This window comes from Desulfoplanes formicivorans (genome assembly GCF_001748225.1).
GTDB classification, from domain to species: domain Bacteria; phylum Desulfobacterota; class Desulfovibrionia; order Desulfovibrionales; family Desulfomicrobiaceae; genus Desulfoplanes; species Desulfoplanes formicivorans.
Genome location: NZ_BDFE01000017.1, coordinates 173015 through 230685, shown reverse-complemented (window position 1 = coordinate 230685; position 57671 = coordinate 173015). Strand labels below are relative to the sequence as shown.

48 protein-coding genes, 1 tRNA gene and 1 pseudogene (2 of these 50 running past the window's edge) are annotated in these 57671 nt (G+C 53.7%); 15 read left to right on the top strand and 35 right to left on the bottom strand.

What is annotated here, in order from left to right; genetic code table 11:
- The 16 genes from dapF to DPF_RS10185 all read right to left on the bottom strand — a co-directional run.
- Positions 1-357 carry the 5' portion of a diaminopimelate epimerase gene (gene dapF, locus DPF_RS10260; RefSeq protein WP_069859573.1) on the bottom strand. It extends 498 nt beyond the left edge of the window, so only the first 357 of its 855 coding nucleotides appear in the window; the start codon lies at positions 355-357; the stop codon falls past the left edge of the window.
- A gap of 207 nt (positions 358-564) precedes the next feature.
- Positions 565-1476, bottom strand: a complete 912-nt coding sequence (locus tag DPF_RS14485; protein ID WP_420705134.1) for a UshA-like (seleno)protein family 2 — start codon at positions 1474-1476, stop codon at positions 565-567.
- 15 nt (positions 1477-1491) lie between these two features.
- A complete protein-coding gene (locus DPF_RS10250; protein WP_069859571.1) occupies positions 1492-1767 on the bottom strand; it encodes an HU family DNA-binding protein in 276 nt (91 codons plus the stop codon).
- A gap of 168 nt (positions 1768-1935) precedes the next feature.
- Positions 1936-2775: a MinD/ParA family protein gene (locus tag DPF_RS10245; RefSeq protein ID WP_069859570.1), complete on the bottom strand. Its 840-nt coding sequence runs from the start codon at positions 2773-2775 to the stop codon at positions 1936-1938.
- A gap of 18 nt (positions 2776-2793) precedes the next feature.
- A complete protein-coding gene (locus DPF_RS10240; protein WP_176724232.1) occupies positions 2794-3633 on the bottom strand; it encodes a GGDEF domain-containing protein in 840 nt (279 codons plus the stop codon).
- Between the two features lie 7 nt (positions 3634-3640).
- Positions 3641-4757, bottom strand: a protein-coding gene (prfB, locus tag DPF_RS10235) for a peptide chain release factor 2 (RefSeq protein WP_176724231.1) whose coding sequence is annotated in 2 segments (ribosomal slippage) — positions 3641-4681 and positions 4683-4757 — 1116 coding nt in all. Because the reading frame shifts where the segments join, the coding sequence is not laid out codon by codon here.
- A 90-nt stretch (positions 4758-4847) separates the two neighbouring features.
- Positions 4848-6392 carry an apolipoprotein N-acyltransferase gene (lnt, locus tag DPF_RS10230; protein WP_083254635.1) on the bottom strand — a complete coding sequence of 515 codons (1545 nt, stop codon included), beginning with the start codon at positions 6390-6392 and terminating at the stop codon, positions 4848-4850.
- Positions 6393-6441: 49 nt separating this feature from the next.
- Positions 6442-7314, bottom strand: coding sequence for a hemolysin family protein (locus DPF_RS10225; RefSeq protein WP_231702169.1), 873 nt, complete (start codon positions 7312-7314; stop codon positions 6442-6444).
- Between the two features lie 100 nt (positions 7315-7414).
- Complete coding sequence (locus DPF_RS10220; protein ID WP_069859568.1) at positions 7415-8491, bottom strand: PilZ domain-containing protein; 1077 nt, start codon at positions 8489-8491, stop codon at positions 7415-7417.
- A 3-nt stretch (positions 8492-8494) separates the two neighbouring features.
- Positions 8495-9241 (bottom strand): hypothetical protein, encoded by a 747-nt coding sequence (locus tag DPF_RS10215; protein ID WP_069859567.1) that lies wholly within the window; start codon positions 9239-9241, stop codon positions 8495-8497.
- Positions 9242-9266: 25 nt separating this feature from the next.
- Complete coding sequence (locus DPF_RS10210; RefSeq protein ID WP_069859566.1) at positions 9267-10247, bottom strand: MlaD family protein; 981 nt, start codon at positions 10245-10247, stop codon at positions 9267-9269.
- 3 nt (positions 10248-10250) lie between these two features.
- Complete coding sequence (locus tag DPF_RS10205) at positions 10251-10763, bottom strand: hypothetical protein (RefSeq protein ID WP_069859565.1); 513 nt, start codon at positions 10761-10763, stop codon at positions 10251-10253.
- Between the two features lie 11 nt (positions 10764-10774).
- The gene (locus tag DPF_RS10200; RefSeq protein WP_141721106.1) at positions 10775-11554 is read right to left on the bottom strand and encodes an MlaE family ABC transporter permease; all 780 of its coding nucleotides are present in this window, start codon (positions 11552-11554) and stop codon (positions 10775-10777) included.
- Between the two features lie 214 nt (positions 11555-11768).
- Positions 11769-13646 carry a tRNA uridine-5-carboxymethylaminomethyl(34) synthesis enzyme MnmG gene (mnmG, locus tag DPF_RS10195; RefSeq protein WP_069859563.1) on the bottom strand — a complete coding sequence of 626 codons (1878 nt, stop codon included), beginning with the start codon at positions 13644-13646 and terminating at the stop codon, positions 11769-11771.
- A gap of 4 nt (positions 13647-13650) precedes the next feature.
- Complete coding sequence (locus tag DPF_RS10190) at positions 13651-14871, bottom strand: M20 family metallo-hydrolase (RefSeq protein WP_069859792.1); 1221 nt, start codon at positions 14869-14871, stop codon at positions 13651-13653.
- Between the two features lie 105 nt (positions 14872-14976).
- Positions 14977-15252, bottom strand: a complete 276-nt coding sequence (locus tag DPF_RS10185) for a PxxKW family cysteine-rich protein (RefSeq protein ID WP_069859791.1) — start codon at positions 15250-15252, stop codon at positions 14977-14979.
- 245 nt (positions 15253-15497) lie between these two features.
- Here DPF_RS10185 and DPF_RS10180 point away from each other — a divergent pair, with 245 nt between their 5' ends.
- From DPF_RS10180 to gap, 3 genes are all read left to right on the top strand, one after another.
- Positions 15498-15989, top strand: coding sequence for a molybdenum cofactor biosynthesis protein MoaE (locus DPF_RS10180; RefSeq protein ID WP_083254633.1), 492 nt, complete (start codon positions 15498-15500; stop codon positions 15987-15989).
- Positions 15990-16147: 158 nt separating this feature from the next.
- Complete coding sequence (locus DPF_RS10175; RefSeq protein WP_069859562.1) at positions 16148-16714, top strand: GAF domain-containing protein; 567 nt, start codon at positions 16148-16150, stop codon at positions 16712-16714.
- 109 nt (positions 16715-16823) lie between these two features.
- Positions 16824-17843, top strand: coding sequence for a type I glyceraldehyde-3-phosphate dehydrogenase (gene gap, locus DPF_RS10170; protein ID WP_069859561.1), 1020 nt, complete (start codon positions 16824-16826; stop codon positions 17841-17843).
- Between the two features lie 98 nt (positions 17844-17941).
- Here the strand turns inward: gap and tpx are convergent, their stop codons facing one another.
- Positions 17942-18457: a thiol peroxidase gene (gene tpx / locus DPF_RS10165; RefSeq protein ID WP_069859789.1), complete on the bottom strand. Its 516-nt coding sequence runs from the start codon at positions 18455-18457 to the stop codon at positions 17942-17944.
- A gap of 471 nt (positions 18458-18928) precedes the next feature.
- Here tpx and DPF_RS10160 point away from each other — a divergent pair.
- Positions 18929-19942, top strand: a pseudogene (locus DPF_RS10160) (linear amide C-N hydrolase); the annotation flags it as partial.
- A 264-nt stretch (positions 19943-20206) separates the two neighbouring features.
- On the opposite strand, the gene DPF_RS10155 reads toward DPF_RS10160, so the two are convergent.
- Entirely contained in the window at positions 20207-21148 is a 942-nt protein-coding gene (locus tag DPF_RS10155) for an aldo/keto reductase (RefSeq protein WP_069859559.1), read from the bottom strand.
- A gap of 529 nt (positions 21149-21677) precedes the next feature.
- Between DPF_RS10155 and DPF_RS10150 the strand changes: the two genes are divergently transcribed.
- Both DPF_RS10150 and DPF_RS10145 read left to right on the top strand, forming a co-directional pair.
- Positions 21678-21983 (top strand): putative quinol monooxygenase, encoded by a 306-nt coding sequence (locus tag DPF_RS10150; RefSeq protein WP_069859558.1) that lies wholly within the window; start codon positions 21678-21680, stop codon positions 21981-21983.
- Between the two features lie 109 nt (positions 21984-22092).
- Positions 22093-23373 (top strand): L-cysteine desulfidase family protein, encoded by a 1281-nt coding sequence (locus DPF_RS10145; protein ID WP_069859557.1) that lies wholly within the window; start codon positions 22093-22095, stop codon positions 23371-23373.
- A 324-nt stretch (positions 23374-23697) separates the two neighbouring features.
- On the opposite strand, the gene DPF_RS10140 is transcribed toward DPF_RS10145, so the two are convergent.
- The 11 genes from DPF_RS10140 to DPF_RS10090 all read right to left on the bottom strand — a co-directional run bounded on the left by DPF_RS10140 (position 23698) and on the right by DPF_RS10090 (position 36653).
- The gene (locus DPF_RS10140) at positions 23698-24672 is read right to left on the bottom strand and encodes an alpha-ketoacid dehydrogenase subunit beta (protein ID WP_069859556.1); all 975 of its coding nucleotides are present in this window, start codon (positions 24670-24672) and stop codon (positions 23698-23700) included.
- A 2-nt stretch (positions 24673-24674) separates the two neighbouring features.
- Entirely contained in the window at positions 24675-25667 is a 993-nt protein-coding gene (locus tag DPF_RS10135; RefSeq protein WP_069859555.1) for a thiamine pyrophosphate-dependent dehydrogenase E1 component subunit alpha, read from the bottom strand.
- A gap of 469 nt (positions 25668-26136) precedes the next feature.
- Complete coding sequence (locus tag DPF_RS10130; RefSeq protein ID WP_069859554.1) at positions 26137-27408, bottom strand: Zn-dependent hydrolase; 1272 nt, start codon at positions 27406-27408, stop codon at positions 26137-26139.
- Between the two features lie 20 nt (positions 27409-27428).
- The gene (locus DPF_RS10125; protein WP_069859553.1) at positions 27429-28556 is read right to left on the bottom strand and encodes an iron-containing alcohol dehydrogenase family protein; all 1128 of its coding nucleotides are present in this window, start codon (positions 28554-28556) and stop codon (positions 27429-27431) included.
- Between the two features lie 157 nt (positions 28557-28713).
- Entirely contained in the window at positions 28714-30048 is a 1335-nt protein-coding gene (locus DPF_RS10120) for an aminotransferase class III-fold pyridoxal phosphate-dependent enzyme (RefSeq protein ID WP_069859552.1), read from the bottom strand.
- A 178-nt stretch (positions 30049-30226) separates the two neighbouring features.
- Entirely contained in the window at positions 30227-31819 is a 1593-nt protein-coding gene (locus DPF_RS10115) for an amidohydrolase (protein ID WP_069859551.1), read from the bottom strand.
- Positions 31820-31880: 61 nt separating this feature from the next.
- On the bottom strand, positions 31881-32975 hold the full coding sequence (locus DPF_RS10110) for a branched-chain amino acid ABC transporter permease (protein WP_069859550.1): 1095 nt from the start codon (positions 32973-32975) through the stop codon (positions 31881-31883).
- A gap of 2 nt (positions 32976-32977) precedes the next feature.
- Complete coding sequence (locus DPF_RS10105) at positions 32978-33841, bottom strand: branched-chain amino acid ABC transporter permease (protein WP_069859549.1); 864 nt, start codon at positions 33839-33841, stop codon at positions 32978-32980.
- Positions 33842-33907: 66 nt separating this feature from the next.
- A complete protein-coding gene (locus DPF_RS10100) occupies positions 33908-35128 on the bottom strand; it encodes an ABC transporter substrate-binding protein (protein ID WP_069859548.1) in 1221 nt (406 codons plus the stop codon).
- Positions 35129-35208: 80 nt separating this feature from the next.
- Positions 35209-35919: an ABC transporter ATP-binding protein gene (locus DPF_RS10095; RefSeq protein ID WP_218069981.1), complete on the bottom strand. Its 711-nt coding sequence runs from the start codon at positions 35917-35919 to the stop codon at positions 35209-35211.
- The gene (locus DPF_RS10090) at positions 35913-36653 is read right to left on the bottom strand and encodes an ABC transporter ATP-binding protein (RefSeq protein WP_218069980.1); all 741 of its coding nucleotides are present in this window, start codon (positions 36651-36653) and stop codon (positions 35913-35915) included. Before DPF_RS10090 ends, DPF_RS10095 begins: the two co-directional genes overlap by 7 nt.
- Before the next feature lie 437 nt (positions 36654-37090).
- Between DPF_RS10090 and DPF_RS10085 the strand changes: the two genes are divergently transcribed.
- A complete protein-coding gene (locus tag DPF_RS10085; protein WP_218069979.1) occupies positions 37091-37657 on the top strand; it encodes a helix-turn-helix domain-containing protein in 567 nt (188 codons plus the stop codon).
- Positions 37658-38328: 671 nt separating this feature from the next.
- Here DPF_RS10085 and DPF_RS10080 read toward each other — a convergent pair.
- The 5 genes from DPF_RS10080 to DPF_RS10060 all read right to left on the bottom strand — a co-directional run bounded on the left by DPF_RS10080 (position 38329) and on the right by DPF_RS10060 (position 43964).
- On the bottom strand, positions 38329-39885 hold the full coding sequence (locus DPF_RS10080) for a nuclease domain-containing protein (RefSeq protein WP_069859546.1): 1557 nt from the start codon (positions 39883-39885) through the stop codon (positions 38329-38331).
- Positions 39882-40871, bottom strand: coding sequence for an McrB family protein (locus DPF_RS10075; RefSeq protein ID WP_069859545.1), 990 nt, complete (start codon positions 40869-40871; stop codon positions 39882-39884). The genes DPF_RS10080 and DPF_RS10075 overlap by 4 nt, the downstream gene beginning before the upstream one ends.
- A 37-nt stretch (positions 40872-40908) precedes the next feature.
- Positions 40909-41997 (bottom strand): hypothetical protein, encoded by a 1089-nt coding sequence (locus DPF_RS10070; protein WP_069859544.1) that lies wholly within the window; start codon positions 41995-41997, stop codon positions 40909-40911.
- A 312-nt stretch (positions 41998-42309) separates the two neighbouring features.
- The gene (locus DPF_RS10065; RefSeq protein WP_069859543.1) at positions 42310-43341 is read right to left on the bottom strand and encodes a hypothetical protein; all 1032 of its coding nucleotides are present in this window, start codon (positions 43339-43341) and stop codon (positions 42310-42312) included.
- Positions 43342-43887: 546 nt separating this feature from the next.
- Positions 43888-43964: transfer RNA gene (locus tag DPF_RS10060), tRNA-Arg, on the bottom strand.
- Between the two features lie 332 nt (positions 43965-44296).
- Here DPF_RS10060 and DPF_RS10055 point away from each other — a divergent pair.
- From DPF_RS10055 to DPF_RS10030, 6 genes are all read left to right on the top strand, one after another.
- Positions 44297-45547 carry a bifunctional folylpolyglutamate synthase/dihydrofolate synthase gene (locus DPF_RS10055; RefSeq protein ID WP_069859542.1) on the top strand — a complete coding sequence of 417 codons (1251 nt, stop codon included), beginning with the start codon at positions 44297-44299 and terminating at the stop codon, positions 45545-45547.
- A gap of 103 nt (positions 45548-45650) precedes the next feature.
- Entirely contained in the window at positions 45651-47087 is a 1437-nt protein-coding gene (gene selA / locus DPF_RS10050) for an L-seryl-tRNA(Sec) selenium transferase (protein ID WP_069859541.1), read from the top strand.
- A gap of 27 nt (positions 47088-47114) precedes the next feature.
- Entirely contained in the window at positions 47115-48500 is a 1386-nt protein-coding gene (locus tag DPF_RS10045) for an aminopeptidase (RefSeq protein WP_083254629.1), read from the top strand.
- A 144-nt stretch (positions 48501-48644) separates the two neighbouring features.
- Positions 48645-50549 (top strand): selenocysteine-specific translation elongation factor, encoded by a 1905-nt coding sequence (selB, locus tag DPF_RS10040; protein ID WP_069859539.1) that lies wholly within the window; start codon positions 48645-48647, stop codon positions 50547-50549.
- A gap of 302 nt (positions 50550-50851) precedes the next feature.
- Positions 50852-52894: a methyl-accepting chemotaxis protein gene (locus tag DPF_RS10035; protein WP_069859538.1), complete on the top strand. Its 2043-nt coding sequence runs from the start codon at positions 50852-50854 to the stop codon at positions 52892-52894.
- A 109-nt stretch (positions 52895-53003) separates the two neighbouring features.
- Positions 53004-53630 (top strand): NUDIX hydrolase, encoded by a 627-nt coding sequence (locus DPF_RS10030; RefSeq protein ID WP_069859537.1) that lies wholly within the window; start codon positions 53004-53006, stop codon positions 53628-53630.
- Positions 53631-53651: 21 nt separating this feature from the next.
- Here the strand turns inward: DPF_RS10030 and hypF are convergent, their stop codons facing one another.
- Positions 53652-55967: a carbamoyltransferase HypF gene (gene hypF / locus DPF_RS10025; protein ID WP_069859536.1), complete on the bottom strand. Its 2316-nt coding sequence runs from the start codon at positions 55965-55967 to the stop codon at positions 53652-53654.
- Between the two features lie 240 nt (positions 55968-56207).
- On the opposite strand from hypF, the gene DPF_RS10020 reads away from it, so the two are divergent.
- Both DPF_RS10020 and DPF_RS10015 read left to right on the top strand, forming a co-directional pair.
- Positions 56208-56825, top strand: a complete 618-nt coding sequence (locus DPF_RS10020; protein ID WP_069859535.1) for a lysophospholipid acyltransferase family protein — start codon at positions 56208-56210, stop codon at positions 56823-56825.
- A gap of 24 nt (positions 56826-56849) precedes the next feature.
- A protein-coding gene (locus DPF_RS10015) for a lysophospholipid acyltransferase family protein (RefSeq protein ID WP_069859534.1) crosses the window boundary here: on the top strand, positions 56850-57671 show its 5' portion. Its footprint extends 57 nt past the window's final position; the window shows 822 of its 879 coding nt (coding positions 1-822); it begins with the start codon at positions 56850-56852; its stop codon lies beyond the right edge, outside the window.

Sequence of the window (57671 nt, the reverse complement as noted above, 5' to 3'; positions counted from 1 at the left end):
AATGATGTGTGCCTGTATGGGGCCAGCATCTGTCATGAATACCTGGTTTGGGCCGGCAATGCCCAGTTCAAAGGCCAGCCGGGCCACACATCGTGATCCGTTGCCGCACATTTCAGCCCTGGAACCATCAGCATTGTAGAAATGCCACCTGTAATCGACCTGTTCACCTGACGGGGCCTTGTCGATGAAAATGAGGCCATCGGCACCAATGCCAAAAGCACGGGCACACAAGGCTTTGGCCCAATGGGGCATGACCTCGGTGGGCAGGCCGAGATAGCGGTTATCAACAAGTATGAAGTCATTGCCACTGCCCTGCATTTTATAAAAGGCAATGGCCTTTTCCGGTGATGTGCGCATACTGAATTCCTTTGCGTGGAAAAGGTTGAGGTGATGATTGGTCCGTGAACAAACGCATCAGCCGAAGCTGCCATGGGTTGAACTCCCCGCGCATTTGAGCATGCGCGTCAACAAGCGGGGGACCTGGTAACCGATGGGAAGGCAAGAGCGATGCCTGTGCGCGGACAAGGTATCAGAAAAGGATTGCAACATGAAGGGCACGTGGGCTCATTGGCCGCACGATGAGGTTTTGCCGTGTGCTGCCGGTGTGTCGAGCGGTGCCAGGATGGCCTCCATGGCGGGGTTGTTCTGGATCTTGTCGTCAAGGACCACAAGCTTGACGGCAATGTTCCGCCCGGTCTGCCAGTGAAATGAGCTGTTCGGTGAGGGAAACTCCTTGATGGTCATTTTGTTCACGGTCCTTCCCTTGGTAAAGGCCCGGGTCCAAAGGGTCCTGGCATGGGTCGAAAGAGTCGATGTCAGGCCGGAACCGGGACCACTTCCCAGAAGAATGTCACACAGTCCCTCATGCTGATCGACAAATCGGCGTTCATGCTGTCTGCCCCAGGAACTGATGCCCACAATCAGGGCCTTGGGATGATTCTTTCTGAGGCTGGTCAGCGTGGTGACGAGTTCCCTGCTCATGGATGGGGGTAAAGGCTCCTTAGTCGTGTCGAGAGCAGGAAAAATCACGGCCAGGACCAGCCCCCTGCGCGTGGGCAGGGAATGGACCCGGGGATGAGAATCCATCTGGAACCATGTATCGGGTTGTACGTCCGAAAGCATGGACATGGCCCTTGTTTCCGATGGCCCGAGAACACCGAGGTGATAATCGAGACGTTGATAACCTCTAATCAAGAGTTTGAGACGTTGGGGATCCCAGGGGTGTACGGGATCCCGTTGTGCCAACTCATACGGCCCTGCAATGCGTAGGGTGTCAGCTTGATCGTATTTGGAGAAGATGGTGGCCCGCCGGGCCATGCCCCCAATGGCTTTTCCCTGTCAGGCTTTGATGGGCCGGTAGTGGCCCCAGGAATTGGCAGTGTAAAGAATGGTCAGGGCTGGTTCTGCCCATGCCTTGGGCTGAAAGAAGGTCAGAACCAGCAGAAAAAGCCAGACAGGAATTCGTAATGCACGCATAAGAGGGGGCCGAGGCTACTTGTTCAGAAATTCCTTGAGTTCCTTGCCTGGACGGAAAAAGGGAAGTTTTTTGGGTTTGACCTCTACCTGTTCTCCAGACTTGGGATTGCGGCCCTTGTATCCTTCATATTCCTTAATTTTGAAACTGCCGAATCCGCGGATTTCAACCCGGTTTCCCTGCAAAAGTTCTTCCCGGATGCAATCAAAAAAGGTGTTCACAACCGTAACGGCCTCATCCATGGAGATATCGTTTTCTTCTGCCACTGTTTTAATCAGTTCACTTTTGTTCATGACAGCGTCCTCTGTATGGGAAGGTTGAGGGTGGCAAAGAATGCTTCAACTAAGTTTAATAGTTTAAATATTGTTGATAATTAAAGTCAAGGTCAAGTTTTTTTTGCAAAAAAGGACAACCTGTGCATGCTAAGGGCAAGTACAGGGGGGCGGATACGGATATCCCGGTTATTTTTGAGAATATGAACGGGCATGAGCTCCGTAGGGAACGCGAAGGACAGAGGATTTGGCAATGAGGTGGGCAAGCAGGGATCGCTGTTTGTGGAGCGACTCAGCAATGGTCTTGATATTGAGGGCTGCCGGACTGCGGTGCGCCCATTTGACAAGGGGTTCCTGTTTGCGAACCGATTCGGTTACGGCCTTGTCGTGGCGCACCAGGCCCAGATACTGGATCTTGATCCCCAGGAAATGATGACAGGCAGCAAAAAGACGATCAAAAGTTTGGCGAGCCTCTTGGGTCGAATCAGTCATATTCACGATGACTTGAAAATTTTTGACTCCATGCTCGGTCGTCAGGATCTTGATCAGGGCGTAGCTGTCCGTCAGAGAAGTCGGCTCGGGCGTAAGCACAACGAGTCTTTCCTGGGCCATGGCGGCAAAGGAAAGCACTGTAGGGTTGATGCCTGCACCTAGGTCCAGGAGCAGATAGTCGTAGGCGTGAAAAAGAGGTTTCAGACGGGTCAAAAGGAGGGACTGGACGTCTTCATCCAGATCCACAAGATCTGCAATGCCCGAAGCCGCGGGCAGGAGGTCAAGCCCCTGCTGGTTGATGGCAACAACAACATCGCGGGGGGCAACATCTTTGGTAATGACATCCTGGATGTTGTATTCAGGAGAAATGCCGAGCAAAACATCCAGATTGGCCAAACCGAGGTCAGCATCCATGATCAGGGTGGGATGACCAAGCTGGGAAAGAGCGTAGCCGAGATTGAGGGAGATGTTGGTCTTGCCGACACCGCCCTTGCCGCTGACAATGGCTATGCTCATGGTGGAATTGGTTGCAGTCATGATTTAATCCAATGGGGGTTATTTTTTGGCAAACAGGAAGTGTTTTTCTTCCTGGAGAACAAGGGTGTCCTGCCGCACCGGAGCAAGATCCATGAGAGGTGCGGTTTCAATAGTATCCTTGCCCTGTTTCTTGGCCTTGTAGAGAGCCTGATCCGCTGCAGCATACAGCTTGTCGGGCAGAATTCGTTCCCTGCCCCTGCTGGTCGCCAGTCCCATGGAACAGGTGATGCGAACAGGAGCCTCGTCATCGGAGCATGGGATGCGCAGTGCGCGAAAATCAACCTGAAGACGGGAAAGAAGGCGCTGGGATCGCACCAGGCCCGTTCCTGGAAGGATAATGGCAAATTCTTCTCCGCCAATGCGGCTGGGGATGTCCGTTTGCCTGAGGACACGGGTCAATATGTCCGCCACCTTCCTGAGAACATGATCACCGCAGGGATGGCCGTAGGTATCGTTGATTTTTTTGAAATCGTCGAGATCGATAATGCACAGACTGACGGGATGCTTGAACCGATACGCCCGTTCCAGTTCTCGTTGCAAGGTGACATCGAAGACGTGGCGGTTGGGGAGTTGCGTCAACGGATCGTGGTTTTTTTGGAAAGCCAGGCGATCCAGTTGATCCTGAATGTGTTGCAGGGAGGAACTGTTGTCATGGCCCATGGGAACGGCAAACCATTCGGGAAAACGTTCTTCCCCGCCAAGCTGCTGCCATTGTTCGGGCGTCATGCCTCGGATGATCCGGACGAGGGCCAGAATCTCTTCGGAAGTGCAGTGGGCGACACGGGATGAGTCGCATGCCTTGATTCTCTGACTGAGGGTTTCAAGGTCGTTGAAAATCTTGTCGAGACTCTGGTTCATCAAGGTTTCAGGGGTGGGATTGTTCATGTAAAAAAAGCAGATACGACTGGATCAGGCCGTCGATTTCTCCGTCGAGAACAGCATCCACATTGCTGATTTCGAGATTGGTCCGGTGATCCTTGACCAACCGATAAGGATGCAACGTGTAGGTGCGTATCTGACTTCCCCAGGCAATGGCTGTCTTGGAGGCGTACTCGGCCTGTTTAGCACGTTCCAGTTTTTCCAGTTCCCGCTCGTACAGCCTGGCCCGCAGAATTTTCATGCAGGTTTCCTTGTTCTTGAGCTGGGAGCGTTCGCTTTGGCACTGAACCACAATGTTTGTGGGCAAATGGGTGATCCGGACGGCCGAACTCGTCTTGTTTACGTGCTGACCCCCGGGACCGCTCGAACGGAAAATGTCGATGCGCAGGTCATCGTCCTTGATGTCAATGTCTATGTCCTGGCCGATTTGAGGGCAGACGTCCAGGGAGGCAAAGGAGGTATGCCGGCGTCCCGAGGTGTCGAACGGAGAAATACGGATCAACCGGTGGGTGCCCTTTTCCCCCTTGAGCAGGCCATAGGCGTGGGGGCCGGTGATCTGCAGGGTGACGCTTTTGATACCGGCTTCATCTCCGGGAATGTAGTTGAGAAATTCGACCTTGAACCCCTTGGATTCGGCCCACCGCCTGTACATGCGCAGCAGCATTTCCGCCCAGTCCTGGGAGTCGGTGCCCCCTGCGCCGGGATGGATGTCGACAATGGCTGCGGCCGTATCATGGGGCCCGGAGAGCAGTGTTTCCATTTCGGCCAGACGCAACCGGCTTTCAAGCTGATTGATCTCTCCTTGGAGCACTTCAAGGGTTTCCTCGCCGGGGTCATCTTCGGCAAGCTCAAGCCATTCCTGCACATTGGTCTTGGTTTGCTCGAGCTGAGTCCATTTGGTGATTTCTTCCTCGAGCTGGGTTTTTTCCTGAAGAATGGGCGTGAGGGCTTCGGGATTGTCCCATGCACCCGGCCGGGACAACTGGGATTCAATTTCCTGAAGGCGTTCCTGCTTGCTTTTCAGGTCAAAGACGCCTCCATATGGACGTGAAGGAGTCGAAAAGGGCCAGTGAACGGGTTTTCAAATCGGCATATTGGAGCATGATGAATAGTTTTTCGGTTAGGTGGTTGGGGTGTCAGGATGCGATGAATAAAGGGGAAGCCCGACAAGACAGCCCGACAGGTAGCAGTCATCAGGCCCTTGCAACCGGTTTACGGGTCCATGCCCACAATCCCACAAGCATGGGGAACAGGGCATAGCCGGCATGGATATATGCATACCAATCATGATAAAATGTCGTCGCTTCAATGGGTTTAAGCGTATCCTGAACCAGGGTCTGCTTTTTAAAGAGTTCGGAAGTATCGAAGATATGGCCGCGATTGTCAATGAATGCGGAAATCCCGGTGTTTGTACACCTGATGAGAAATCGGTTCTGCTCGATGGCCCGAAGGACACTCAGGTAGAGATGCTGCCAGGGTGCCGACGAGGCGCCAAACCAGGTATCATTGCTAATATTCACCAAAATGTTGGCCCCATGGGCAACACTTTCCTGGGCCAGGTTCGAAAAAATGGCCTCGTAACAGATGAGCATCCCCAAGGACAGGTCGCCTTGGACCAGGGGGGCGGAAGAATACCCCGGTGAGAAGTCCATGGCCCCCACAACCAGTTTGCGGATGAACGGGAACCATGACGACAGGGGAATGTACTCGCCAAAGGGAACAAGATGCCTTTTGTCATACCAGGAGCTGATTCTGCCTTCAGGTGTGACCAGAAAGGCCCGGTTGAAAAGAACATACCCCTGGGCATTCTCAAGGGTTGTGGTGTAGCCGGGTGCACCCAGCACGAGGGTCGCATTGGTCTGGCGGGCAAGGTCGCGCACCTGGCGCTGCAGGTGGTTGTCGTCCTGAAAGTAGAAGGGCATGGCTGTCTCCGGCCAGACAATGAGCTGGGTGCCATGCAGGGCAGAGGCGTTGCGGCTCAGGCGGGTGTAGACGTTGACCGTGGCATTCTGGAAGGTCGGGTCCCATTTGTGATCCTGGTCAATGCCGCCCTGGACGATGATGGCGCGAAGGTTTGGACCTGTCGGATGAGCGGGCGGATCCAGCAGGGGGAGACCAAGGCCAAGGATGATCACAGCCACGCCCATGAAAGCCCTTGGAGTTTGGCCAAAATACACCGCGAACATGGCCAGAGCCGCCAGGATGCCGGCAAGGCCATGAGTTCCCACAAATCTGACAGCATCAACGGCCCAGGGCCAGACACTGAAGGCTCCGGGAAGGGTCAGCCAGGGAAAGCCGGTCAACGCCCATTCCTGTACCCAATCCAGAAGAGCCCATAAGCAACCGGCAAAAAAGACATGAAGCGGCCAGGGCAGCCTGTGGCGCGTGCCATGGATCAGAAGGGTGTACAGGGAGGCGTACAGGCCCAGAACGCTGCCAATGAGAACGGGACAGGGCAGGGCCAGAAGCAGGGGAAGGTGGCCGTATCGATGAACGGGGATGACAATCCAGTACAGGCAGAGCGTAGCCACGGCCGTACCCAGTATCCAACCGCTGACAAACGCCTGCCTGGGGGATCGGGCCACCAGAGCGATGGCAGCAAGCCCTGCGGGAAAGGTCAGAACCAGGGGCGGGATGTGGATCAAGGGATTGGCAAATCCGAACCAGGTTCCCAGAGTGGTCAGGCCCACAAAGGCCCAGAAGGGCATGCCATACAGATTCTTGATGGCCGCACTCATGGTTTGACCATTCCGGACGGCAAGGAAAATTCTTCAGAAAAGGCAGAGATCATGGGGTACGGGAAATCGTTTGTGCGCTCGGGGTAACCACAACCCAGAGAATATGCTTGTTGTCCGCTTCCTTGATTTCAAAATCATGGCCCGCAATGGTCAGATGATCGCCTTTTTGGGGAACCTTGCCTGCATGTTCGCATAACAAGCCGCCAATGGTTTCCACCTGATCCGATTGCAGATCAATGGAACACGCCTCCCTAACCGTATCAAGGGAGGTCCGTCCGGAGATAAGGGTTCTTCGGTCGTCAATGAACTGAATTTCCTCGGGTTTGGGGGTGTCGTATTCATCTTCGATTTCCCCGACGATTTCCTCAAGAACATCTTCAAGAGTAACCAGTCCCGAGGTCCCGCCGTATTCATCCAGAGCTATGGCCAAGTGAATTTTTTTTGCTTGAAATTCCAGAAGGATGTCTCGAACATTTTTGGTGTCCGGGATGAACAGAGGGGGACGGATGATGGATGCCGGATCAACCTTGTGGTTGTCGGGATTGACAAAAAAGGGGAGCAGATCCTTGGCGTGGATCAGGCCGATGATATTGTCTTTGCTTTGGCGGTAAACAGGGATGCGGGAGTGGCCGCTATCAATGATCAGACCGGCAATCTCCTTGAGGGATTCGTTTTCCTCGGCACAAATCATTTCGGTCCGCGGGACCATGATTTCTTTGACCTGCTTGGTGTCCAGGCGCAACACGTTGAGAAGCATGGATACTTCGTCATTTTCAATCTCCCCGTCCTCGCTCGCCTCCATGATGACCTCTTCTATGGGGGTATCCTGGCGATAGCCGAACAATTTGTGCAGTTTGTTCCAGAAGTGGCCATGTTCCGAGCCGTCTTCCATCCCTTCTCCCTGGTTGATGTTGGTTTTCATGATGTTGTACTTGTTGCAAGATGATAACAACGTGGTGTGATCAAACATATCGTGAAAGATTTGCATGCGCAATAGGCGCGAATCCCTTCCAGTTCGGGGGTCATGCCTCCATTGCAGCCTCTTCTTTGGCTTTTTCCTGCTGTCGGAACAGGGCCAGATGCTGCCTGAACACCCAGTTGCCGATTTCTGGATGGCCCTCTTCACGCGATAGGGGGGTCCAGGTGATGTATTGTCCGGTTTGGCTCGGAACCTCTCCGTTCATGGTGAACTCAATACCCAGTGATCGTGTCGAGCTCATGGGATCGCAGACAATGACTCTGATTGTACCCAGAAGATGAATTTCGAGATGGTCGGATTCCTGGTTGCGCAGTCGGAAGAACAGAAACACGTCGGGTGATCGGTTGGTGTCCAAGTAGGCATTGATCATCTGATTGTTCTTGATGGAAATCCTGCATCCTCCTGCAGAGATGTCCCTGACGGTCAGGGAGGGCCCTTGGTCGTCGTGAGGCAACAGATGGTGGTGGGCCATGGGAGGGCCCCAGGTTTCCGGTCCTGCATGGTCATGGGTCCTGTTCTGGTGCTGGGCAAACCATAGTTTGACCTCAAGGATGGTTGAGGTGTCCGGTACCAGCCGGAAATGCATTCTGCGCTGTCCGAGTCTGACAGATGCGGGCAGGGAAACGTGCAGATAGGCATGTCCTTCCTGCTCGAGATCAATGGCATTCACATGGGATTCAAACGTGTAATAGATTTTGTTCTGGGCGCGGGAGGCAACGGAAAAATAGCCTTCCAGCTGGTGATTGATCCAGGCGTTTCGCGGCGTGACATAATCGGGAAGTTCAAGAAGGATTTCATCTTTGTCCACAGAAATGAGTGAACAGTAAATCCCCTTGGTTTTGATGATATTTTCCTTGAAGGAGATTTCGAAACGGCTGCGTTCGGTCAGGCATTTTCCGAAGAGCTCAACGATTTGCTGGGGATCATCCAGTTGGTCCACGGCCTTTCTGGGGTGAAGGCGCATGCGGATGATCTGTACCAAGAGGCCTAGAAGTACGATGATTCCGGCAGTTCCCAGAATCCAGACAAGAATATGCATCAATTCCGGATTCATGCCTGTGGAGGCAAAACCGTCTCGGAACTGGTCCGTGAAGATGGATGACTCGATGCGAATGAGCATGGGTTAGGGTCCGATGAGGGGTTGGGTGCATGGGCTGACAAGGTCAAGAAGCGAGTTGATACGCTGGTCCATGAAACGCTGTCTGACAGGATCCTTTTCAAGAGACCTCTGCCCTTTCCAATCCTGGATCAGGAAAAGTACCCACCCCTGCCGGCTGTCAACATCATGGGCCAGCTTGAGAAACGTGTTGGCCCAGGCTGAGTCCTTGTCTGGCGAGCTGGCTGCCTTGCCTGCTGCCTTGCGGGCGTACACCGAAACAAAGAGGGGGTCCCCCAGCTTTTTCAGGTAGGAGTAAATGGTTGGCCAGTCGGATCTGTCCAGCAGATCCTGCATGGTCCTGTCCCTGGGGCCCACAAGGAGGGCATCGCGATCATGGGTCTTCAGGGTGCAGTCCAACCCCTGCTGGGAGAAATCAACGGCTTTGTCAAGAAGATGGGGATAGGTAACCCCGAGATAGGCATGAAGTTTATAGGCCAGAACATACATTCGGGCCACGGCGCAAAAATCGTCCTGCCGCAGGAGGTTGTCACATGTCTGGATGAACAGGGAACGGGCCGTGGTCCATCTGCCCTGGAGGAATTCCTGGATGAAATCCTGTCGAAGGGAGGCCGTTTGGGAGAGGGCCGCTGGTGGGGGATAGAGGCTTTTGGGACCGCTTCCCAGGCTGCATCCCTGCAGAAGAACGGCAACAAGGACAATGCATACGGCAAGGTTTATGGCAGGTGTGCAACGGTGTGCATCCGTGTTCATGCGTGCTCCCATCAGGGGTCAGAAATCAGGGTGCCGGATAGGCTGGTTCTTCCTGAAGTATTTTGCGGGCAAAGGGCCAGGTTTCCTTGAGCCGTTGCAAAAGTTCCGTACCCAGCCGCATGGTGTACTCGCTCTGGCGGCGTAATTCAACGAGATTGGTTGTGGCATTTTTGACGTCCGCGCTTATGGCCTGAACATTGGCCAGGGTGGGGGCAAGCTCCTTGCGCAGGGATTCGAGCCCCTTGATGAACTTCTGGCCTTCTTGAAGGGTCAGGATCAGTTCGTCCTGGATGGGTTGGAGATCGTCCACGCGATGGGTTGTGTTTTGCACAAGCAGGTCAATGTTTCCAACGGCGTGTTCGGTTTTGGCGAGAATGGCATCCATGGATTGAACAGGTCGGGGATCCTGGGTGAGATAATAGAGAAGACCGCGATTCTGGAGGATGAGCCGGGTGATCTCTTCGGCATTGGCCAGCACGGATTGGACATGGCCGTTCTTGTCAATGACATTGTCGGTGATGGTCCGGATATTGGCCACGATTTCCTTGAGATTCTGGATGACGGGTTCCGCTTCTTGAATAAGCTCGCTCAGACCCGCAACCTTGGACAAGGTGATGGTTGATCCCTCTGGCAGCAGAGGACTGCCGTCGCTTCCCGGAATGAGCTTGAAATAGGAATTGCCAATGATTCCTTCCTGATCAAGGATGATTTTGGAATCCTTGCGAAACCATTTCTGATATTTGGCCAGAATTTCCAATTCGACCTTGATGTAGCCGATATTGTCCAGATGGACCTGTTCAACGTTGCCTATCCTGAACCCGGACAGGCGGACCGGAATGCCGCGTTCGATGTTCTCTCCGGTCTTGCTGACCACGTAATAGGTGACGCGATCCGCAAACAGATCCTTTTTGATACCCACATAGATGATAACGCCGACCATGGTTACAATGACCACGAGCAGGAAGAGGCCTACCCGAAATTCCATGGTCTTGAACTCCTGGGACATGGGCTAGCTCTCAAGGTGAAAGGTTGGAAGTCCGAGATTGTCATATGCCGAGGCATTGTTGACACTGCAGGCAATCCACACGACTGGTGCAGGGGAAAGAAGGGCGGTCGCCTGTATGATGGTGTCGGCCATGGCCACCATGGGAGAAGGCAGCACAACGACGCTGTTGCCACAGGCAATGCAGCGCAAAAGCTGGCACAGGCCCATTGTCTGCTGATCAAGTTTTTCCTTGCGTTGTTCCATCCATCGTTCCAGTCCCAGGGCCCGAATAGGTTCCTCAAGGGGCTTACTGGCCTTTTCCAGAGGAATGTTTTGTCGGTACATGGCTCCAAGAACGATATTTTCCAGGATGCTCAGGTTGGCAAGAAACGGGAACTCGTCCCCAATGATGCCTATATGGGACTGGGATTGGACGAACATGGACACCAGTTCACTGATCTGGTCTTCATTGTGCCCCACGACCAGAAGCCGCGGGTGCCTGTCAAGCAGAAGGGAATGGTAGTTGTGAATGGCCATATGAAGACATGTTAAACGAGGTTGAACGCGATTTCAATGATGATGATGCAACCTGCCGTGTGCATCATACCCCGTATGAGTTTGATGGGCACTTCAGTGAATGCATGGCGAACGGTAATGCCTTTTTCAATGGCAATGAGCACAACGACCAGCCCCATGAAAAACGGTTTCAGGACAAGGGGGATGATGTTTGCAAGATGGATGGCATCCAGAATCTGCTTGATGTAATTGTCAAAGGTGATGTCGTGAAAATAGCCCAGAGTGAAATACCCCCCCAGCAGGGCCACCATGGAAAAGATTACCGTCAGGCAGGGACCTCCAATGGCAAATGCCAGAATCCGCGGAAGATACAGATAGCTTTCAATGGGGATGCCGAGCATGGAAAGGGTGTCCATTTCCCGGTTGATCTTCATCAGCGCCATTTCGGAAAGCACGGCAGAGCCTGATCGGAGCAGCAGGATAATGGTGCAGATGAGCGGGGCAAGTTCGTGGGTGATGGAGGAGATGAGGTAACTGCCGATCTGGTCGTAGGCATTGAGGTTGGTCAGCAGGTTGAGCAGGTTGTCAACCAGGACGGAACCTATGAGCAGGGCGGCCAGACAGACAATGGGAATGGCCTGGAAAGCCGTGAAATAGAGCTGTCTGACAATGACTCGGAAAATGGCATGGTTGAACAAGGCGAACCGAAAGAGCGAACGCATGCTTTGCCGCATGATGGTGGCGATAACCAGCCACATGCGCGTGCTCTCAATGAATCGGCTTCCAAGTCGGGCGACAAAGGATGTGGGCATTGTGATGGATGGTCCAAGGATACACGGCAAAGGATGCAAGGTACCATACTTCAAGGGAGGGCGCTGTCAACCTTGCGATCCCTCCCGGCATGTTCCGCGCCGGTCGCCCTGTCCGGACCCGGCGGATCCGTCTGAGCAGAGCCAGGGGACACAGGTCGGCTGCACCATGAGCGGGTGCAGGGTCAGAAGGGGATGGTCGGGCACATACCCTGTCTCACAGGGCCCCGAGCTTCTTGAGATGAATCTCCAGGCAGGAGATGGCGGCCGGTGTGACCCCTGAGATGCGTCCTGCCTGGCCCAGGGTCCGCGGGGCAATGGCCGTGAGCTTTTCCACCACTTCCCGGGAGAGGCCGGGAATATTGCTGTATTCCATGCCTTCGGGAATGAGGGTTGCTTCCATGCGTCCGGTCCGCTCCACCAGTTCCTTTTGTCGGGCCAGATACCCCTGGTATTTGCATTGGATTTCGGCTTCATCCAGGGCATCCTTGGGAAATGCGGCCAGTTCCGGCCAAAAGGGCTCAAGGCTTGTGAGGGAAAGGGCCGGTTGCCGGAGAATGTCCTTGAGGAACACGGTTTTCTTGGGCACGGCAGCGCCAATGGCCCGCAGGGTGTCGCTGGTTGCAGCATCCGGCCTGATGCGGATGGTGGCAAGGCCGTGCATGATGGCTGCAATGGCCTTTTTCTTCCGGCAAAAGAGATTCCAGTGTTCGTCCGAAACAAGGCCCAGTTCTCTTCCCACGGGGGTGAGACGCAGGTCGGCATTGTCTTCGCGCAAAAGCAAACGGTGTTCGGCGCGGGATGTGAACATGCGGTAGGGTTCTCTGGTCCCCTTGGTCACCAGATCATCGGCCAGCACGGCCATGTAGGCCTGATCCCTGGAGAGGAGAAACGGGGGACGGTTGCGAAGGGAGCAAAACGCATTGATGGCTGCCCACAACCCCTGGGCTGCTGCCTCTTCGTATCCGGAGGTTCCGTTTATCTGACCGGCAAGATAGAGACCCCGGACCTTTTTGGTTTCAAAGGTCGGCTTGAGCTGGGTTGGAGGGATGAAATCGTATTCAATGGCATATCCCGGGCGGACAATGATGGCCTGTTCGAGTCCAGGAATGGTGGCGAGCATCTTTTTCTGGATATCCAGCGGCAGGCTTGTGGGAATGCCGTTGGGATAGACCTCGGGGTTGTCCACGCCTTCGGGTTCAATGAAAATCTGATGGCGTTCCTTTTCCGGAAAGCGGGCCACCTTGTCCTCAATGGACGGGCAATAACGCGCACCCGTGCCCTTGATCACTCCCTGAAAAAGGGGAGAACGGTCAAATCCCTGGCGGATGACCTCATGGGTCTGCTCGTTGGTGTAGGTAACATGGCAGGGCAGCTGGGGAAGGCGGGGGCCCTTGGAGTGGAAACTGAACCGGGGCGGCGGGTCATCGCCGTACTGGGCTTCCAGGGAGGACGTGTCAACGCTCTCCTTGAGGAGTCGGGGAACCGTTCCGGTCTTGAGACGTCCCAGTTCAAGGCCGGCTTCATGAAGAGAGGCCGAAAGTCCCTGACTGGCGGGATCACCAAAGCGACCCCCGGGATAATGGGACAGGCCGATGTGAATGAGCCCCTGCATGAATGTGCCGGTTGTCAACAGGACCCGCCGGGCCAAAAGGGTTTCGCCTATGCGCGTCTTGACGCCGTGCACCGTGTTGTCGCGTACCAGGATTTTCTCGACCATGGCCTGGCGGACATACAGGTGAGGGGAGCTAAAGACATCCCGTTTGACCACCTGCATATAGGTTTCCCGGTCCATTTGGGCACGGGTGGCGCGTACGGCAGGGCCCTTGCGGGTATTGAGAATCCTGAATTGGATGCCGGCCTGATCCGCCCACATACCCATCATGGAGCCCATGGCGTCCAGCTCCCTGACCATATGACCCTTGGCCAACCCGCCAATGGCCGGATTGCACGAGAGATGGCCGATGCGGTCGATGTTGTTGGTCAGCAGGAGGGTGACAAGACCAAGACGTGAGGCAGCCATGGCCGCTTCGCATCCGGCATGGCCGGCGCCCACCACAATGAGGTCAAAGGTCTCTGGCGGCAAGGGTTTCATGGTTCTAGGCAAGAAGACAGGCCATGACCTGTGCGTCCTTGAGAGTATGGGAAATGGAGGCCTGTTCGTTGGGCTGATGGGCAAAATTCATGAGGGTGCTCCAGACAACAGCGTCATAGCCCTTGCGGCGTAAAAACGCGGCCACGGTTCCTCCGCCGATCCCCTGGGGTTTGGCTTCCACCTGGTAGATCTGCTTGATGGCCTTTTTGAGCCTGGTGACAATATCGCTTTCGGGATGCGTGATCGGAGCCGCGTCTTCGCGCTGCACCACCTGGAATGCAACCGACACGGCATACTGGTCAGCCACCTGATCCCCGATGCGCTGCATGGCCGCAAGCACGTCGTCAATGGCAATTCCCGGCAGGATGCGTGAATCAATATACACCACGTCCCGTCCGGGCATGGTGTTGATATTGTCCACATTGGCCTCTTTTTTGGTCGGGGTGAAGGTGGAAATGGGAGGGGAAAACAAGGGGTCATTGTCCGGAAACAGCTCATGAAGCTGATCCAGCTCCAGAATCAGGGCGGCAACCCCGCGCAAACTGTTTATGCCGTGGTGGGGTCTTGAGGCATGGCATTGTTTCCCGGTCACGGTGGCCTTGACCCAAAGCTGGCTTTTTTCCGCAATTTCAATGAGGTCCGATTGGGGGGCTCCCCCATCCGGAATGAGAAAAAGGTCTTCAGGGCCAAAGAGATGACCATGGTCCTCGACCAGGGCTCCCAGTCCGTAACCGCTGCCTGTTTCTTCGTCAGCCACAAAGGCCAGCCCCAGATTGATGGCCGGGGTGGTGTTGGTTTCCAGAAGTGCCTTGGCCAGCAGGAGGGAAGATACCAGACCCTGATGATTGTCTTCGACACCCCGTCCAAAAATGAGATCGCCATCCCGGTGCAGCTCAAAAGGCGGGGTGTTCCAAAGGGATTCGTCTCCGGCAGGAACCACGTCCATGTGGCTCATGATCCACAGGGTCCTGGAAGTATCCTGGCCGGGGATCCTGGCCACAATGTTGGGCCGGTATCCGCAGGGAACCCGATTGTCCGGCACCTTGATTTCCTGGACGTCCGTAAGCCCGATGCGCGTGAGATAACCCAAAAGATAGTCTGCCTTGTCCTTTTCCCCCTGGCCTCCGTTGATGGGCCCGAGAGCAGGAAGGGCCACAAGATCGCGTTGCAGGGAAACCACGTCCTCGGCAGCAAGGGACAGATGATCGATAACGGATTGGAGCATGGTCTGACCTCGCTTGATAAAAAACATGCACAAAGGGCACAATGCATTGCCCAAGAAAAATCCGGCAGGGACACCCTGCCGGATTTGATTGCGACCTGAGTGCCCTTATCTGTTGCGGGCTGCCCTTTTGGAAGCCTTCAGCGGGTTGATCTTGACCTTGCCGGCCTTGTCCACGCTGGCCTTGACGTGCGTGGCAAAGTTGCAGGCTCCGTGAGCCCATTTTCTGGCCGGTTCCGGGTAACTCATGCAGTATTTTTCGCCTTCGAACTCGGCAATCCGATCACATCCATTGCACTTGTCGGCAATGGTTTGCAGGGTAAAGCCTTTGAACTGCAGTCCTTCTTCCGTTTTGACAGCGCCTTCGAAATAATTGCTTGCCATGGGATATTCCTCCTGATCCTTGAAAAATATATGCCGCACGTTGGGCCTCGGGGTGCGGCCAGTCTTTGTTACATGTCCCCAAGGCGAACATTGCTTGTGTGCTGCAACCGAAATCGAGCAAACTATTTTTCCCTACCCTGTTTTGTCAAGAAGAAAGTGGGCAGATGGGCTTTTTGCATGGGTTTTGAAAATGCCCCGCCTTGCAACCGGCAAAAAGAGAGTTGTCATGGGGCAAAGAGCCATCTATGATTGCATTTCCCGTTGTGGTCCCGGACAGCGTGACAAAAATCCGGGACGGCTGGCCGACAGAAGCGCGGTGGCGGGAATCTTTGTCATATTGTGAACGCACCAAGCATGAGGAGTTGACCATGGATCTGACAGCTTTGATCGAAGAAATCAAGCAGCACCCCCGTTTTGAAGACGTGGGCATGGTTTTGTCCCATTCGGGATATGTACGGCGGCTTTCCAGAAACGGCCGCCAGGTGACCGGCTTTCGCGTTGATGTGGATGATGTCAAATGTAAAGCCGTTATTGAAGAAGGTCTGGCTGAACCCGGGATAGTTGACATCAAACTCTGGTTCAATGCTGGCAAGGTGCTTGGTATTGGCGATCCGGTAATGCTCCTTGTTGTTGCCGGCGACAATCGTGATAATGTGTTTGCCTGCCTCCAAAAGACCCTCAATCGTCTTGAAGAGGTCGGAGCCAAGAAAAAGCAGGAATTTTTCGAGGAGATATGAGCTGGTTGGGCTGTCAGTCTGCCCCTGTGATCTGGGGGCACTGCATGTCATCCCCGTATCTCCGTGTCCCGGGCTGTGAGGCGTCGTGTTCAGGGGTTCTGCCTCGTGCCTGAGGGGAATCCCCATACTGATCTGTCTATAACCATGGAGTCATTACCATGAGCGAGAAAGACAAGACCTATTTTGGAACGTTTTACAAGGTGGCTCGGGTGATCAACTCGAGTCTGGATCCCGATGAGGTTCTTGAGCACATTGTCAAGGAAACAACCCTGGCCATGGAGGCCAAAGGGTGCACCATCCGGCTGCTGGGCAACAAGGGCGATGTGCTTTTGCCCAAGGCCTGTTTCGGTTTGAGTCAGTGCTATTTGCGCAAGGGGCCGGTTCTGGTCGGCAGCAGCAAGGTGGATCAGGAAGTTTTGACGGGCCATGCCGTGACCATTGAAGATCCGGGGTCAGACCCCCGATTTCAGTATCCGGGCAAGGCTCGGGAAGAGGGACTTGGTTCCATCCTCATCCTTCCCCTGACCACCGGGGATGACAGAACCATCGGTGTGCTGCGCGTCTACGATGCCCACAAGCGTGTCTTCACGCAGGAAGAACAGGATTTTGCCATGGCCATTGCTCATTTGAGCGCTTTGGCCATTCAAAATGCGCGCATGCACGAACAGCTTCGCAAGCATGTCGAACTGGTCAAGGCCTATCAGTACCAGGTCTTTGAGGACTAATACAGACCTGACAGTCAATTATATCTTTTGCTACCGCATCACATCGGATCTGAGGTCATCAATATATCATATCCGGTGAACGGAAATGCACATCAGGGAGCCAGTCATCATGAATACCATAAAAATAGGAATCAACGGTTTTGGGCGCATCGGCAGACAGGTGGTCAAAACCATTTGGGAACAATACCGGGACGACATGGAGATCGTTGCGGTCAACGACCTCTTCGATATCAGGACCAATGCCCATCTTTTGCAGCATGATACCAGCTATGGTCGTTTCCCCGCCAAGGTGAACGTGGAAGGGGACACCATTGTCATTGACGGACAGTGGCGGATCGTTAATTTGGCCCAGCGTGATCCTGCCGACCTGCCCTGGAAGGAACTGGGCGTTGATATTGTCATCGAATCCACGGGCATCTTCAGGACCGGGGAAAAGGCCCGGGCGCATCTGGATGCCGGCGCCAAAAAGGTGATCATTTCCGCTCCGGCCAAGGGAGAGGATCTGACACTGGTCATGGGCGTTAACGAGGAAATGTACAATCCTCAAAAACATCACATTGTTTCCAATGCATCGTGTACAACCAATGGCCTGGCCCCGGTGGTCAAGGTGCTTCACGAGCAGTTCGGGATTCTCAAGGCCGTGATGACCACCATCCATTCCTACACCAATGACCAGCGCATTCTTGATTTGCCCCACAAGGATCTGCGCCGAGCCCGAGCGGCCGCATGCAACATGATCCCCACAACCACCGGGGCGGCCAAGGCCGTGGCCCTGGTCATCCCCGAACTTGAGGGCCGGTTTGACGGGTTTTCGGTTCGTGTGCCAACGCCTACAGTATCCCTCATCGATCTGGTGGCCGTGCTTCAAAAGGAAACCACGACCCAGGAAGTGCGCAAGGTTCTGCACGAGGCTGCTGCCGGATCACTCAAGGGGATTCTCGGGTATACCGACGAACCCCTGGTATCCTCGGACTACAAGGGAGATCCCCGTTCGGGTATTGTTGAACAGGATTTCACCACGGTCCAGTCCGGCAATCTGCTCAAGACCCTTATCTGGTATGATAACGAATGGGGCTATTCCTGCCGTGTGGCTGATCTGGCCCACTTCATGGCCCAAAAGGGAATGTAGAAGGTGAAAACAGGGCGGCAGGAAAGGAGCAGGACCTGACCGCCCTGTTTTATGTTCTTGGTGAAGCCCCTAGACGGCATTGATTCCGGGAACCGGGCCTAGAGAGCATCCTTGGCCATCTGCAAAACCGCCTCGTAGTCGGGTTCATTGGTCACTTCCTTGACCAGATGAATGCCGGTGATGTTCCCTTTTTTGTCGATGACGAACACGCACCGGGCCAAAAGGCGCAGTTCCTGGATCAAAACGCCATAGGCCGTGCCAAAGGAAGCATCCTTGTGATCGGACAGGGTCTGGACGCGTTCCACCCCGGCATTGCCGCACCAGCGTTTCTGGGCAAAGGGAAGATCCATGCTCACGGTGAGGATGCGCACGTCATCACCCAGATGAGCAGCCTCCTCATTGAACTTGCGGGTTTCCATGTCGCAAACCGGTGTGTCCAGGGAAGGAACCGCGGAAATGATGAGGACCTGTCCGGAAAAGTCTTTGAGGGACACGGGATGTAGGTCATTGTCCAGAAGGGTGAAATCCGGGGCCTTGTCTCCTGGTTTGAGTTCCTTGCCCACCAGGGTCAGGGGCTGGTTGTGAAAGGTTATGACATTGGCTCGTGTTTGCATGGGACCTCCTGCGGTTTTTTTGATGAAAGAGAGGGAATGAAAGAAGTGCATTGCATACCATGAATGCTCCATGCTTGCCAGTACCGTTTGCATGTTTCTGGTCGTTGGCAGCATATCGTGATTTTTTTTCAGCATACCCCAATCGGCCCTGGCAGGATGCACCCTGCCAGGGCCGATTGTTATGGATAGCGGTCGGTTGTGGACTAGGTGAAACTCAGTCCCAAAGACAATAAACAATCATCTGAAAAAATCGTTGCAGAATCGACAAGAAAGACCACAACATTTTTGACAATTACCAAAACCATATGTACCCATATCTCAATAATATTATTGAATTTTATTGATTCCACTGAAGGACACGGAGGAACGATCCATGGGTAGTGTTGAAAACAAAATGGGGATCATTGCATTTCTATGTTTGATTGCATCCGTCTTGTTGACAGAAGCTAGGGGGTTGCCTGTACGGGCCTTACGCTTACGGGAAAAGATGGAACTGTGGTGTATGGACGCACAATGGAATGGGGGGCCTTTGATCTGCAGACCAAAGCAGTGGTTGTTCCCCGGAAAACGCAGTTTCAGGGGCACACCCCGGAGGGTATCAATGGCAAGCGCTGGAGTGCTCGGTACGGATTTTTGGGGTTTGAACTTTTGGACCGGGTGGTTGCCGATGGGATGAATGAAAAGGGGTTGGCCGCAGGTTTCTTTTACCATCACGGGTTTGCCGAGTATGCTGCGTATCTTCCCTCCCTTGCCGATCAAAGCATGTCACCCACTGATGTCCTGTCTTTTATTCTTTCTCAATGTTCCACTGTGGAAGAGGTGCAAAAGGCCATGGGGAAAATCCGGGTTGTGGCTGTGGAAGATCCTGCCCTGAAAATGGCTGTCCCCCTTCATATCATGGTCACCGATCCTGATGGGAATGTCCTGGTTATGGAATTCAAAGATGGCCAGACAACATTTTTTCATAATCCCGTAGGCGTGATCACCAATAATCCAACCTTTGACTGGCATCTGACCAATCTTCGCAATTATGGATATCTGTCCGGGGTGCCATTCAAGAACAAAAAGTGGGGAGACGTTGAGATTTCTCCCCTGTCAGGCGGTTCCGGCTTATTGGGTGTTCCCGGTGATTTTACCTCCCCGTCAAGATTTGTCCGTGCTGTTGTTTTTGCCCAGAATGCCCGATCCACCTCGGGCGGGACGGACACCATGCAGGAATTTTTCCGGATAATGGACAGTTTCAATGTGGGCACCAAACAGGGAGAAGGTTCAAACCAGGCAAACAATGACCCCTTGCCGGCAGATACCGTGTGGACATCATGTCATGACACCAAGAATCTGATCACCTATTACCACACGGCCTTTAATCGAAGGATACGGAGTATTCATCTCAATAAAATTGATTTCAGCAAACCCGGGAATCGAAGCATCCCCCTGGATATACAACGTGTTCAAGACATTCAGAATGTATCATCTTCTTTTTGAGGTTTGGGTAATCTCCCTGGCAGAATCAAAAGATGACGAGGGAGAAAATCCCGTGGGCAGATCTTTCAAACCAGATGCAGGCCCAGGCGCAAGAGAAAAATGGCAGCGTGATGAACCCAGTGCCTGGTTGCCAGCCAAGACGGCCGGGCTTGAAAAGAACTGTTTTGAACACGGATGGCATATACGGCAACGGCCGCCCCTTTGCGTGAGTTGGAAAGGGACGGCCGTTATTTGTGCCGTACTGGCTGCAATGATTTGGGTTTCCTACATATCCCATAGATTTTCGACCGTGTACGGAGAGCCCTTTACGGTCCAGAATTTCCCATCCACATACCTGTAGCCCGCATCCAGATCGTCAATGGCCTGTATGTCTTCAGCATCCAGAACCAGATGGGTGGCCTCAAGGTTCTCCTTCAAACGTCCGGGATTGACCGACTTGGGAATCACGACGGTATCGCGATGCAAAGCCCAGCTGATGAGCACCTGCGCGGCGCTGGCATGATGCTTTTTCCCCACGGAAAGAATAACAGGATGCTGAAGCAGGCTGGGCTCATTGTCATGTTTCAAGGCTGCAGGACGATCGCCGGAACCCAGGGGGGCGTAGGCCGTCAGGGCAATGCCGTGCTGATGGCAAAAGGCCTTCATCTTGCGTTGCTGAAGGTAGGGGTGCATCTCGATCTGATTCATGGCCGGGGCAATGGATGCGCCGTTGAGAAGGGTCTGCAGCTTGGTTGTCGAGAAATTGCTCACACCGATATTGCGTACCAGTCCCTTGTGCACACAGGCTTCCAGAGCAGCCCAGGTTTCCAGGATGGGGATAGCATCCCATGGCAGAAAATCCCCTCCGCTGGAAGGAGAGACAACACCGGGCCTGAAATGAACGGGCCAGTGAATCAGGTAGAGATCAAGGTATTCAAGGTGTAAATCTTCCAGTGTCTTTTCCAGGGCCGGGAGTACGTCTTGGGGAGCATGGGCGTTGTTCCAGAGTTTGGAGGTGATCCAGAGATCCTTGCGCGGCACGTCCACCCGGGCCAGGGCTTTGCCGATCTCAACTTCGTTTCCGTAAATATGGGCGCAATCAATATGGCGGTAGCCCAGATTGACCGCATGTATGACTGCTGCAGCTACCTGGCCCGGTGCAGATTTCCAGGTTCCAAGACCCATTGGAGGGATAGCATCACCACTTGTCAATGTGATTGTTTTCATTGTCACTCCTGTGTTATCAGATACGCGCTCAAGGCATATAACCCGTTTTTCCCTTTCATCCGGGCACAGACCCGGCAAGGGGATTTTGTTCATTCCCCCATGGCGACCCCAGCGGACAGTTGACTTCATTGTGTGGCTGGTTAAAGCGGTGCTGGCCATTATCCTGCTGCCCGGGATTACAGCCAGAGATCAACTGGTACAAGGGGTGACTCCATTTTTCCGGATGATCACGCCCTGCATGTGGTTTGCCGGTGTGCCCTGAAGCCTATTTGCGCCACGCTTCATCCCCATGATGTGTGTTGCTTCTTCAGGTACTCGGCCTCCCTTTTGTTTACTGCTTCTTCAAATGAACCATTTGCTTGATTGCAGTTTCGTTCAATGGGGTCCGGGCAAAAGGCCATTGCCAGAATGATCAACATGGCCTGGAAACAGGCTGAAATGGAAACAGGTAGTGACAGGGATTTTAAATCCGGACCAATCCACCATCCCCAACCCGTGTATGAAAAACGCACCTTCAAGGAGTTTCAGCATGTCTCATGTGTATGTTACCGCCTTTATAACGCCCAAACCTGGCCAGGAAGAGACACTGGAAAAAGAACTGCGTGCCGTCGTGGACCTTGTGCGCCAGGAACCGGGATGCATCCGGTACAACCTCCACCGGAGCAGCCAGGGCGCAACGCCCGCCTTTCTTTTTTATGAAACATGGGCGAGCATGGACGCTTTGGAAAAGCATGCCAACACACCGCATATCCAGGCCATGCGGGAAAAAACCGCAGCTTTGCGCGCCACCTCGACCGTTCAGATATGGGAAGAGGCAGACGTGGAAAATCCGTAACCATGTTACAAGGCTTTTTGAGGTCGCTGTCAATGGGTACCTTGTCCGGCAATTCGGTCACAACAACAGCCTTCTCAAATGGCCCGACAGACAGATGCAAGGACACATCATGGAAACAACCGACAAGAGATACAAGGCCTATGTGGCCATTTTGCAGGAGGAACTCGTCCCGGCCATGGGCTGTACCGAGCCCATTGCCATTGCCTATGCCGCTGCCAAGGCACGGGATGTTCTCGGACAAACGCCCGACAGGGTGGTCATTGAGGCCAGTGATAACATCATCAAGAATGTCAAAAGTGTGGTGGTCCCCAATACCGGGTATCTGAAAGGCATTGAGGCTGCGGCTGCAGCAGGCATCGTGGCCGGGGATGCAAACAAGGTTCTTGAAGTTCTCTCATGCGTGGATGATGCAGGACGGGCTCGCATTGGGGATTTTTTGAAAAACACCCCAGTGCAGGTGAAAAATACCCAAAGCGGGTTCCTTTTTGACATCATTGTTACGGTGTATGCCGGATCCCTTGAAGCGGCGGTGCGCATTGCTCATTTTCATACCAACATCATCCGCATCACCCGCAATGGCGAGGTCCTTTTTTCAGATGGGAACTGTGATGATGTGGAAACTTCATCCCTTACGGATCGGTCCCTTTTGAATGTTGAGGATATCCTGGATTTTGCAACCTCCGTGGACCTTGCCCATGTCAACGACCTGATCCAGCGCCAGGTGGAATACAACTACCGCATTGCCCAGGAGGGCATTAACGGGGATTGGGGGGCCAATGTGGGTTCTGTCCTTGTGAAGACGTGGGGGGATGACATCAAGATACGGGCCAAGGCCATGGCCGCGGCCGGGTCTGATGCCCGCATGAGCGGATGTGAACTTCCCGTGGTCATTGTCTCGGGATCGGGCAATCAGGGCATCACCGCTTCGGTTCCGGTCATTGAATATGCTAGGGAGCTGGGTGCTGATCAGGAGACCCTCTTCCGGGCCCTTGTGGTCTCCAATCTCATCACCATCCATCAAAAAACAGGTATCGGCCGCCTTTCCGCCTATTGTGGCGCCATAAGCGCTGGTGTGGGTGCCGGGGCTGGCATCGCCTGGCTCCACGGCGGGGGCTATGAAGAGATCGCCCACACCGTGGTGAATGCCCTGGCCATTGTGTCAGGCATCATCTGCGACGGCGCCAAGCCTTCGTGTGCCGGCAAGATTGCTGCTGCAGTGGAAGCCGGCATCCTTGGTTATTACATGTACCAGCATGGCCAACAGTTTTATGGTGGAGAGGGCATTGTGACAAAGGGGGTGGAGAACACCATTGCCAACATCGGCCGGTTGGGCCGGGACGGCATGCGTGAAACCGACAAGGAGATCATCCGCATTATGTTGGGTGAGTAAAAGCCGGGGATATTGCACAAGAGTGGTAAGGGCCGTGCTTTGATGGACGCATATCAAAGCCTGGGCCCGTCACTTTCCCGGGCAGCACAAGGGCAAGGCCAAAACAGCTGTTTGCCCGGCAGCCATGGCTCATTGTTCGGGCAATGGGCTTTCCAAATTCGCCACGATGGGTCCATTGCACTCAAACCGAGGAAGAATCCTTTCTTTCAATGAGTTTCAGCAGGATTTTGTGGATCTACAAACCTGATTTCCCCCCGTTCTCTGTATGAGATCGGGGGGAAATCAGGTTTTGGGGTGCAATACAAGATGCGGGCAAACCCATGCCTACATGATGGATCGTACAGCCTCGGCGATTTTCTGGGCATTGGGCATGTAGAATTGTTCCTGGGGAGGCGAGAACGGCACAGGGATGTCGGGTCCGGCCACGCGGCGCACTGGGGCACTGAGGGAGCTGAATCCCTCTTCCGCGGCCAGTGCCGCCAGTTCTGCGCCAAAACCGCAGAACTTGGTGGCCTCATGCACTATCACCAGTCGTCCGGTACGGGCAATGGATTCCAGAATGGTTTCACGGTCCAGGGGAACCAGGGTACGCAGGTCGATCACCTCCACGGACACGCCTTCAGCTTCCAGTTTTTCTGCAGCTTCCAGGGCAGCAAACATCAGACCGCCGTAGCCAACAACGGTTACGTCGTTTCCTGGGCGACGGATGGCTGCCTTGCCAAGGGGCACACGCACATCGCCTGGAGGCACCGGACCCTTGGTCCAGTAGAGCCCCATCTCTTCCACCACAATGACCGGATCAGGGTCAAAGATGGCAGAAAGCAGCAAACCTTTGGCATCAGCCGGTGTGGACGCAAAGGTTACCTTGAGTCCCGGGATATGGGCCAGCCACGTTTCCAGATTGTGCGAATGCTGGCATCCGGCGCTCATGACTCCGGCCTTGACGCGTACAGTGAGGGGAAAGGCGGTTTTGCCACCGCTTAAGTAGCGCAATTTGGCAGCATGGTTCACCAGCATATCCGAGGCCAGGGTGATGAAGGGAAAAAACATGATTTCCACCACAGGGAGCAGTCCCATGGCCGAGGCGCCCACGGCCAGGCCTGCAATGGCCGCCTCGCTGACCGGGGTGTCCCGGACACGTTTGGGACCAAAGGTTTCCAACAGACCGTGGGTGGGCATGAGGGGATTGGCATGAATGGAGACCCCGATTCCTTCTCCGGCCAGAAAAACACGATCGTCCATTTCCATGGCCAGACGCAGCCCGTTCTGAATGGCAACACCAGTGTGGAGATTCTGCATGGCTATATCCTCCCTGTCTCTTCTTCGGCACGGGCCCAGAGGTGATCAAAAGCGGCCTGGGGCGCGGGATAGGGACTTGCATCGGCAAATTCCAGGGCAGCATCAATGCTTGCTTCTGCATCCCGGTACATGACCTCTGCCTGGGCAGCATCAACCACCCCATCCTGTTCCAGACGGGTGCGAAACAGCTTGATGGGGTCACGCTGGGCCCAGAAGGCGATTTCTTCGGGATCAACATACTCTTGGTGATCGTACTCCCCATGGCCGCGCATGCGGTAGGTGGCCAGTTCCATGAGGGCAGGCCCCTGCCCCTGGCGACAACGGGCGATCATTTCCAGGGACGTGTCCAGTATTTCATCGGGATCGTTGCCGTTTACCAGCTTTCCGGGCATGCCGTATCCTGCTGCACGTGTGACAATGTTGCTCACGGAGCAATGATCCTTCAAACTCTGGGCCCCTGCCCAGCAGTTGTTTTCGCAGACAAAGAGCAGGGGAAGGTGCCAGACTCCGGCCATGTTCATGGCTTCATGCACCGAGCCTTCGGCTGCTGCACCATCGCCGAAAAAAACCATGGTCACGGCATCCTCTTCCTTGTACTGCTGGGCAAAGGCCGCACCCATGGCCAGAAGCGGCCCGGCACCCACCACTGTGGAGGTCATGAGGACATTCAGATGGGGAACCGCCATATGCAGAGTACCGGACTTGCCGTGGTTCACTCCGGTTTCCTTGCCCATGATCTCTGCCAGCAGGGACTGGGGGGTGGCTCCGCGGGCCAGCAGATGGGCGTGGCTTCGATGATTGGTTACGATGACGTCTTCGGGACCAAGAGCAAGCACTGCAGCCACGGCCGCCTCCTGACCCGTGGCCAGGATCTGCATGCCGGGCAGTCGGTCCTTTTGGGCTGCCAGGTGTGCAATGCGGTCTTCAAAGGCCCGGGTGAGCAACATTTTTTCCAGTATGGATCGTCGTAATGCGTTCTTTGTCTCCTTTGCCATGCAAACCTCCATGGGAAAATCGTTTTCGGGATGAATGAAGAGTACCCAATGGATCCTGTTGTACAGGGTAACGATAACATGGGCATACGCTGGAGTCACGCAAAGGTTGTACCCGGAAGTGGCAGAAGGGGATGTTTTCCTTGGGTCAACCCGTTGTTGCCTGTTCAGAAAATGGATTGGAAAGGAGGTTTGCGGGCCCGGATGGTCGTGCCCATGTCGCTTGTTTTCAGAGAAGGGATATGCAGAAGAAGTATGGGATATGTATGATACTTCCGGTATACAGGTTGAATAGCGACACGAATCAACCTGTATACCGGTGAAAAAGATTCCCTTGCTTATGGGGAATCAGCACAAGGGGTGGAGGTTATGGTTCACGGACAATTGTCCATTTGACTGGAGTGCATGACCTTGTCCACGTTTCTGAGTTTCTTCTTGGCGGAGTTGATGACCCCATGATCGAAACCTGCCGTCACATGTTACGTTTGGCATCAGCCTTGAGGACCGCATTGAGCAGAACCGTTGCACCCGAGGTACAATGTTGCGGGGACGAGTATTCCCGTTCGCAATGGGACAGGCCGTCTTTGGACTGAACAAAGACCATGGCTGTGGGCAGCATGTAGGAAACAAACTGGGCATCATGACCTGCTCCGGAATGGAGGATCTGATGTTTGACACCTGTCTCTTCTGCAGCTTCCTTGAGATACCTCACCAGGGTTTTGTCCCAGTAAACAGTATTACGGTTCCACATTGTTTCGACCCTGCAGGTACACCCTGCCCATGTTTTATCCGCACAGTCTGCAACAATGCCAAGGACCTTTTCAAGCACGTCAGCACGCTCATGCCGAACATCTATGGAAAAATCCACTTCGTCTGGAACACAGGTATGAACGTTGGGATGGCATGCGATTTCACCGGTTGTATACACCAGATCCTCGTATCCCAGGGCATCGATTTTTTCATGCAGAGAACAAAGTGCCTGGGATGCGGCAAAAAGGGCATCCTGCCTCTTGGGCATGGGAAAGGTTCCTGCATGGACTGTCTGGCCATAGAATCGCAGACGGCAGTTGAACATTCCAAGGACGCAATCCACCACTCCCACATGGTTTCCCGCATCTTCCAAAATCGGGCCCTGCTCGATATGCAGTTCGAACATGCACGAGTATGCATCCGGAGAGAGACGGTTGGCCCTGTCTCCTTTGAATCCCGAAGCATCAAGGGCCTTTCCAAAGGTGTCCTCCCTGTTGAGAACGTTATTGGAGGCCATCATGTCATCATATCGAAAGTTCCTTCTCACATCTTCAGGCAGAAAATCGTAACAAACAATGCCCGAGGCCATCATGGCGGGAGGATAGAGAGAACCTTCCTCATTGGTCCATATCATGGCGGTGAGGGGATGTACGTGGTCGATGTTCTGCTCGACCACGGTTTCCAGTACTTCCATGGCCGCCAGAACCCCGAGTATCCCGTCGTAATTGCCGCCGTTTTTCACGGAATCCACGTGGGAGCCCATGACGATACGCTTGGCCGAAGGATCGGTTCCCGGAAGCGTTGCATAGACATTGGCCACATCGTCGATTTCAATGATGGCCCCAATGGCCTTCATCCGCCTGATAAATTCGTTTCTTGCCCGGATATCTTCAGGAGAGAGGGCGTACCGGGTGATACCGCCATGCCCGGTATCGCCAAACCGGCTGAAGCTTTTGATTTTTTCAGTCATTCTCTCGAGACTGCATGTGTACATGTAAACGCTCCTCTCTTTGATCACGCATTCACCTGCAATGAGGCCAGATACATGGCTTTGATATCCTCTTGCGTCGGTTCGACCCTGCTGTTGGCAATGTTCTTCGTGTGCATTGCCTTTTGGCTGAAACTTAAGATCTCTTCCCTGGTGATTGTTTCTTTTGAGCCGAGCAGTCTGTCCAGAAAGGTTTGGAATGCATCCACATCTTTTACCTGCATGGGGGCCAGAATGTCGTTGACCAGCTGTGGGTCGTCCTGTTGAACAAACTTCAAATATTCGGCAAGGAGCAGACCGTTTGCACGGCCATGATCAATATCCTTGAAGTAGGTCAACGAATAGCCCATGGCATGGACCGCTGTTGTTCCGGTCTGGGCGATGACCATCCCGGCAAGAAGGGCGCATTGGGCCAGTTGCTCTCTTGTTGCTTCAGAAAATTTTGTCCATTGCGGAGCAGGAGCTTCGGCCAGCTCCGGGGCACATTGAGCAAAGAGCCTGATGCTTTCCTTGGCCAGGGCGTTGGATATAACGGACGCACGCACGCTTAACATGCCCTCCACGGCATGAGACAGGGCATCCATGGCTGTATTGATGGTTGTTGTTGCCGGTAGACCGGCCATATATCGAGGGTCGATATAGGCCACTTTGGGAAAAATTTTCGGTGTTGCAATGCTGGTTTTTGTTGCGGCGGCATCATTGGTCAATATGGAATACTGAGTGACTTCCGATCCGGTACCTGCCGTGGTGGGCACTGCTATAATGGGCAGGACGTCTCCGGGATAGTTTCCGGTAAACAGGTCCTTTTCTTCAATATCCTGTGCCGCAAGCAAAGCCATGGCTTTTGCCGCGTCCATGGGTGAGCCGCCGCCTATGGCAATGATGCAGTCAACCTTGTTTTTCCTGGCAAAAGCAGCCCCTTCATAACTGCAGGCAATGGTCGGATTGCTCATGACCTTGTCGAACACCACATAGTCCATTCCTTCCTTTTCCAGGGCCTTGATCACATCGGCCTGGGAACCGTTTTTCTTGGCCGAGCTGCGTCCCGTGACGAGCATTGCTTTTGAGCCATGGGCTCTGATGGCTGCACTATGGGCCACAATGCATCCTTTTCCGGAGAAAACCTTGGTCGGCATACTGTATGTATAACTCATTTTTTCCTCATCTCGTCATGATGCCAATGGATGTTTTTGTAGCTCATCCTGGTGGCTGCAAAAAGGGGCGATTCATGAATCGCCCCCGCACCATTGGTGATCATGTGGTTAAAGATGTTTTTTCACGCATACTTGGGAAGTGTATTACAGCAAGCAGCTAAATCATGGCATCGACTTCAGTCAACACCTCATCCATGATGGCCATGGCGTCTTTCAATTCTTTTTCGGTGATGATGAGCGGCGGGGCGATCATGATACAATTTTCATGGGTGTAGGTACTGAATCCCCTGGCCATGAGCATGCCCAGAATTCTGGGCATGATTTTATGGGGATCGCTTCCGTAGGGCACAATGGGTTCATGGGTGGCACGATCCTTTACCAGCTCGATGGCCGAGAACAGTCCGATATACCGCACCTCACCGACACAGGGGTGCTTTTCCCGCAAATCTTCCAGGATGTTACCCAGAAGCACCCCGCGCTCTTTGGCCCGGGCGATGAGATTCAGCTCCTTGTACACCCCCAGGGTGGCAATACCGGCCGCACATCCCATGGGATGTCCCGAATAGGTCAATCCGCAATAGAGAACGTTTTCATCAAAATGATCCGCGATTTCCCGGCTGACAATGACTCCGCCCAGGGGCACATAGCCGCAGGTAATGCCCTTGGCAAAGGTGATCATGTCGGGTTGGACGTGATAATTGTCTATGGCAAACCATTCTCCTGTGCGTCCCCATCCGGCCATGACCTCATCACAGACCATCATGATGCCGAATTCGGTGCAAAGATCGCGTACCCCCTGCATATAACCCTTGGGAGGGATGATGCCACCGTTGCTTCCGGTTACGGATTCAAGGACAATGGCGGCGATCTGGTCACGGCCTTCATAGAGAATCTGTTCCCTGAGACGGGCAAGGTAGTAGGCGGTTGCCGCTTCTTCATTTTCAAAGCGTATGGGTGCCTGATAAATATATGGATCGAAAAATTTGATGAACCCGGGAATACCCGGTTCACAGGTATAGCGGCGCGGTTCTCCGGTCAGGTTGGCTGCTCCGTATGTTGCACCATGATAGGAACGATAACGTGAAAAGATTTTGTGACGTCCCGTGACCATCTTGGCGATCTTGATGGCGTTTTCATTGGCCTCGGCTCCTGCCAGGGTGAAAAACACCTTGCCCATATTGTCCGGAGCAACATCAATGATCATCTCGGCAACCTGTGATCTGACGTCAATGGCACAGGCAGGTGAAATAAAAGGAAGCTTCTCCGCCTGCTCCTGAATGGCAGCAATGACCTTCTTGTTGCCATGTCCGATATTCATGTTCACCAGCTGCGAGGACATGTCGTAATATCGTTTGCCATCGCCATCCCAGAAATAGATTCCTTCTGCCCTTGTTATGACCTTGGGTGAGAGTTTCTTCTGGGCGGACCATGAATGCAGATTATATTTTTTGGATTTCTCCATTATCTCTTGGGGATCTGTCAGTCGCTTCATCGTTGTTTTCCTGTTGTTGAGGTTCTGAATTTATATGATTTGAGGTTCATGGGGCAAATGCGGCCCTGGCGTTACAAAGGTTTTTTGCTTGATGGCTGTGTATTTCCAAAGAGAACGTCTCTTCAAACATTCCTGTCAGACAAACAGGTTCCCCCTTCCGTAAGTTCAGGAAGGGGAACTAGGCCGAGTACACGGTTTCACCGCCGACAATGGTTTGTAGAACTCTGGTTGCAGAGATGGTTTCCGGTGACACGGTGGTCATGTCACGGTCCAACAGGACCATGTCCGCCAGTTTACCTGGGGTCAGGGTGCCCCGGTGGTTTTCGGATCGACTGCACAGGGCGGCCATGCTGGTGTAGGCAGCCACTGCGCCGTAGGGGGTGACCCCCAGGTCCGGGCCCAGGACTTTGCCGTCACGGGTGACGCGGTTTACGGCGGTGTGAATGGAATCAATGACCTGAGCGGGCAGCACCGGGGTGTCCACATGAAGGGTGAAGGGCAGCCCCATGGCTTCGGCCTCGCCCGCTGGATCAATACGTGCCGATCGCTCGGGGCCGAGAAAGATCTTCTGGTGGCGATCGCCCCAGTTGTGAATATGCTTGCAGAAAAAGCTGGGTATCAGGCCCGCCTTGCGAATCCTGAGCAACTGGTCCCTGTGGGCCATCTGGCAGTGAATGAGCATGTGGCGCGGGGATGCATCAGACCCGACGACTCCGGCCTTTTCCATGGCGGTGATGATGGCTTCAATGGCCGCATCTCCGTTGCCGTGAATGGACATGTGGTGTCCGGCACGGTGATACCTGGCCACCTGTTCCTCGAATTCCTCCGGGTCCACGATGAGTTTGCCCTTCCAGTCCTGTCTGTCGGCGTAGGGGGCCAGAAGAGCGGCCGTCTCGGTCTGGATGGCGCCGTCCACAAACAGCTTCACCCCGCCCAGCAGAACGCGGGTATCTCCCATTTCCGTATAGGGCTCGGGCTGCATCCGGTCGAAAATTTCGGGCAAAGCGGAAAGAAAGACCCGCATACCCAGACGCCCCTCGGCTTCAAGGCGGCGGTAAGCGGAAAGGACCACATCGGGCATGCCTTCCAGACCGAGCCCTCCGTCGTGCACCCCGGTGATGCCCTGGGCGTTGAATTCCCTGACGGCCCCATCCAGCAGGTCCACATAGGTTTCGGGATCAGGGGAGCCAAGCCGGTCGGAAATGGCGAACCAGGCGGTTTCGTCGAGACGTCCTGTTGGCTTGCCATCAGCATCCTTGTGGATGATCCCGCCTTCGGGATCGGGCGTGTCCGGTCCGATGCCCATATGCTCCAGGGCCCTGGTGTTCAAAAACGCGAGGTGAACCGAGATGTGGATGATGACAACCGGACGGTCTCGGGACACCTCATCAAGGTCGTGGCGTGAGATCTGGCGACCGTCTTGGAGCAGGGTGTCGTCATAGCAGTACCCGACGATGATGGGGTCCTCGGAGCTGGCCGCATGCTTCCTGAGGGTATCCACCACCTGGGCAATGGTCTCGCATGCCCCCAGGTAGGCGTTTTTCCGGCAGACAGCATACATGGAAAGATGGTTGTGGGTCTCGTTGAATCCGGGGAAAAGAGCACCTCCCTGCATGTCCACCCTGTTGCAGTCGGGACCGGCAAGGGCGGTCATGGCCTCATGTCCGCCCACTCCGAGAATCCGGCTTCCCTCGGTGACCAGGGCATCGGCCTGCCAGAGCCTCTGGTCCATGGTCACCACCGTACCATTTTCGTACAACGTCCTTTTCATTGTTTTTCACTCTTCTTCAGTTGTATTGTCATGCCAAATGACCCGTGCAGGTACAATCAGGTCAGTCGTTTGCGTTGGAAACCGTGATCCCGGGCAGGAAAGATATGTTTTCCGGACCTTTTTCTGCTGGTTTTTCGCAGGCCGCACTCCGGATTTTTCTGGCTGCTCGTTTTCGGAAACCTTCCCTGACCGACTCCAGGATTCCCCAGATACCGCCCCGGGCAAAAAGGACAAAAAGGATGAAGACCACGCCCTGGATGATGAGCCAGCGGTCCCACAGGGTGCTGGCAAATTCCGACGCCATGGTAATGAGACCTGCGCCGATAACCGGACCTACCAGGGTTCCCATTCCGCCGATAAGGACCATCATGACGATGTTGCCCGAGGTTTCAAAATGCACGCTGTGGAGGTGGGCAAAGTTGATGTGCATGCAGTAGAGGCTGCCGGCCAGTCCCATGAACATGCCGCCGAGAACGAATACGGCAATTTTGTACAGCCGGACATTGTACCCAATGGCTTGGGCCCGGACCTCGTTTTCCCGGATGCCTTTGAGGACGGCACCAAAGGGGGAAAGGGTGATGCGGCGTATGATCATGAACGAGATGAGAAAGACGGTGGCAGCAAAGAGATAAAAGGAAAGAGACGATTGGAGGTCGATGCTGAAGATGCCGGGAATTTCAAGATTGGGCCGGGGAACCCCTGTGAGCCCGTCATCGCCTCCGGTCAGATCGCTCCATTGGTACGCGATAAAATAGATGAGTTCGTTAAAGGCCAGGGTAAGGAGCACGGAATAGCTTCCCGAGCGTGTGGAGGCCAGCCATCCGAAGAGCAGGGAAAGGAGGGCGGCTGCGGCAACCCCGCAGAAAACAGCCGCAAAAATGTTCTGGGTAAGATGGATGAGGGTCAGGGAGGTCACATAGACCCCGGTGCCGAAAAACGAGGCCTGGCAGAATATCATCACCCCCGTGTAGCCAAGGCAAAGGTCAAAGGCCACGGCTGCCAGGGCAAAGAGGACGATTTCCGTGCCCAGGGCATAATAGGGCAGGATCAGGGGCAACAGGGCCAGGGTCAAAAGGAGTCCCGGAAACATGGCGTTGTCCGGACGGATGAAGGAGAAGAGGTTTTTTGGTGGTTTGTTTGTGGTGAAGGTTGTCATGATTAATCCCTTATTCCCATAAGTCCTCGTGGTCTCATCAGCAGGATGAAGGCCATGATCACGAAGACGATGATGACGGATGCGCTCGGCAAAACCAGGGTGATGAGACTCTGGGAGAGGCCCACAATAAGGCCGCCGAGGACTGCGCCGATAAAACTTCCCATGCCGCCTATGACCACAACGGCAAAGCATATGCCGAGGATGAGATCACCCATGAAGGGCTCCACCCCGCGCATGGGAGCCGCCAGAACGCCGCCGAGTCCTGCCAGAGCCTGGGCCAGACCGAATATCAGGGTGAACACCAGGGAGACATTGATACCCAGGCAGCTGACCATATCCGAATTTTCCGTGCCGGCCCGGATAATGGACCCGTAGCGTGTCTTTTCAATGAAAAGCCACATGCCCACAGTGAGCACAAGGACCAGAAAGAAGATGAATACCCGGTAGACGGGAAAGAACAGGGTACCTATTTTTACCACCCCCACCAGGGCTTCGGGCATGGAAAAACTCTTGCCCACGGGTCCGTAGATGAGGATGAGCACTTCCCGGCCGATGAGAGCCAGACCGAAGGTCATGAGGATCTGGTAGAGGATGTTCTGGCCGTAAAGACGGCGCAGGAGGGTCCGCTCCAGAATCATGCCGACCCCGGCGGTCATCAGGGGAACCACGAGCAACGCACTCCAGAAATCTCCGGTAACCTGAACATAGGAATAGGCAAAGTAGGCGCCCAGGGCGAAGAAAAGACCGTGGGCAAAATTGATGATGTCCATCATGCCCCAGACAATGGTCAGGCCCATGGCCAGCATGACGTAGATCATGCCCAGCACCAGGCCGTTGAATATTTGCAGTACGATGAGGTTGGTCATTATGAAAGTCCTGTGCGAAAAATCCGGCACCACACCATGCGGCGATGCCGGATTTTCCTTTGCGGGTTAATCCATGATGCAGCCGTTGAGTCCGCAGGCTTGGAAGTTGGCGGAGCTGCCGATGATATCGCCGAAATCCTCGGGAGTCTTCATGGCCGAAGGAGCCTTGCAGCGCACCGAGTAGTAGGGCTTGATGCACTGGTGATCGCAGGAACGGTACACTTCTTCGCCGGTGATACCTGCATATGTGTAGTCTTCAATGGCCGCGATGATCTTGGCCGGCTTGTCACTGCCTGCCCTGTCTATGGCTTCGAGCAGGGTCATGGTGGTGGCATAGGTTGAGGCCGTGACGTACGGCGGTACCTCTCCGTATTTGGCCTGGAAGGTTTTCACCAGTCGCTTGTTCTCGGGAGAGTCGATTTTGTAGAAATACTGCAACCCCCAGATGACCCCTTCCAGGATCTCCGGGCCGATGGCCTTCATCTGAGTGATGCCCGAACCCCAGGCACAGGCGATTTTGGAAACCTGTTTCAGGCCGAAGTTGTGTGCCTGTTTGAGGGCGTTGACCGTGTCCCCCCCGAAATTCAGGAAAAGGACACAATCGGCGCCTGCGGCCATGGCCTTGGTGATATGGGAACTGAAATCGGATTCACCCAGGCTGTGAAAGGAATTGCCCAGAAGCTTCAAGCCCTTGTCTGCAAGTACTTCCTTGGTATTTCTGAGGAGATCTTCACCAAAAACATATTTGGGAGTGATGGTGTAGAAGGTCTTGGCCTTGTATTCGGAAATGACGCGGGGGACGACTTCCCGGATGGCGCCCCAGGTGGGTACCTGCCAGCGGAAGGTGGAAGGGTTGCAGGCCGATCCCGTGATCTTGTCGCTTCCGCCATGACCAAAGAGGAGCATGCCGTTTTTTTTGGTGTATTCCGAAACGGCCAGAATGGTGGAGCTGCTGGGAGAGATGGTGATGATGTTGCAACCAAGGCGTTCATGGGCTTCCTGAGCTTTGCGCACGCCTTCGGCAGGATTGGGGGTGTCTCGTTCGATGAGTTCGATGGGACGTCCCAGCACCGTGCCCCCGAAGTTTTCAATGGCCAGTTGCATGCCGCGCGAAGTGTACAATCCCGTGGATGCATAGGCTCCGGACATGGTGCATCCCAGGAAGAGTTTGACAGATGCGCCGGAAGCATGGGCCTTGGCGGGCATGCCGAGACGGCCCAGGGTGAGACCGGCTGCAGCGGCGGCAGTTGATTTCAGAAAGTTCCTGCGGTTGAATTTCGTGGACATGGGGGCTCTCCTTGTGTGGGTTGGCGGAAAAGGGTGGATGAAACGATATCACATTGCACGGAAAATGATTGATGAAGAAGCTACACGCCGAGATACTGTTCCTTGAGTTCCGGGCGATGGCAAAATTCGTTGCAGCTTCCCTTGAAGACGGAAACGCCCTGCTGCAAAATACAGTACTGGTCCGTGACCACCAGAGTTGCGTTGACGTTCTGTTCCACTAGAATGATGGTTACATGCTCCTTTTTAATGAGCTGGATGGTGTTCAGGAGCATGTCGATGATGAGGGGAGCCAGGCCTTCGGTTGGCTCGTCCAGAATCAGCAGCTGGGGATCGAGACGCAGGGCCCGGGCAATGGCCAGCATCTGCTGTTCCCCGCCGCTCAACTCATTGCCCATGTTGTTGCGACGTTCTGCCAGTCGGGGAAAGAGTTCATAAATCCGTTCCAGGGACCATGCGGCATCGTCCCTGCCGGCAATGAGCATGTTCTCTTCCACGGACAGTGCCGAAAAAATCTGGCGTTCTTCAGGGACATAGCCGATGCCCAGGCGGGCGATCTGGTAGGGCTTCATCCTTGTTATGTCCGTGTCCCCAAAGGTGATACTGCCCTGCTTGGGGGTGACCAGACCCATGATGCTGCGAAGGGTGGTGGTCTTTCCGGCTCCGTTTCGTCCGAGAAAGGTGAAGCATTCGCCCGGGGCCACGTCAAAGGACAAGCCCTGGATAATGTGGCTTTTGCCGTAGTAGGAATGGATATTCTTCACGCTGATCATGGTGGAATTTGTGGCTACCATGTGGACTCTCCGAGATAGGCTTTTTTCACGATGTCGTTGTTTTGGATCTCGTCGGGCGTGCCCTTGGCAATGATCTTTCCTCCCTGCAGAACGCTGATGGTGTCCGAGATGGACATGACCACGTTCATGTGGTGCTCGATGAGCACGATGGTGAACCGTTCTGCCAGGCGATCAATGAGATCGATCATGCGCAGGGTGTCGTCCGGGCTCATGCCGCTGGTGGGCTCGTCCAAAAGGAGGAGTTCAGGTTCGGTACCAATGGCAATGGCCACGTCCAGGGACCGCTGACTGCCATAGGGGATGGTGCCTGCAGGCTCGTCGCGCAGGGCAAGAATGCCCATGAAGTCCAGGATGGCATCGGCTCGGTCGTTGATCTCGGAATTGGAAGCCGCAGTCCGGAACAGGGAGCGACCCAGCCCCGATTTGGTCTGACAGGCCAGGCGAACATTCTCGGCCACACTGAGCTCGGGGAAGATACTGGTGACCTGAAAAGAGCGGCCAATGCCCAGAAGACAGCGCTCGTGGACCGTACGCATGGAGATATCTTCCTTTTTAAACAGGACCTTGCCTGATGTGGGCGGGAAAACGCCGGCCAGAAGGTTGAAGAGGGTGGTTTTTCCCGCGCCGTTGGGGCCTATTATTGAGTGTATGGTCCCTTGACGCACGTTCAGGGTGACTTCGTTGGTGGCCAACAAGGCGCCGAAGGATTTGCAAAGTAGTTGGGTTTGCAGCACGTCTACTCCAGTTTCTGGATTTTTATTCAAGTAACTTGAATTGCTACAAGCCATAGGTATGCCAAAGATAAAAAATCTCTTAAATTTAATGTGTTATAGTATATTGCAAGGGTATGAGCAGGTTTTTTGTGACAAATTTGCAAAAACCATGATCCCTGTGATGGGGAAAAAGGCATTTTTCTTTTGCATGTTTTCTGATGTTGCTTTAAGGATAGCCTGCGGCAGTGCAAAGCCATTTGTTTTTCCATGTAATTTTATGTTTTTACAAAAAAGTATCCCCTTTTCATCCCGAGGGAAAATAGGATACGTGGAATTGTGTACGCTTGTAACCCGCGAACTATGCGTGTATTCTGATAGGTGAGCATGCATGATGCATGATTGTGAAAATGCTTGAATTTTTTTCAAGTGGATGTACGGCAGGCAAGGAGGACTGTGGCGTGAGCGAGAGTGAGAATTCCTTAGGGGTACGGATACGTCATCGAAGAACCATGAAGGGGATGCGTTTGGCGGATTTGGCCGAGGCTGTGGGGTGTTCGGAAAGCATGCTTTCCAAGATCGAGCATGGCAAAGCCAACCCTTCGTTGAAGAGTCTGCATCGCATTGCCCGGGCCTTGGATGTGAGTGCCAGCGCGCTTTTCTATCAGAGTGAGGAAGAAGATTGTATCGCGCGTGCCGGTTCACGCCCCATGATGAATGTGTCCACCCTGCGTTCGGGCAAGGATATTGTACTCGAGGCCCTGGCCCCCCATGCACCAGACAGGCTGCTCCAGGCCAATATTCATATCATCCAGCCGGGGGGACACACAGACGGGGAATATCAGCACGAAGGGGAAGACTTGGGATATGTTCTCGAAGGCCAATTGGAGCTGTTTTTGGAAGGAAACACCTATCATCTGGGCCCGGGAGACTCTTTTTTGTTTCGTTCGGAACGGAAACATAGCTACAGGAATCCAGGAAAAAGCGTGACCAGGGTTATTTGGGTGAATACCCCGCCAAGTTTTTGAAAAATCCGAAAGCCAATAAATAACATAATTGTTATTTATTGGCTTGCGTATTGGATCAAAATTTAAAAATTTTACAAAATAGTTAAATTTATTTTGATGGTATCTTTTGCCGGTATCACTCCGGCGTCCCTGCTCATTGACCTCAGAACCACCTCACAAGTTCCTGGTCCGTACGGTATTCTTCGCCCGGTTGGAAAGAATGACATTGTCCACACATCTCAACTTGTTCCTGCCGGGCGTGATGGCGGAATGCCCCAGAGCCATCATTTCCAACAGTCTGAAATGGCTGGGGTGTTCAGAAGTCTGCGGGCGCATTGCTGTACTTCAAGATTGCGGAATGCTGACACCCGCATGGTCCTCAGTCCCGGGCTCGTGGCTGCCAGCTGCATGTCATGAACGCACACGCCAGGGCGGTATTGGTGAAAATTCCCACCTGGCATCATTGCCCTTGAGGTGACCGGGTCCGAACTCACTGGTCTTCTCGTCCTCGTAGAACAGGACAAATACAGGGGCTGATTTGAATCCCCTGGACCCCTTACCAGCTGCCATACCGTCTAAAATGTACCGGCAGACCTCGTCTCGCGACCTCTTCCCTAACACAGGGGGCTCTCGTCATGGATCAAAGTCCACGTGTTCGGCTTGGGGTTATGCCATTTGTGTGGATTGCGGGATCACATCCTCATCTCCAGCCATTCTATAAAATTCCGTCCCCCTTCCCCTGTGGGCGAAAATTCCCATATTCCCCTGTTTGTTTTTTCCCTGAAAGTTTCTGAAAACCAGTCCCCACAGTCATGGGAAGCCTTGGGAGCAAGAAGGAATGAGTATCTTGGCGGACCTCCAAATTTTTTCCAGATGAGGGCATCGCGATAGATATGCACAGAGGAGAACGCGTCTCCCAGGTTGGTACGGCCCACGCGGTATTTGGCATCGAGACATGCCCACCAGGCATCGCCGTGTACTGGTTGCCATGCGATGGTGATGTCGGGACGGCGTTCTGTTGATAGTGAGTAGCGGGATGCGTTGTTGCGGGCAAAGTAACCGGGGAAGATGGGGTTGAATGCGAGATCGATTCTGGAACCGTTGGGCGCGGTACCCGTGGTTGTGGCTCCTGTACCGGAACTGGTCATGTTCAGGATGTGTCCAAACCCCTTGCTCTGCCATTTCCAATGGGGCCATTTCTTTTGGGAGGCGTGGACCAGCGTCAGGTAGCACCATATTTCATAGATCTCATAGCTGGGGCGGACAGGAGCTCCACAAGGCTGTCCCTGGTCAAGGCTGAATGCAGGGGAGATGAAAAGCCTGCTTGTGGAGTGAAAGGCGGCGTAAGCGGGATCGTCAAGAACAACAAGCAAAGCGGCCTCGCTCGGGGGATGGGGGCGAACATGTCGCAGTGGGGAGCGTTTGATGATGTTTCCGATGATTTCGGCCCCATCAAGAAGACTCCTGCTTCGATTGAGGCACCACCGGCTGGTGTCGTCCACCGGGGGGCTTTTTGCCATGGAGCGGAGAGCGATGCCTGTCGATTTCAGGGTGTGTTCGGCTTTTCGTGCCAGCCAGACCACATACCGGTTGGCAGGATGGTCAACGGTTTGAGTGATACACCGCTGGGGGAAATGGGGCTCATCACCGATCAGATCGACCCGTACCCAAGGGAGAAGCCAGGCACCGGTTTCCGGATGTCGCGTGACCCAGGCAAGGGATTCTCTGTCTGCCTTGTGCATGTTTCGCAACGCAACGTCCTGCCAATATCCCGCATCCTTGGTTCTGGGCGTTTGGCAGATGGTTGCCAGGCTTATGACCAGAGGGTTCACAAGCGGGAGCAGTGCTGTGGCCAAAAATTGCGGCGTGGGTCCCGTCTCGGTTGTTATCCTGCCATTTACCCCGCCTTCGAGTCCCACACTCACTCCGTTCAGCCAGATCTCAAGGTCGCTTAGCATGATTTGCCAGGCTTTGGGATCCAGTTTGTTTGGCGCTGGTCTGACCCGTATGGGAATAGACGTACGGGATGTTGGAGTCTCAAGATGCAGGACGCTTTTTCCCACCCAAAAACCCGTGTTCAGGGAAAAGCATCCTGGAGCGCATGCTTCAAGAGGCAGTTGATCTAGCCAGGCTCGTGTAGTTGCCGGTTCCTTGACAACGACTTCATAGGAACGGTTTTCCTCAAGGCACAGGATTCCATTGAGAGGGCCGATTTTTTCCCCCTCATGATATACGGCACATGGTGTCATGACCAAAACCTGGTAATACCCGTTGCCACAAGCTGCTGGCGCATGGATTCGATTTTTTGAACGCATTGATCAAAGGAGTGATCCCGACAGATGTCCCCAATCCCCTTGAGGGCGGTAATGAGCGCGGGACTTTCCTCACCACGAAGACGCGGCAGAATTTTGGAAAATATGGCCTGGTCCAGAAGACGATTGCCAGCATCGGTAGTGACTGATCCTCCATCCGTACAATCTCGAACAAAAGCCAGAATTTCACCGGCTACCCGATATCCAAAGTGACGACGGATAGGTTTGAGTTGCTCTTGAAGCTGGATAAGAAGCTTTTCTACTGCGGTATTACGATGTTCCGCAGGCTGACGTTCGAAATATCCCTGTAGATCAACATCCCAGAATTCAAAGGTGAATGCCCGGTCCAGAACCTTGTCGCTGAAGGGATGGGTGGTCTCGTCCATGTTCACCGTACCGCCGATAAAAAGGTTTCTGGGCCACGTAATGGACGGCGGTACATCATTGACGTTATCTTCATTACTATGGAGCACGATGGGGCCTTTGATTTCCATGGCTGAAAGAAAGGGGGCAAAATATCGCTCCACCCGGGCCATGTTCATTTCGTCCAGAATGAGAAAATAGGGGAGTTCGGGATTGCGGGCTGCACCAAGAACAATCCGCAAGCCCGGTTCTGCCTGGAATGTCGGGTCAGCATGAAGGGCATTGAGATAGCCCAGTAACCCGGACGGGTCCCGCCAGTCCGGAGAAACAGCAACAACAGCCGAATGCTTTTCCGGATCAACCCCGACAAGTTTGCAGTAGAGCCGGGCATAATGCCGCAGCAATGCCGTCTTCCCTGTTCCGGACAATCCGGAAAGAATCACAAAGCGTTTGGTGTCCAGACAATGCCATGCATGGTGGAGAGATTGAATTTGTGTGTCGGAAAAGATGTACTGGGCAGCTTCGGGATCACTGACAAAGGTGTCCTTGATCTGTTGCAATGTTGGCCACGGGTTGATTAATGATGACGCTTCGTCCTTATCTTCTGTTTTGACGGGTATCGAAGGGCGGGGAGGTTCGGGCAATTCTTCTGGAAGGCCGGAATGCCAATATGCTCCATAGGGGGTCAGGGATAATTTCCCCCTCATTGTCATTGATCAGCCCAAGACCTTTTGACCAAGCCAGAACAGCGCTTGGCGCATAATTGGTCGTCCATTGAGGATATAAATTTTTGAGTTTTTCAAACAGAGCGTTTCGTTCGATATTGGGGTGCTCGTGTGTGTAGCGCAGTATGTGCGCAAATCCAAAAGCAGACTCGATGATTCTTTGGGTCAGACTGTCAGGGGCTTCTTCTTCCAAAAAGGCATCCCCTGCTGCACTGGGATACCACAGGCCGTTGTCCTGATGTTCAATCAATCCTAACCGTTTTAAGTTGCTGAAAATGGACCGGCAGGACAGGGGAGTGTACTTGTTGAAATAATCACCATTGCGCAGGTTTTCCACAAACTCATCCCGGTCAACCCCTGCCTGGCAAAAATTCACAGCTTCTCTGTACCCTTCCTGATAACCATTTGATGCGGGTAATCCCTTGGATTGTTTGTTGATTGGCCATAAGGAAATTTCGGGTTTTGATCGAGGATCAGGATCATTGCCAGTGTCCCCGTATCTGTCCTTCCAAAAAGGTTCATTCCTGAACCGATCGTAATCCTGCTCCTGCCCCTCAAAGGTAAAGGCGATCAGTGCATCGGCATACCACGATGACCCAGGGACAACTTTCCAAAGGGCTGCCATGTACGTGTAAAAATACCATTCGCGTACAGGATCAACCCGGTTCCAGGTTACATGAACAGCATGGCCGTTCCCGGGATTAGCAGTAATTTCTCCGATTGCCTTGATCCCCATGACAGAAACAGCCCGGTCGTTATTCTCGAAAGGAAGGCCGTTTTTTCGAGTATAGCTGGCTTTGATGGCTATTCGTTCACCAACCTGCATGGATTTTACATGATCGGTGTACTTGGTGTCGTACCCGTTTTCCCAAATTCCATCGGTAATGAATCGTTCAGACTGGTCATCGCCAGCCCATGTTGCTCCGACAAACCAGTACGCTTGGGGGGTGGTGTTGTTCATATGGATTCCTCGTGAGGATTTGGGATGGTTGCGGATAATGGTTCAAGAACAGATGATGTTGCGGTCTTGGAAAGATGCATCATATTGAGGTGACATATTTTTTGGAGATAACAGTTCATTCAGGAGTAGCCAATGTTATGCTAGTCGAACATAAAGAAAAATTAATTTCATCATATTGTTTGTTCTTCATGGTCGACTAGATTGATTTTTCACATCATAACAATTCAAAATATTGCTCGTAATTCTATTATATTGAAAAAACATTTGAAGTAACTATGATCGTTATATATTCATGATATGCTTTATACCATCTTAATTAAACATGGATGCAGGTTTTACTATTTTTTGTGTAAGGATATCAGCTAATCTATAGTATGTAAATTTAACATTATTTCTTGCTGGTCTTGGTTTATTTTTTAGTTCGATAACTTCATCATCTGCTAGTATATAAAATTTTTTTTCTTCTGAATCTTTATAATTTGATTCTGATATGAATTTGTTAAGTCTTTCATTTATTTTTTTGTCATTTATATATTCGTTTGCTCTATCGATGTCAGATTTGAGTGTAGGATTAAAAACTATAACATCTTTTATTTTGTATAGTTTTTCCATTGTACCACCACCATTAGCTCTAAATGTAACGAATATTGTTTTTTTATATCTATATTCTTTTCTGTCAGGGCATTCATAGATCAAATATTTCTGAACCAAATCGATCGTTTTTCCTGCAGGGATAGAGAGCACCTCTTTTTCATAAAAATTCATGTCCTTATTCACTCCAGTTATAAAATTATAATATTGCCACAGTAAGTCATTGTTATCTTTATTTCGTTTAGAAATTATATTTATAATTTCTGCCCATCTAATTGTTATTATTTCGTTTGTGAGAATGGTTTTGTAATTTGTTAACACGATAGGTATTTTTTTGTATTTTTCTAATTCTGGAAGCTCATCTGCATGCAAATATTTTTGTAGTTGAATTGATGCATCAATCGGTTTTATGTTAGATTTTATACTTTTTGCTTCAATAATTATCGCAAGAAAAGGTTTTTTGTCCTTATCTATTTTAATTAGTATGTCTAATCGTTTTCTTGACGTGGTTATTTTTTCTGCTATAACCTCTATTTTGTTAGTGTTATTCCAATTTGGTTGTATTTTTTTATTTTTTGTGTAATCCTTTACTGTTTCTATTGATAAAATATCTTTTATTATATCGGGATATTCTTTTAAAATATAAGCTAATCCTTTTGTTTGCTTTGTTTCTTTGTTCCCATTAATCATATCAAATATGGATGATTCAAATTTTGCATTCTTATTTTCATATATACGAAATACTGTCTTCACAGTGTCTTCTACCTTTTTTTGATGTGTGCCTTATTATATGGTTCCTGATAATTCCAGTTTGATCATATTATCAGGGATTTTCAGCGTTATTAGCTTATTGATTAGAGTATCTGACGAAATCAGATATTTTTGAAAAATTACTGCTTCATGTTTTCAGTCCAGAGGGGTGGAGGTCTTTTTACTGCAGGTGACTTCGGTATTATTTTGATTGATTCCTAAATACCTTCACGATGAGTTGGATCGAGAAAGTTTGAAGCGTATGACGGGAAAGATGGTCGAGAAAAGTTATTTTATATCGATATTGTCTGGATTTGGTCATTCTATTCGTCGTTGATCCCGGACGGGGACAGCGCTGCCGCTATCTCCATGATCCTAGGGTGTTAACAGCTTCTCATCTAACATGACGACGTTGTATGACGCAAGAGGGGTTTCCGATTTTTGGAGATTTGGAGCAAGGGTGGTCGGGACTGACGTGGCAGGTGAGGCGTGCAGATAATGCAAAGAAAAAGGGGTTACGCTTGATAAGCGTAACCCCTTAGTTTTTATTGGCGCGCCCGGCACGATTCGAACGTGCGGCCAACGGCTTAGAAGGCCGTTGCTCTATCCAGCTGAGCTACGGGCGCCAATGGATGCTATATCGCATGGTTGTGGGAATTGTGATGGACAAGGATTCCCTGCGAACAGCTAGAGGCGAATAGGGAAGATCGAGGAAAATGTCAACCTGTTCAAGGGGTCAGAAAAGGATTCGGGTTCCCAATTGACAAAGAACAGGACTTGGCCAACAAATGCAACCCGTTGAGCATGTCTGTCCGGACCCATGGTCCCGTGGTGCGGGATAGGGGCGGGCAGGGGCGTGCTTTTTTTCATCCCGTGGTTTACGGGGTCACTTTGTCCTTATGGGCAGCCATCCCGGCTCTGGTTTGCCTGGGCCGGTAACAGGGGCGGCATTGTACACATGTCACATTCTCCTTTTTTTCCCACGTGGGAATCCTTCAACGCCCATCTTGATTCCCTGGGACTTTTCCGCATGAAACCCGGTTTGGAGCGAGTGCATGAGGGCGTGGCGCGTTTGAACCTTGGCAACCCCTGCCTGACTCTGGTCCATATCGTGGGCACCAATGGCAAGGGGTCCACGGCTGCGTTTCTGCACGCCATTGCCTCTGCCCATGGATATACCACGGGTGTGTTTACCTCGCCCCATTTTGTGACTCCCCGGGAACGCATCCGCATTGGCGGGGAGATGCTTTCCCGTGAGGCGTGGCTGGATCTGGCCAATGATGTGTACGCCGCCTGTCCGGAGCTGGAATTTTCCTATTTTGAATTGTTGACCCTCATGGCCATGCTCGCCTTTGTGCGTGAAGGGGTTGATCTGGCCATCATGGAGGCGGGTCTTGGCGGGACCTGGGATGCCACCTCGGTCTTTGCCCATCATCTGACCCTGGTCACTCCGGTGGGCATGGATCACGAACAGGTGCTGGGTTCAACCCTGGAGGCCATTGCCAGGGACAAGGCCGGAGCCATTGAGGGAGGAGAGGTGGTGTGCGCTCCCCAGCAACCGGGTATTGGCGATATTTTTCGGACCCGGGCAGATGCAAAAGAGGCCGGATTTAGGGAAATGCCCCGTGATGGCGGTTTTGTCTGTCCGGATGGGGCCATGCTGGATATTGACCAGATCAGGCTTGGACTTGCCGGTGCCTTTCAAAAGACCAATGCCAGGCTTGCCCTTGCCGGCTGGTCGGTTTGCAGCCGCATCCGGGGGTGGTCATTTTCGTCTTTGGAATGTATGCATGGGCTTTCTCATGCCAGACATCCGGGCAGGATGCAGATCATTCCGGGAGATCCCATGGTGCTTCTGGACGGAGCGCACAACCTGATGGGGCTTGAAGCCCTTGCCCGATCCCTGGATCAGATGCATTTTGGCCCCGAGGTGATGATTTTTTCCTGCATGAAGGACAAGAATCTTCTGGATCATCTGGACAGGGTCCGGGCCTTGTGTTCCGGTTTGATCCTGGTTCCCGGGATACCGGACAACTCCCGGGCCATGGACCCTCATGATCTGGCCCGTCTTCTTGGTCCCCGCGCTCGTGCCTGCTCCAGTATGCACGAGGCTTTTGATGTCATTGGCAAGACCGGCAAAAGGGTGCTGGTGTGTGGTTCCCTGTTTTTGCTTGGCGAGTATTTTCGCATGCGGCCTGACATGCTGTAGGAGCAGGTTGGGTGCACCACGTGCGGCAGCGTGCAGGGGGGCAAGGTCCTACGGTCCTGTTTTCATATCATTTGATACACCCATACGAACAAGGAATGGAATATTGCAAAATCTGTTCAGACTTCTTCCTTCGGTAGACAAGTTCTTGCAGGCATTTGCCACCCACAAGGAGCTTGCCTGGATTTCCCAGCCCATGCAGCGGGAAAAGATCAACCAATTTCTGGACCTTTGCCGCCAGGAAATTCGGGATCAGGTGATCACCGATCCCGAAGAACTTGCATGGGAAAAGCTCGTGACCAGGGCGGCCTCCTTTGTCTGCTCCCAGTCCCGTCCCCATTTTCGCAGGGTGCTCAACGGCACAGGCGTGGTGGTGCACACCAATCTGGGGCGGTCCATTCTGGCTGACAGCGCGGTGGAGGCGGTGAGTGATGCCTGCCGATACTATTCCAATCTGGAGTTCAACCTGGCCACGGGCAAGCGAGGCATCCGCTACGCCCACGTAGAAGATCTCCTGTGCAGGCTGACGGGCGCAGAAGCCGCTTTGGTGGTCAACAACAATGCCGCGGCTGTCCTGCTCATTCTGGATACATGGGCCAAGGGGAGAGAGGCCATTGTCTCTCGGGGCGAACTGGTGGAGATCGGGGGATCGTTTCGCATTCCCGAGGTCATGGCCAAGAGCGGCGCCATTCTCAAGGAAGTGGGGGCCACCAACCGCACCCATGTGCGCGACTATGAAAACGCCATCAACGAAAACACGGCCGTGCTCATGCGCGTGCACACCTCCAATTATCGCATCATCGGATTCCACAAGGCGGTGAGCCAGGAAGAACTGGTGGCCCTGGGGCACAAGCACGATCTGCCGGTCATCGAGGACATGGGCAGCGGCAATCTTTTTGATTTTTCCGCCTACGGCATGATGCCCGAACCCACGGTGCAGCAAACGGTTGCCGCGGGCCTGGACGTGATTTCCTTTAGCGGGGACAAACTGCTGGGAGGGCCTCAGGCAGGCATTATTGTCGGACGCAAGAAATACATTGATCCCATCAAAACCAACCAGCTCAACCGGGCCCTGCGCATCGACAAGATGACCCTGGCCGCCCTGGAAGCCACCCTGCGGCTGTATCTGGATCCGGAACTGGCCAGGACCCATGTTCCGACCCTTTCCATGATCACAGCGGATGCCTCCTTTCTCAAGGCCAAGGCACAACGAATGAAACAGCGTTTGAAACGGCGTTTCAGTGACCGTTTGGATTTGACCCTGGTTCCCAGTGTTTCCCGCGTGGGCGGTGGGGCTTTTCCCGAGCAGGATCTTGCCACCACCCTGGTGGGGATCAAGGGCAGGGACTGGTCGGCTGATGAACTCAAAAACGCCTTTTTGGCCACCAATCCGCCTCTGGTGGGGCGTATTGAGGATGATTGGTTCTGCCTTGATCCCAGGACCCTTGATTCCCGACACATGGGTCTGGTCATTGAGGCATTGCAGGAGGCGTTCGAAGGACTTGGAAAGGACGGCCTCAAGGACAAGGAATACAAGAAATAAATGGTAACTGAGAACGGAGAATCATATATGGAACCGAAGATGAAATGCGATCCCAAGAGCTGTTGGGAAATTTTTGATACCTCCTCCCACCGCAAGGCCATGGAGGAGATCTGTGCCAGGTACCGGACCTTTTTGTCCACGTGCAAGACCGAGCGCGAAGTGGTTGCCTGGGGCCGGAAGATTCTCAGGGAAAGGGGATTTTCCGAGGATTTTTTACAGGATCTGGTTATGCGCAATCATCGGGGCAAGACCCTGTTCATGGCCCGTCGGGGCAAGCGCCCCCTGTCCGAGGGCATTCGTCTGGTGGGGTCCCATGCGGACAGCCCCCGCCTGGATTTCAAACAGCACCCACTTTATCAGTCATGCGAAGTGGGCCTGGCCAAGACCCATTATTACGGGGGGATCAAGAAATACCAGTGGTTTTCCCGGCCCCTTGCCCTGCATGGCGTGGTGGCCAAGACCAATGGGGAAACCGTGCACATTGCCATTGGCGATGATCCCGAAGATCCGGTGTTTGCCATTGCCGATCTGCTTCCCCACCTTTCCCAGAAGCAGGCGGACAAAAAGGTCAGTGAGGCCTTTGAGGCCGAAAAGATGAACATTTATCTGGGCCATGCCCCCCTCGAACAAAAGGGAACATCCGAGTGCCAAAAAGAGGATGAGCCCATCAAGAACCACATCCTTGCCCTGCTGGGCAAGAAGTACGGCATTGTGGAAGAAGACCTGTACAGCGCTGAAATCCAGGCCGTGCCTGCAGGACCGGCACGGGAAGTTGGTCTGGATCGATCCATGATCGGCAGCTATGGTCAGGATGATCGCATCTGTGTGTTTACGTCCATGGAGGCCTTTCTGTCGTCTGAAGAACAGCCTGAATACACCCAGGTGGTTCTTGTGTGGGACAAGGAGGAGATCGGTTCTGACGGTTCCACCGGAGCCCAATCCCTTTTCTTCGAGTATTGCATGAGGGATTTAATCGATGCCTGGGAACCCGAGACCAAATTCCGCCATGTCATGCAGGTCACCAAGGCCCTGTCTTCGGACGTTCATGCGGCCATGGATCCGGATTACCAGGATGTGCATGAAAAACTCAACGCCTCAAAGCTGGGATATGGTCCGGTGTTCTGTAAGTTCACCGGTCACAGGGGGAAATACGGAGCCAATGACGCCCATGCCGAATACGTGGCCTGGCTCAGAAAGATCCTCAACCAGGCCGGCATTCCCTGGCAGATGGCCGAACTGGGCAAGGTCGACCAGGGCGGCGGGGGAACCGTGGCCAAATACCTGGCCATCTACGGCATGGACATCATCGATTTCGGCCCCGGTGTTCTGGCCATGCACAGCCCTTTTGAGATTTCCAGCAAGATGGACGTCTACGCGACCGTGCTGGCCTACAGGACGTTTTTGAAAAATTGACGCGAGTTGCGCCGCAGTATTCGGTGTGCAGGATGCCGTGTCGTATGCCAGCCACGGCATGTCCCGGGCATGGTCCTGCCCCCTGTGCACTGTCTGTTGAGCACGTTGTTTCCTGTATCCCCATTTTCATACAAGGAGCGTTTCATGCCTGTCATCATGGGCACTGCCGGTCACATTGATCATGGCAAGACAACCCTTATCAAGGCCCTCACCGGGATCAATTGCGACCGGTTGGTGGAGGAAAAAAAGCGCGGTATCACCATTGAGCTGGGCTTTGCCTTTCTTGATCTGGATACGGATCTGCGCCTGGGGATCATTGATGTCCCGGGCCATGAAAAATTCGTCAAGAATATGGTTGCCGGTGCCGCAGGCATTGACTTTGCCCTGCTGGTTATTGCTGCTGATGAAGGAGTCATGCCCCAGACCCGGGAGCATCTGGAAATCTGCACGCTTCTGGGCATCAAGACCGGTCTTGTGGCCCTGACCAAGACGGACATGGTTGATGAGGAATGGCTGGAACTGGTGACCGAGGATGTTGCCTCCTACCTTGAATCGACCTTTTTGAAAGATGCTCCCATTATCCCGGTATCCGCGCACACGGGTGCGAGCATTGACGAGCTGAAACAGGAGATCACCCGGCTGACCAGGGCGTTCAAGCCCAAGCGGCGGTCCGATCTGTTCCGATTGCCCATTGACCGGGTGTTTGTGATGAAGGGATATGGGACCGTTGTCACGGGAACCAGTTTCTCGGGCAAACTCAAGGTGGGCCAGGACCTTGTCCTCTATCCTTCGGGACTGACCACCAAGGTTCGGGGACTTCAGGTCCACGGTGACAGCCAGGAAGAGGCCGAGGCCGGGCTCCGAACAGCCATCAACCTGTACGGCCTGGAAAAGGCCGAGATCAGCCGGGGTGAAATGCTGGCCCAGCCTGACTCCCTGTTTCCCAGCACGGTCTGGGATCTGGAGATCACCTGCCTGCCTTCGGCCAAAAAGGGGATCAAGCACCGCACCCAGGTCCATTTCCATCACGGAACCCGGGAGATTCTGGCCAGGCTCTATTTTCTGGACAGGGACAATCTGGAACCCGGTGAGACCGCTGTCTGCCAGGTCCGTTTTGAAACGCCCATGGTAGGGGTTTATGGGGATCGATGCATCATCCGCTCGTTTTCGCCCTTGCAGACCATTGCCGGCGCCTCCATCATCAATCCCCTGGGGCGCAAGGTGAAACGGTTTTCCAGGGATTTGCACATCTTGGAGACCCTGGCCTCGGCCCAGGAAAAGGATTTGGTCATTCACCAGCTGGAACTGGCGGGCACGGGCGGATTGAGTTTTGCCAAACTGCGTATCATGACCGATATTGAGTCAAAGGCCCTGGAAAAGGTTCTGCAAACCCTGGGCGGGCGCCAACAGGCCTTTCTGGTGGACAAGGACCAGCGTATTTATGTGTCCGGCGAACTCGTGCTTGAGCTGTGTGATCAGGCCATTGCCTTTTTCAAAACTTTTCACCGGGAAAATCCCATGCGTCCGGGACTTTCCCGGGGCGAGCTGGCCTCCACCTGGGGCAAGGATCTTTCGCCCAAGCTCTTTCATTTTGTGTTGGAACGGCTGAACAAACAGGAACGGATCGTTGTGGACCAGGAATTGTTGCATCTTCCCGGACACAAGGTTTCCCTGGCATCGGATCAGGACAAACTTCGTCGGGAGCTCACCGCCCTGTATCAAAAGGGCGGTCTGACTCCGCCCACCCTCAAGGTGGTGCAGGAAACCCTAGATGTCTCGGCCAAGGATATTCTTCCCCTGATGCGCCACCTGGTGGAAGAGAACCAGTTGATCAAAATCAGCGAAGATCTGTATTTTGATGCCCGCGCCATCCAGGAATTGCGCACCGTGTTAACGGATTTTTTTGCCACCAGGGAAGAACTCACCCCGGCAGATTTCAAGGATCTGACCGGTTTGTCGCGTAAATTCGCCATCCCCCTGCTTGAATTCATGGACAAGCAGAAATTCACCGTGCGTATTGGCAACAGTCGCAAGATGCGTCGCCAATAGACTCGCCAGGTCACTTCACACCCACTGGGACAGATATTCGTATCTGTCCCTTTTTTTTGGCATGCAACATGATTGGCATTGTCCCGGGTTGCAATTCTCTTGCTCATATCATTGAACTTTTTTAACTTATACAGAGCAGGGACAAGGGCCCCATGTCAGCTTTTTTGTCAGTCCGTTAAGTTTTTCATGACGTCATACATGGTACGTATACAATACGGCACGTTCCATAACGTTATGGGGAATATGGTGCGAACAGGATCAAGCCCGTTGACCCATCGGGTTCAATCACAGGGGGAGAGGAGATGAAACAGGGGATTCGCGTGTCGTTTCGGGTTCGGATCATGCTCATGATCATTGTGGCCATGGTGGCGGTCAGTGTGGGTACCGTGACCAGCGTGGGATTGGAAATGCGGAAGATTCTCACCAACACCAACCGGGAAAATATCGGGGCCATCAAGAAGATCATTGATGCCAGGGTATCCAGGGTGTTACGTGAAATTGAAGGGTATGCCACCTTAACGGCCAGGGATGAACGGGTCATCAAGGGCCTTGTCCAGGAAGATACGTCTGGACTGCAAACATACGGGCAGGCTCTCATTTCCAGCATGTCCCTTGATTTCATCACCCTGGTGGACAGGGAGGGGATTGTGGTCGCCCGGGGACATGCTGCCAAGCACGGTGACAGTCAGGCCGGCAAATACATTGTGCGTCAGGCTTTGCAGGGCCATGTGGCTGTTGGCATTGCCCGAGGCAATCTCATCAGGTTTTCCTTCAGGGCCGCAGCTCCGGTTTATGACCACAATCAGGTGGTAGGGGCTGTCCTTCTGGGGTACAATCTTTCATCCCTTCCCTTTGTTGATGCTATCAAGAAGGATATGCAGGTGGAATGCACGGTTTTTGACAAAACCAAACGGGTGGCCACCACCATTGTCGACGAGTCCGGCAAGCGGGTTGTGGGTACGGTTTTGACCAACAAGGATATTGCTCATACTGTTTTAAATGAGGGAGAAATTTATGAAGGGGAAAATCAACTTTTCGGGGCCATGTTTGATACGGTTTATTGGCCCATTCGGGATCTTGGTGGACAAATCCAGGGCATGCTTTTCATCGGCAAGGACAGGGCGCCCATTGTTCAGGATATCTGGTATCTGATCTGGTTTTTGGCCGTGGTCATTGTGGGCATTTCCCTTGTGGTGGCCGTAGTAACCCTTGTGGTGGCCGGAAAACTGACCAGACCGGTCAAGACATGCATTGCCTTTGCCAAAGAGATCGCCCAGGGACGGCTCGACACCGTTTTGAACGTGCATCGTAACGACGATCTCGGGGAACTGGCACAGGCTCTTAAAACCATGGTTGCCAAGCTCAAGAAGCTTATAGAGCAGGCAGAGGCTGAAAAAAAGCAGGCACGCATGGAAAAGGAAAAAGCTGATCAGGCCATGCGTGAAGCCGTGACCGCCCGGAAAGAGGCCGAGCATGCCCGTGCCGAGGGTATGCAGCAGGCTGCCCAATCCATTGAGGGCATTGTGGAACGGTTGACCTCGGCTTCTGAAGAATTGGCCGCCCAAAGTGAACAGGTGACCCAAGGGACAACGTTACAGAGTACAAGAACTCAGGAAACAGCAACTTCCGTTGAGCAGATGAATGCCACGGTTTTGGAGGTGGCCAAAAACGCCTCCCGGGCTTCCCTGGCTTCCAAGGAGGCCAAACAGAACGCCCTTACAGGCAAGGAGGTCGTGGCTCGTGCTGTGGATTCCATTAACAAAGTGCACAAACAGGCTCAGACCATGAAAAGCAATTTGGACAAGCTTGGTTCAGAAGCCGATGGCATCGGACAAATCCTGAATGTCATCAGTGATATTGCCGACCAGACCAATTTGCTGGCACTCAACGCGGCCATTGAGGCTGCCCGAGCCGGTGATGCGGGCAGGGGCTTTGCCGTTGTTGCCGATGAAGTGCGCAAACTGGCTGAAAAGACTATGCAGGCCACCAAGGAAGTGGGGGTGGCCGTTAAAAGCATTCAGCAGGGAACTGAAATCAATATCAAAAATATGGATGTTACGGCTCAGGTAGTTACCCAAACCACGGAACTGGCCAATCAGGCAGGTAATGCCCTCAACGAGATCGTGACTTCATCCGAGGAGATGTTCGAACAGATTACCTCCATTGCCACGGCCTCTGAAGAACAATCGACGGCCAGTGAAGAGATCAGTAAATCCATTGAGGATATCAATCAGGTGACCCAGGAAACCGCTCAGGGTATGCAGCAGACAAGGGATGCCACTGTGGAACTTGCCTCCCTTGCAGCGCAATTGGGTGAACTTGTTCAGGAGTTCAGATCCCGGTAGCCTTTGACATTCATCCCGGTTTGCAACAACAAAACCCTTGGGGCAGATCTTGTGGATCCCCCAGGGGTTTTTTGCCATTACAGTTCATACGGGAGCAAGGAGCAACGCAATGCACGACAATTCCCCCCAGTGGCTCAAATGGGCCCGGACCATCCAGGCCATCAGCCAGATTGGTCTGACCTACAAGAAAAATCATTATGATGAAGAGAATTTTACCCAGCTCATGCACATTGCTGCCGACATGGTTGCGTATCACACCCAGCGATCCAGCCAGGAGCTGGAAAAGAATTTTCTGGCCCAGCCGGGCTATGCCACGGTCAAGGTGGATGTGCGGGGGGCTCTTGTCCACGAGGGCAGGCTGTTGCTGGTCAAGGAGCGGGCGGACGGAAAGTGGACCATGCCCGGAGGGTGGGCTGATGTGGGGGAAACACCTTCCCAGTCCATCATTCGTGAAGTCAGGGAGGAGAGTGGTTTCGAAGTCCGGCCCACCAAGGTTATAGCCGTGCTGGATGCCAACCGCAGGGGAAGACCGCTGGAGTTTTACCACGCCTTTAAGATCATTTTCTTATGCGAGATGGTCGGTGGTGAACCAACTCCCAGCGAGGAAACCTCGGAAGTGGGCTTTTTTGACATGGATGATCTGCCCGAGCTTTCGGTCAATCGTACCAGCCCCGAGCATATTGCTGAAATCAAAAAACATCTCCAGGATCCGTGCCGGCCTGCGGCTTTTGATTGAGGGATGCCCCGGCCCTTTGCGTTACGCATCCATCCGGAGTTGCTGGCGTCCGTACACGGCCTGACCCAGGGAAATGCATCCGTCATTGGGGGGCAGATGATTGTGGACCAGCACGGTCAGTCCCTTTTGTTCCAAAAGCGGGGGGAGTTCCAGGCTGAGGGTCTGATTCTGCATGACCCCGCCGCTCAGACCAATGGTGGAGACGCCCTGTTGCTGGGCCCCCTGGTCTGCCCATGCGGCCAGACCGTGCATGAGTCCCAGATGAAACCGGCGGCTGATGATGCCCGCATCAATGCCTTTTTCCCAATCTCCAACAACCTGGGCAAAAAGTTCCCGTGTTCCCAGCACAAGCATACCGTCCTGCTCACGAACGCTGCACGCGTATCCCGTATGTTCACCCCTGTCCTGGATGGCTTCCAGCATGATGGCGGCCTGGCCCTCGTAGGCAATGGTCAGCTTGAGGCCGAGCAGGGCGGCAACCCCGTCAAACAGCCTGCCGCAACTTGATGAAACAGGAGTATTGATCTGTTTGGCCAGCATGTGCGGGATGAATGCGTCCTGTCGGGCAAATGGTTTCAGCCAGGGCCAGTCCCTGCTGCCGGGAGCCTGTATCCCCAGGTCGCAAAGCATGCTTCTGGCGATGCGCCAGGGTTCCTTGATAGCGGCTTCACCCCCGGGCAGCCGCAGATGATCAAAGCGGCCTGTCCGGTGGTGATCCAGGGTGTGCGTATCCACGGCCAGCAATTCGCCGCCCCACAGGGTTCCATCGGTTCCCAGTCCGGTGCCATCCAGAGCCAGTCCCAATGCCCGCCCCTGGAAACGATTCTCCGCCAGGACCGCGTGGATGTGCGCAAAATGGTGCTGCAGGCTGAACACAGGGATATCCTTGTATTGGTCGGCAAAGCGCGATGAAAGATAGTCCGGATGCAGATCCCGGACCACGGCTTTGGGAACAACCTGGAGGATGTCCTGGAGGTGGGCGGCGATTTCCTTGAAAAATTCGAAGGTTTCCAGATTTTCCATATCCCCGATGTGCTGGGAAACAAAGGCCTGGTTTTCCTTGGTCAGGCACAGGGTGTTCTTGAGTTCAGGGCCGACGCCCAGAACGCAGGGACCGCTTTGGGCCAGGAAAATGGGGCCGGGAGTATAGCCTCTGGCCCGGCGCAGAAATTGAGGGGTTTTCTGGTTATGGCGGACCACTGAATCATCGCACCTGATGAGAATATCCCGATTGTGAAGCAGAAAATAGTCGGCAATGGCGGCCAGGCGCGACAGGGCTTCCCGGTTGCCCAGGCAGATGGGTTCGGAACTGAGGTTGCCCGAGGTCATGACAAGGGCGGGTATTCTGCTTGGACCGCACAACTGGGCGTAATGGTGCAACAGGATGTGGTGCAACGGAGTGTAGGGAAGCATCACCCCGAGAAAATCCGTATCCGGAGAAAGTTCTCTGGCCAATGCGGAAGCAGGCCTTCGGGGCATGACCACAATGGGCCGGATATGGCCGGAGAGTAGTTCCCTGTCCTTGTCACTTACCGTGCACACGGTTTGCGCGGTTTCAAGATCAGGAACCATGATGGCCAGGGGTTTGCCCCAGCGATTCTTGCGGGTTTTGAGCTGGTTGACGCTGGTTGTGCTGGTGGCGTCGCAGGCCAGATGGAATCCGCCCAGTCCCTTGATGGCAATGATCTTCCCTTCAAACAAAAGGCGAGCCGTTTCCCGGAGGGCCAGAGGGTCCGGGCAGATGCGTTCTTTTATGCCATCGGTCAGCCAGACATGGGGACCGCATTGGGGACAGGCATTGGGCTGGGCATGGAAGCGGCGGTTAAGGGGATCGCGGTATTCTTGGTCACACTGGGGGCACAGGGGAAAACAGGCCATGGAGGTCTTGTCCCGATCATAGGGAATGGATCGGGTGATGGTGTATCGGGGGCCGCAATTGGTGCAATTGGTGAACGGATAGAGATGGCGGCGGTTGTCCGGATCAAAAATGTCCTGGAGACAGTCAGCACAGGTGGCCACATCCGGGGAGATGAGCACGTGATGGCCCTTGCCCTGGGTGCTTTGCAGAATGACAAAGGCGTTGTCACCATCAAGGGGAGGGATGCTTTCCTGCTGGCAGGACACGATCCGGGCCAAGGGGGGCAGGCGGGTTTGAAGGCCGTGGAGAAGGGCGTCAATGTTGGCTGGTTCCCCCTGAATTTCGATGATCACGCCTTCTGGCGCATTGAGCACCGATCCGGTCAGTTTGAATTCATGGGCCAGGCCGTAAATGAAGGGGCGAAATCCCACCCCCTGGACCTGACCCGTGATGGTCAGACGGATACGTCTTTTGGACATGGCGATACGTTTCCCTGGTGGCAGTGAATCAGGCAACCACGTGCTTGCATGGTCAACATGAACAAAACGTCCTGACATCTAGTGCGTTTGGCAGGCAAAGGCAAATGGTTCGGCTGAGCCGTGAAGCGGGCTGCTACGGGTAGGCAAGGCCGGGCGGCTTCATTTGACCTTTTACACGGACCCTTTTATTCAAATCTGTTTCCGATACGTATCCTTTTAGCCGATCTATCAAGGACATTCATGCATTGTTATCATCTTGCCCCCGTGGTTTCCGGCCTTTTCAGGCTATGGGGGAGCACCCTGCGGTTTACCCGTACCAATCATCAGGCCATGACATCCCGAACCGAGCAGGGGCAGTCCATGATTTTTGCCCTGTGGCACGACGAGCTCTTTCCCCTGACCTATCTGCACAGAAACGAAGGAGTGGTCGCGGTGGTCAGCAGCAGCAAGGACGGCGAGATCCTGGCCCGGGTCATGGAACGTCTCGGCTATGGCACGGTCAGGGGGTCCAGTTCCCGCAAGGGGCTCAAGGCCATGCTGGCGGCCCTCAAGGAGGTCCAAACCAAGGGACATCATGTGGTTTTGACCGTGGACGGTCCCCGGGGACCTCGTCATCAGGCCAAGCCAGGGGCCGTTTTTCTGGCCTCCAAGGCCCGGGTGCCCATCATGCCCGTGCGCGCCCGTATCAGCCATGCCAAGGTGTTTCACAAGGCCTGGGACAGGTTTCAGCTCCCCCTGCCGGGTTCCCGGTGCGAGGCAGTCTACGGAGAGCCGTACATGGTCCCGGAAAAGCTCGATACATCCACCCTGGCGGCCGAACAACAACGACTGACGTCCATTCTGGAGGGGATGATCTGATGCTTTTCCCTGGAGAATATTGTCATGCGTGATCTTGTCTATACGGTCATCGGGGCGGTTTGTTCCCGCATGCGTCCCGCTGGTGTACAGCGATTGGGCAGGGTGCTGGGATGGCTTTTCTGGCATGTTCTTCCCGGGCGACGGCACCTGGCTGTTGCGAATATGGAAAAGCGGCTGCAGATTTCCCGCAAGCAGGCCCGAACCATTGCGCGAACCAATTTCAATCACACGGCATGGGCCTTTGGCGAGATTTTTCTGGCCCGGCAGGTGGACTATCATTTCTGGCGCGATCATGTCCTGGTGAGCCCGGATGACCGGCAGCGCTTTGACCATGTTTTTGATCAGGATCGTCCGGTGGTGGCCGTGACAGGACACCTTGGCGGCTGGGAACTGCTGGCCGGATTGTGTCGCCTCCTGATCCCGGCCCGCTGCTGTCAGGTCGTGGTCCGGCTGCCCAAGGACAAGGCCCTGGGGCGGCTCATGCTCAGATTGCGAAGTGTGGGGCATCTTCAGATCCTTCCCCATCGCAATGCTGCCAGAAAAGTGCTCAGGTGTTTGAAAAACAAGGGAATGACAGCATTTCTGGTCGACCACAACTGTTCACGCGAAGAAGCCGTGTTTATTCCCTTTTTGGGCAGGACAGCCGCTGTGAACATGGGTCCGGCCCTGCTTGCCTTGCGGGCCAAAGCCCTTGTGCTGCCTGTTTTTCTTTTCCGGGAAGGCGGGATGCAGTATCGGCTCAAAGTGGGGGAACCCCTGGATACGGCAACCCTCACCGGAACCCGGGGAGAGAATATCCGGACCATTGCCCAATTCTATACCCGGGCCGTGGAGCACATGGTCCAG

Excerpts from the sequence above, each read along its gene's own strand:
- DPF_RS10250 (WP_069859571.1), bottom strand. The coding sequence starts at position 1,767 with ATGAACAAAAGTGAACTGATTAAAACAGTGGCAGAAGAAAACGATATC.
- DPF_RS10245 (WP_069859570.1), bottom strand. The coding sequence starts at position 2,775 with ATGACTGCAACCAATTCCACCATGAGCATAGCCATTGTCAGCGGCAAG.
- DPF_RS10240 (WP_176724232.1), bottom strand. The coding sequence starts at position 3,633 with ATGAACCAGAGTCTCGACAAGATTTTCAACGACCTTGAAACCCTCAGT.
- lnt (WP_083254635.1), bottom strand. The coding sequence starts at position 6,392 with ATGAGTGCGGCCATCAAGAATCTGTATGGCATGCCCTTCTGGGCCTTT.
- DPF_RS10225 (WP_231702169.1), bottom strand. The coding sequence starts at position 7,314 with ATGAAAACCAACATCAACCAGGGAGAAGGGATGGAAGACGGCTCGGAA.
- DPF_RS10220 (WP_069859568.1), bottom strand. The coding sequence starts at position 8,491 with ATGCTCATTCGCATCGAGTCATCCATCTTCACGGACCAGTTCCGAGAC.
- DPF_RS10215 (WP_069859567.1), bottom strand. The coding sequence starts at position 9,241 with ATGAACACGGATGCACACCGTTGCACACCTGCCATAAACCTTGCCGTA.
- DPF_RS10210 (WP_069859566.1), bottom strand. The coding sequence starts at position 10,247 with ATGTCCCAGGAGTTCAAGACCATGGAATTTCGGGTAGGCCTCTTCCTG.
- DPF_RS10205 (WP_069859565.1), bottom strand. The coding sequence starts at position 10,763 with ATGGCCATTCACAACTACCATTCCCTTCTGCTTGACAGGCACCCGCGG.
- DPF_RS10200 (WP_141721106.1), bottom strand. The coding sequence starts at position 11,554 with ATGCCCACATCCTTTGTCGCCCGACTTGGAAGCCGATTCATTGAGAGC.
- mnmG (WP_069859563.1), bottom strand. The coding sequence starts at position 13,646 with ATGAAACCCTTGCCGCCAGAGACCTTTGACCTCATTGTGGTGGGCGCC.
- DPF_RS10190 (WP_069859792.1), bottom strand. The coding sequence starts at position 14,871 with ATGCTCCAATCCGTTATCGATCATCTGTCCCTTGCTGCCGAGGACGTG.
- DPF_RS10185 (WP_069859791.1), bottom strand. The coding sequence starts at position 15,252 with ATGGCAAGCAATTATTTCGAAGGCGCTGTCAAAACGGAAGAAGGACTG.
- DPF_RS10180 (WP_083254633.1), top strand. The coding sequence starts at position 15,498 with ATGATTGCATTTCCCGTTGTGGTCCCGGACAGCGTGACAAAAATCCGG.
- DPF_RS10175 (WP_069859562.1), top strand. The coding sequence starts at position 16,148 with ATGAGCGAGAAAGACAAGACCTATTTTGGAACGTTTTACAAGGTGGCT.
- gap (WP_069859561.1), top strand. The coding sequence starts at position 16,824 with ATGAATACCATAAAAATAGGAATCAACGGTTTTGGGCGCATCGGCAGA.
- tpx (WP_069859789.1), bottom strand. The coding sequence starts at position 18,457 with ATGCAAACACGAGCCAATGTCATAACCTTTCACAACCAGCCCCTGACC.
- DPF_RS10155 (WP_069859559.1), bottom strand. The coding sequence starts at position 21,148 with ATGAAAACAATCACATTGACAAGTGGTGATGCTATCCCTCCAATGGGT.
- DPF_RS10150 (WP_069859558.1), top strand. The coding sequence starts at position 21,678 with ATGTCTCATGTGTATGTTACCGCCTTTATAACGCCCAAACCTGGCCAG.
- DPF_RS10145 (WP_069859557.1), top strand. The coding sequence starts at position 22,093 with ATGGAAACAACCGACAAGAGATACAAGGCCTATGTGGCCATTTTGCAG.
- DPF_RS10140 (WP_069859556.1), bottom strand. The coding sequence starts at position 24,672 with ATGCAGAATCTCCACACTGGTGTTGCCATTCAGAACGGGCTGCGTCTG.
- DPF_RS10135 (WP_069859555.1), bottom strand. The coding sequence starts at position 25,667 with ATGGCAAAGGAGACAAAGAACGCATTACGACGATCCATACTGGAAAAA.
- DPF_RS10130 (WP_069859554.1), bottom strand. The coding sequence starts at position 27,408 with ATGTACACATGCAGTCTCGAGAGAATGACTGAAAAAATCAAAAGCTTC.
- DPF_RS10125 (WP_069859553.1), bottom strand. The coding sequence starts at position 28,556 with ATGAGTTATACATACAGTATGCCGACCAAGGTTTTCTCCGGAAAAGGA.
- DPF_RS10120 (WP_069859552.1), bottom strand. The coding sequence starts at position 30,048 with ATGAAGCGACTGACAGATCCCCAAGAGATAATGGAGAAATCCAAAAAA.
- DPF_RS10115 (WP_069859551.1), bottom strand. The coding sequence starts at position 31,819 with ATGAAAAGGACGTTGTACGAAAATGGTACGGTGGTGACCATGGACCAG.
- DPF_RS10110 (WP_069859550.1), bottom strand. The coding sequence starts at position 32,975 with ATGACAACCTTCACCACAAACAAACCACCAAAAAACCTCTTCTCCTTC.
- DPF_RS10105 (WP_069859549.1), bottom strand. The coding sequence starts at position 33,841 with ATGACCAACCTCATCGTACTGCAAATATTCAACGGCCTGGTGCTGGGC.
- DPF_RS10100 (WP_069859548.1), bottom strand. The coding sequence starts at position 35,128 with ATGTCCACGAAATTCAACCGCAGGAACTTTCTGAAATCAACTGCCGCC.
- DPF_RS10095 (WP_218069981.1), bottom strand. The coding sequence starts at position 35,919 with ATGGTAGCCACAAATTCCACCATGATCAGCGTGAAGAATATCCATTCC.
- DPF_RS10080 (WP_069859546.1), bottom strand. The coding sequence starts at position 39,885 with ATGACACCATGTGCCGTATATCATGAGGGGGAAAAAATCGGCCCTCTC.
- DPF_RS10070 (WP_069859544.1), bottom strand. The coding sequence starts at position 41,997 with ATGAACAACACCACCCCCCAAGCGTACTGGTTTGTCGGAGCAACATGG.
- DPF_RS10055 (WP_069859542.1), top strand. The coding sequence starts at position 44,297 with ATGTCACATTCTCCTTTTTTTCCCACGTGGGAATCCTTCAACGCCCAT.
- DPF_RS10045 (WP_083254629.1), top strand. The coding sequence starts at position 47,115 with ATGGAACCGAAGATGAAATGCGATCCCAAGAGCTGTTGGGAAATTTTT.
- selB (WP_069859539.1), top strand. The coding sequence starts at position 48,645 with ATGCCTGTCATCATGGGCACTGCCGGTCACATTGATCATGGCAAGACA.
- DPF_RS10035 (WP_069859538.1), top strand. The coding sequence starts at position 50,852 with ATGAAACAGGGGATTCGCGTGTCGTTTCGGGTTCGGATCATGCTCATG.
- DPF_RS10030 (WP_069859537.1), top strand. The coding sequence starts at position 53,004 with ATGCACGACAATTCCCCCCAGTGGCTCAAATGGGCCCGGACCATCCAG.
- hypF (WP_069859536.1), bottom strand. The coding sequence starts at position 55,967 with ATGTCCAAAAGACGTATCCGTCTGACCATCACGGGTCAGGTCCAGGGG.
- DPF_RS10020 (WP_069859535.1), top strand. The coding sequence starts at position 56,208 with ATGCATTGTTATCATCTTGCCCCCGTGGTTTCCGGCCTTTTCAGGCTA.